This window comes from uncultured Mobiluncus sp., from assembly GCF_947087965.1.
GTDB lineage: Bacteria > Actinomycetota > Actinomycetes > Actinomycetales > Actinomycetaceae > Mobiluncus.
Map to the genome: position 1 here is coordinate 57,672 of NZ_CAMUES010000004.1, position 57,671 is coordinate 115,342.

Consider the following 57,671-nt stretch of genomic DNA (forward strand, 5'->3'; position numbering starts at 1 on the left):
CGATACGCATCATCCACTGCAGGGCTCGGGGGGCTTCCTGAACCAGGGTGCGCACCGCCGTCTGGCTGCATAAGCCCGCCCCCGCCACGATGGTGTCTTCGTAGTGGGATTCGGGAGTGTCTTGCCGATCCCAAACCGCAGCCAACCCCCCTTGTGCCCAGTCAGTAGAGCTTGCGGTCAGGTCGCTTTTCGTCACCAGTACGCAATCGACCCCGGCAAAAACCAGGTTGATGACGGCGCTCAAGCCCGCCGCTCCGGATCCGACTACCAGAACCGGGGTCGTCATTGTCCAGTTGACATCCATGGGAGTGCGTTCCGGCGTCTAGTGCTGCTGGGGTGAGGCGGTGTTGCCGATGGCAATCATGCGCTGCACGCTGGCTCGGGCGCGCGCGGCGATATCTTCGTCCACAAAGACTTCGTCGCGGCCGTTTTCCAAGCAGCTGACTAAGTTTTCCAAAGTAGTTTGGTTCATATACGGGCAAGCCGCCTGGGGCATAACCGGTTCAAAAGTGACCTCTGGACTGACTTTGCGCAGCGGGTGAAGCATCCCAACCTCGGTGGCGACCAGCACTCGCGAACCTTTCGGAGCCTTTTTCGCCTCCGAGAGCATTCCGCCGGTCGAAAGCACTTTAACCTTTTCCGGGCTAAGTTTGCCGGCCTCTATGAGGTCAACAGCTGCCTGCGTACCGCCGCATTCGGGGTGAATGTAGACATCCGCGTCCCCCGCGGCGAGGATTCCTTGCATCAAAATGTCGGGGGTCATCGCGGCGTGGACATGGCAGGCCCCGTCCCAGGTCACCAGGTTTTTCCGGCCGGTCACGCGCCGCACGTGCGCCCCCAGGTTGCGGTCGGGACAGAACAGAATCTCGGTTTGCGCCGGAATCGAGTTCACCACGTCAATAGCGTTGGCCGAGGTGCAGCAAACATCGGTTTCCGCTTTCACCGCGGCGGTGGTGTTCACGTAACTGACCACGACCGCGCCGGGGTGTGCGGCTTTCCACTCCCGCAGCTGTTCGGCAGTAATGCAATCCGCCAGCGAACATCCCGCGGTCGCGTCAGGAATCAAAACGCGTTTTTGCGGGGAGAGAATCTTGGCGGTTTCCGCCATGAAGTGAACCCCGGCAAACACAATGGTGCCCTGCGGGGCTTCGGCAGCCAAACGGGACAGAGCCAGGGAATCCCCGGTGAAATCCGCCACGTCTTGAACTTCACCGGATTGGTAGTTATGCGCCAAGATTACGGCATCTTTTTCCTGAGCCAGCTGGCGAATACGTTTTTGGAGGTCTTGAGTTTCTGTGGCGCTTCGAGTCATGGTGATAGCTTTCCTTCCTCAAGTTTCCCGGACGGCTTGCCTGACAAAGCTCGCGATAATTCGAGTCACTTTCGTATTAACACTGCTTCCGATTATAGAACCCTTTAAAACCGGCTTTTTCACCGGGGAGGTTGCCCGGAAAAGAACTGGCTTTGTCGCGCGGGCAAATTTATGGGAAAATCGGAACACCGCCACTTTAGCTCAGTTGGTAGAGCACCCGCCTTGTAAGCGGACGGTCAACAGTTCGAGTCTGTTAAGTGGCTCCACTCTGCCGGCCCCTCTGGGGTAACTCTCAGTGACACCTCAGACCAGGATGAAAGCTGCGGCCGCTAGCCCCAACAGCAGCATCCCCAGGATGAGACGGCGCAGCGGGGTGGGCAAGGTCGCCCGCAGCACTCTCCTGGCGCCAACCCGCAGCGGAGCGCTGAGCGGAATCCACCACGCCACCAGGAGCGCTACTCCGGACAGGACTTGTGCCATATACACCCTTTTTGGAACGATTGTTTCAAAGATGAGGATGGTGTCGGGCAGTTCGGTGGGCAGAGTAACCGTGTTCCCACGCAGGATTTCCCCCGCCAGAAACAGTGCCGCCGCTACGATGACAGCAGCTGGTAGGGTGCTGGCCAAACCTTTGATGAACGCTCCGGGCAAGGAAAGAATTTTCCGGGTCGAACGCCAATGCCAGCCCGCCACCGCCGCTACCCAAAAGCCAATCACCGCAATGATTCCCGATGCTGCCGGCTGCCACGGAACCCACGCCGTCCAGGCTAGTGCGCCGGCCAGCCCCAAGAAAGGCAGCATCCCCGGAACTGACTTAGCACCAGATTCATCCGCCACACCGCCGGCAGCGGCGTCTGGCTGGACAGCCGTTTGGGGATCCGGCAAAACCGCATCCCCCCAGGTGTCAGCCACACCCCCGGTTTCCTCCCCGGACCATTCCGGGGAGGATTCCACCCCGGCATCGGGATTCTCCACCCCCACCAGATTGTACCGACCATTCAACTCTTGGGGCATGAGCGCGGTGTATCCCGGTTCGTTCGGGATTGCCGGGGTCAGAAGGGCGGTCGCGGCGGTTTCCTCGTCGGTCGCGCCGGACTGGACGGCCTGGAGCAGTTCGGCAAAATCCGCGCTTCGCTGCGCCTGGGGAGCCAAAACCCGGCGAAAAACCTCGGCCAAGGGTGCCTCCAGGCCGGCCACATCCGGATTTCCGGCCAGCACCCGCGAGACAATCACGGTTGGCGAGCCGGTTCCGAAGGGGGGCCGTCCGGTCAGGGTGAACAGCAGCAGTGCCGCTAAAGCCCACCAGTCGTCAGCAAAATCCGCTTTCTGACCCTCGATGACCTCCGGTGAGATAAACCCTGGAGTTCCCACCACCAAGCCGGTTCGCGTCAGACCGCTGGTGTCTTCCAAAACGGAAGAAATCCCGAAATCAATCAAAACTGGACCATTCGGTCCAAGAATTACGTTGGCGGGTTTGATATCACGGTGGCAAATCCCGGACTCATGCACGGCTCGCAGGGTGGCGGCCAACATGGTCCCCAGTTCCAAAGCATCATCGCGCTGCCAAGCGCCGGAAACCCGCACGTCCTCAGCCAAGGTCGGACCAGGGACATATTCCGTAACGATAAAAGCATCGACCCCGTCGACTTCCAGATCCATCACGGCCGCGACCCCGGGGACATTGGCCCGTTTCAGAGCCAACGCCTCGGAGCGCAGACGCTCCCGGGCATCCCCATCACGCTGCCCCAGGTCAGCGCCGGGAGCCAGCAGTTTAAACGCGACCGGATTACCGGCGCCGTCATGAGCCAGATAGACGGTGGCGGAAGCACCCGTCCCGAGCCGGCGCTCCAAAACGTACCCGCCTATTTCGGCACCCAATAACTCGGCGTTTGCGCTCATGTAAACGAGTATAGCCAAACCCCGGCTTTGGCCCCCGATGCCGAATACCGGGGACGGGCCAGCGCACTTTCAACCTGCCAGCCCGCCCACCCACTCTTGTGCACAAAAACCTGAAAAGAGCGTGGAAATCTGGAATAATGGTCGGGTCAGCATCGTTGCTGACAAATTTCATATCCAGCCTTTACAACGGATCGTCCGGCGCGTACCTGCCGGTGAAGGGATTATTATTATGGCAACTGTCACTTTTGACAAAGCAACACGTATCTATCCGGGCAACACTACCCCATCGGTGGATGAGCTCAACTTGGAAATTGCCGACGGCGAATTCCTGGTTTTGGTCGGCCCCTCCGGCTGCGGTAAATCCACCTCGCTGCGGATGCTGGCAGGTTTGGAGGAAGTCAACTCCGGACGCATCCTGATTGGCGACAAAGACGTCACGGATGTACAGCCCAAAGACCGCGATATTGCGATGGTGTTCCAAAACTACGCTCTGTACCCGCATATGACAGTGCGGGACAATATGGGTTTTGCTCTGAAAATCGCGGGCACCCCGAAGGACGAAATCGCTAAGCGCGTAGAGGAGGCCGCCAAGGTTTTGGACTTGACCGAATACCTGGATCGTAAGCCGAAGGCTCTGTCCGGTGGTCAGCGTCAGCGCGTCGCGATGGGCCGAGCTATCGTGCGTAAACCCCAAGTGTTCCTGATGGACGAACCGCTGTCGAACTTGGATGCGAAACTGCGTGTGCAAACCCGCACCCAGATTGCCTCCCTGCAGCGCAAACTGGGGGTTACCACCTTGTACGTGACCCACGACCAAACCGAAGCCCTGACGATGGGCGACCGGATTGCCGTACTCAAGGACGGGATTTTGCAGCAGGTCGGTTCTCCAGATGAGCTCTATCAGCACCCCGAAAATGACTTCGTGGCTGGCTTCATCGGATCACCTTCCATGAACTTGCGCAAGTTTAAGGTGGAAGGCGACAAGGCGGTGCTTTACGGCGCTTCCCTGCCGATTTCCGCAGAGCAGCGCAGCGCCCTGACTGAAGCTGACGGTGGCGAGGTCACGATTGGGTTCCGTCCTGAAGATTTGGAAATCACCACCGATACCGGCGATGGCGTGATGCCCATTGTGGTGGACATCATCGAAGAACTCGGTTCGGACGGCTACGTGTACGGCCACCTCGATGGTGCGGAACAAGGGACTTCCGGTTCAGTCACGGAAGATCACCTGGTGGTGCGGGTACCTCCGCGTACTGCTCCGAAGCCGGGCAGCGTCATGAATGTGCGGATTACCCCAGGTCACCAGCACGTCTTTAGCGCCGCGACCGGCAAGCGCCTGCCCGACTAAGTAACCCGCCGGGTTGCCGGGTCTGTGCATCAGGCTTAGGTGGGCCGGTCAATGCAAAAGGCCGGGTTGCCGTGTCTGCGCCTCAGGCCGGGTCACGTTTCGGCGAATAACGCAAACTCATCTGGGTGGTTCCCGCTAACTGGGCGGGAACCACCCGTGTATTTCCGCCTGAAATCTTCGCGCCTACCCTGGCCCGATTCGGATTTTCCTAACGATTTACGCAACGGCCGGAAATGTTAAATTTAGTTGCCGTTTATGAGTGAAACATGTAAATTTGAAAATAGTTTTGCTGGTGGTTGGCAGTTTTCAGTGTCACCCCATCACAACTGTGAAAGCTATTTGAATAAACCCCCTCAACTGGCAGGTAATCAACACCACCAAAACCCAACCACCTGCCGGTTGAAACTGGGCGATTCTGGATTCCAGAATCGCCCAGTTTTTTCTGAACCATCAGTTGTCCCGGCCAGCTACGCCCCACCCAGAGCCCCGGATTCGCCAGCGGCCCGTTTGCCCCTCAGTCAGCGGCGTGTTTATCCAGGAATTCGTAGACCTCGCGATCGTCCACGCCGGGGAAAGTTCCCGGCGGGGTCGCCGCCAGCAAATGCGAGTGAACCTTGACGGAAGGCCAGGCGTAACGCGCCCATTTGGCCTGTAAATCTGCGGAAGGCTCCCGGCAGCAAGTCGCGGCGGGACAGCTGGATTGGAAACGCCGCGGGGTGTCCCGACCGCGAAAGAACTGGGCGTGTTCAAAGGGAGTGCCCACCGAAATCGAAAAGTCCCCTGCTCGGTAGTGTTCCAGCTTGGACACCGACCAATAGGTACCAGTAGGGGTGTCCGTGTATTGATAATACGGAGCTGCCGGGTCGATTTGTGCAAACAGCTGGCGAGCTCCGAATTTGCGGCACGCCAGCTGCCCTTCAATCGAACCATCATTATGCGTGGGAAACACTACACCATCGTTGGCATAGGCCTTATAGATAGTGCCGTCCGTGCCAACTCGCAAGAAGTGCGCCGTAATGCCCAAGTGCCGGGTCGCCAGGTTCGTGAACCGGTGGGCGGCGGTCTCATAGGTAACGGCGACCCGGTCCGACAGATCCAAGATGGACAAATCCCGACGCCGCTTGTCCTCCATCAGCTGGGCGACAGTGGCGGTTTCCGGCATCAGCACAGCCGAGGCGAAATAGTTAGCCTCGACCCGTTGGCGCAAGAACTCGTGGTAGGACGTGGGTTTGGGATGATTTAACGCCTGGTCCCCCAGGGCACGAAGAATCAGGTTGCGTTGGTCGCGATCGCGGGCTTCCAGGGAGTTCAGATAAATTCGCTGGTGTTTCAAGTCGGTGATGGAACGCGCCCCGCGCGGCAAGTCGGGTAGCTTAACTATGGAAAATCCCAGGTAGTTGGCGATTTCTTCGACTCCGGATTGCAACAGCGGCCCGCCGGTGAAACCGGTCGCCTCGGTGATTTCCGTGGCGAGCTGTTCAATATCAGCCAGGTAGTTGTCTTTGTGGTGCATCTCGATATGCAGCTGTTGATTGGCTTTCCGGGCCGCCTCGGGGGAATCCAGACTGATTTTCGTGATTTGCCGCAGTTTCCGGTGCGTTGCGACCAGCGCTTTCAACGCGTCGTGAGGCAGCCGCGGACCAATATGCACTTGGGGAATGCCCATTTTGACCGCCTCCGCACTGGTCTGGCACTCGTTCAGTTCCAGTTCTAGCGCGGCTCTCTCGTTGGGCGGACTGGGCTGCATCAACGTTTCGACACTGACCCCCAACGCCGCCGCAATGGCAGTGAGCAGGCTCAATCTCGGTTCGCGTTTGCCGTTCTCGATTTGGCTCAGAAGGGAGGTGGCGCGCTTGACCCGTTCCCCCAAGACGGTCAGGGTCATGCCTTGGCTGGTGCGAGCGTAGCGAATCCGGGCTCCCAAGGTCGCTAAATCGATATCGTGGTGGCGTTTACCCACTTCAGCCGGGGGCAAGGGGGCAGGGATTTCACCGCGTACGGGCTTTTTAGTGGTCATCAGCGCACCTCTAAATTCTTCCCCGCGAAGGGGACGCTCTTTCTCACTTATGTGAAAGTTTAGGATTTTTTCACATCCCAATTTTACGCATTAGGGGTCAAGTAAAGCATTTTTTTATCTTATTGTAAACATTTGTATTTTTTTACACTATTTTGCCTTGAAAACGCCGACAAACCAGCACCACAATAAAACTAATAAAAGTTTTCACTCAATGGCGAGCCTACAACCCCCGTAAGTTCACACCCTGAGTGCCCAACAAGTTAGGAACCGCAAAATGACCGAAACTGCTGAACAACGCATTGCCCGTGTAGGCGCCGAAATCGACAAAGACTGGAAGACCAACCCTCGCTGGAAAGGGGTCGTGCGCGATTACACCGGTGAACAGGTCGCTCGCCTCCAGGGCTCCCTCACTCAGGAACACACTTTAGCACGGCTGGGCGCTGAGAAACTCTGGAAGGCGCTGCACGAGAACGACTACGTGCACGCTTTGGGCGCCATTACCGGTAATCAGGCCGTAGAAATGGCCAAGGCCGGTTTGAAAGCTATCTACCTGTCCGGCTGGCAGGTCGCTGGCGACGGCAACTCTGCCTCTGAAACCTACCCCGACCAGTCCCTTTACCCCTACGATTCGGTGCCGAAGATGGTCAAGCGGATTAACAATGCCCTGGTGCGCGCCGATCAGGTGGATTACTCCGAAGGCAAGTCCGATGTGGACTACTTCCTGCCTATCGTGGCTGACGCGGAAGCTGGTTTCGGCGGCCCGCTGAATGCTTACGAACTGGCCAAGCATCTGATTGAGGCCGGTGCTTCCGGGATGCACTACGAGGATCAGCTGTCCTCGGCAAAGAAGTGCGGTCACTTGGGCGGCAAGGTGTTGATTCCGACCCAGCAGCACATCCAAAACTTGAAGGCGGCCCGTTTGGCGGCTGACGTGGAAGGCGTGCCGACCTTGCTGGTGGCTCGTACCGACTCCTTGGGCGCGAACCTCATCACCTCCGATGTGGACGAAACCGACAAGCCGTTCTTGACCGGCGAGCGTTCCCCCGAAGGCCACTACTACACCACGGCAGGCGTGGACGTGGTTATCGCGCGTTTACTCGCTTTTGCCCCCTACGCAGACTTGCTGTGGGTCGAGACGAACACCCCGGATCCCGACGTCGCCCGCAAGGTCGCCGAAGCGGTCAAGGGCAAGTACCCGGACAAGATGCTGGCCTACAACTGCTCGCCGTCCTTCAACTGGAAAGCCAACCTGTCCGACGATCAAATCGCTTCCTTCCAGAAGGACTTGGGCGCGATGGGTTACGCCTTCCAGTTCATCACTCTGGCGGGCTTCCACCAGATCAACTACGGCATGTTCGACCTGGCCTACGGCTACGCTCGCGAGGGCATGAGCGCCTACGTGAAGCTGCAACAGGCCGAGTTCGCCTCCGAATCTCGCGGCTACACCGCCACCAAGCACCAGCGTGAGGTTGGTGCGGGCTACTTCGACTTGGTGTCCACCACCGTGAACCCCGAATCCTCCACCTTGGCGCTGAAGGGTTCTACCGAAGAAGCCCAGTTCTAATATCGTTGCGAATTCAACCCCCAAACCGGGCGGCGTCCTCGATTACGAGACCGTCGACGCCGCCCGGTCACCCATCTATTGAGACATAGAAAAGAGACACACATGGAACTCCGTCCTGTGAAAGTGGTTCATCCGGTTGTCGACGGCACAGAAATTGTAGCTGAGCGCGAGGACGAAATCCTCACCCCGGAAGCCTTGACTTTCCTCAAAAAATTGCACGTGAATTTTTCCGGGCGTCGCGCCGAGTTGCTGCGTGACCGCCACGACCGCCGTCAGCAGCTGGTCAATGGGCGGCTGCCGCGCTTCTTGGTAGAGACCAAGGGCGTGCGCGAGGACGACTCGTGGAAAGTCGCCCCACTGGGTCCCGGCCTGGAGGATCGCCGGGTCGAGATGACCGGCCCGACCGACCGCAAGATGACTATTAACGCTCTAAATTCCGGGGCTGCCGCGTGGATGGCGGACTTCGAGGATGCCAACACGCCCCACTGGGAAAACGTCATTGGCGGCCAGGTCAACCTGCGTGACGCGATTGCGGGCACCATCACTTTTGATTCTCCGCAAGGCAAGCACTACGAACTAAAGGAACGCGACATCACCAAACTGCCGACCCTGCTGGTGCGTCCGCGCGGCTGGCACTTGGTAGAAAAGCACATTATGGCTGGTAGAGAGCCGATGGTGGGCGCCTTGGTGGACTTCGGTCTGTACTTTTTCCACAACGCCAAGACGTTGATTGAAAAGGGCCGCGGGCCGTACTTTTATCTGCCAAAGATGGAGTCTCACCGCGAGGCGCGCCTGTGGGCTGACGTGTTTGCTTACGCCGAAGAGTACGTGGGGATTCCTCACGGCACAATTCGTGCCACCTGCTTGATTGAGACCATCATGGCCGCTTTCGAGATGGAAGAAATCCTCTATGAACTGCGCGATTACAGCGCCGGGCTGAACGCCGGACGTTGGGACTACATTTTCTCAATCATTAAGAAGTTCCGCGATTCCGGCTCCAAGTACATTCTGCCGGATCGTGCTTTGGTCGGCATGACTGCCCCGATGATGCGCGCCTACACCGAGTTGTTGGTGAAAACGTGTCACAAGCGCGGGGCGTCGGCTATTGGCGGGATGTCCGCCTTTATCCCTTCGCGTGACGCGAGCGAAAACGCTGAGATTGAGCGGAAAGTCCGAGCTGATAAGTCCCGCGAGGCCGCCGATGGTTTTGACGGTTCATGGTGCGCTCACCCCGGCATGGTGCCCTACATTCGCGATGAGTTCGACAAGGTTTTGGGCACGAACCCGAACCAAATCTCGAAGCAGCGTCCCGAGGTGAACGTTACGGCAGAGGACCTGTTGAACGTGTCTGCTACCGAGGGTGCAGTGAGCGAAGCGGGTGTGCGCACCAACATTTCGGTTTCCTTGCGCTACCTGGAATCTTGGCTGGGCGGCAACGGCGCGGTCGGTATTTTCGGCCTGATGGAAGACGCCGCGACCGCCGAGATTTCCCGCGCCCAGATTTGGCAGTGGATTCACAACCGCGTCAAGCTCGATGACGGCCGCGAGGTTACCCGCGAACTGTGCCAGTCCCTCATGGATGAGGAATCCGCGAAGTTCAAGGCTGAAATCGGGGATGACCCGCAGCGTCAAGCCAACCTGACCCGCGCGGTCCAGATTTTCAGCGACATCTCGCTGCAGGATGAGTTCCCGACTTTCCTGACCGTTCCGGTTTACGCCAACTACGTGGCCTAACGCCGCGGACGACGCAAAAACCACAAAGAGCCGGTTTTGTACTGTTTGGTACAGAACCGGCTCTTTGCTATTTCGCACTAAACCCTGGATTAGCGCAGGGCGCTATAGATTTCACCACGTACTTTCTCAGTGACCGCGGCTTTCCCTCCGACCACGTCAACCTTGCGCACGCTGGCTCGATTCCGAGTCAGGAACTGGGTAGTGGGTTTGGTTAGGGTGTCCGTCCTGGTCAGCACCAGAGGTGAACCGGTCCGGGCGGTTAGGGAAGCCGCCAGGGTCGCATCGGGGAAGTCCTTGCCGGTCGCAACGGCAATTCGACCCGGATTCGGCGGGAAGTACGCCGAGGCGACCTTTTCCGCGGTTTCGTAACGGTCGACACCGACTTGCTTCTCATCGAGATGCACCGACCGCTCGGCAGCCGCTACTGCCGGCCCACCCACTGCAACAACCTTTGCCGCCTTGGCGGAGTTCATCCAGCCTTGGCTGGTTCCATCCACCGTCCGGCGCGGAGTGAGCAACACCACGCCAACATTCTTGATGGCCGCCGACGAAGCACTCAAAGCGTCCGGGTAGTCAACGCCGGTCGCCAGGTACACGTCGGATTTATCCTGGCCACGTGCCGCCAACAGGTGATCAGCGACGGCTCCCGCGGTACGATAGCGGTCCTGGCCACCCAGGCGCTGTACCTGGAATCCGGCATTTTGCAGCTGAGATGCCGCCCCGGCGCTGATGGCACCGGGATTACCGACCAAGATAACTTTCGTAAATCCGTGGGTCCGCAAAGCATCCACAACCCGACGCGGGACTTGTTTAGTCGGAGTCATCAGGATAGGCGCGTTGTAGTTAGCTGCCAAAGGACCGGCGACCAAAGCGTCAGGATAGTCGTCGTCGCGCACCAAGACCGCCGTATCTGACCACGGCAAGCTCACCTTGCCCGCGTAATCAGCGTAAGCCACCGTCAGGTTGTTCGCCTCGGTCGGGGTCGAGGACTTGGCGCTAAAGAAGTCCAGCACTGCCAGAGACGTGTCGATTCGGTCATTCCCTCCGTGACGGACCACCAAGGTGTCGAGGTCACGCACCGGATACGTGATGCCGGTAGACGGGCTGATGGGTGCCACACCGGGACGCGGTTCCGGAGTCGTGGTGGGAATGGGTGTGGGGTTAGTCGGCTCTGGCACAGGCTTTTCCTTCACCGTAAAGGTCACGTTACGGTAGAACGGGATGGCCACGCCCGGCAGGGTGACGCGAATCACGGCTGTATAGGTGCCAGGACGCGCCGTGTCCTTGAGTGTTACCACACCCGAGTTCGGGTCGAAGGTGAATAGGTGCTCGTTGCCGGGTGCTATGGTACCGGACAGTTCCGCCTTGCCGCTTCCGGTATAGACCGGTGAAGAGGAGGCGCTGGTGCCTTCCGTCACCTCCGGGACTTTGATGTCCGTGGTGACGGGGGCGGCGTGCAGGGGGATGTTGACCGTCTTGGTGACCTTGTAGAGGCAAATAGCCGGTCCCGGTTTGTTCTGGCCCGGGCCATTCGGATCCATGTTGCAAGCGGTCTTATCCCACACGGTGATGGTGACCGGGATGTTTCCGCCCGAGGCTTTCGCGAGGTCGTCTGCGGTGGGGGTCCACTTGAGTTTCACCTGGTTACCAGTGGTCACCAAGTCCATATCTCCGACCTTCGCCTTATTTTTCGGGTCAGAGGCATCGTCCACCGGATGCTTCGGATCCCACAGTTGGAACCAGTAGCTCCCCAAGCCGCCCTGAGCCAGGACCGGCTTGGAAATTTGGAGATAATCCAGTCCCACGACCGCCGGGTTCATCGGTTCCACGCTCAACGCCAGGTTGTAGGGCGGAATATGCAGGGTGTGGGAAATAATCTGGGTTTGACCGTTGGGCAGGGTGATTCGGTAGGACAACTGGTGATCCCCGGCAGCACTCGGAGTTGGGGTTCCCGAAACTGCAATAGAGCAACTGCGCGGGTCGCCGCTAGTGGCACAGTTCAAGCCCGTGACCCTGAGTCCGTCGATACTGGTGTCAGTAAAGTTAGCTCCATTAGGGCTATTAAGGCTGAACTTGCAGCTAGTCCCCGTACAGGGAGTGCCGTCCGAGTTCAGTTTCGTAACCGTAATAGGTTTGCTGGCGTTGTCTACCATATCGGCTGGAATGGTCGTTCCAATTAACGTTGCAGGGTTTGAGGTCGGAGCCAGTTCATTGCCAATCTTGGCATCAGTAGTGCCGCCGTTTCCACTGTCGATAGTTACGCGGCGCTTGTCGGTGACGTTCACACTGACCACAGCGGGTTTCGGGGCATTAACCCCATTGGGACCGACATACCACACGCAGAACTGCAGCGTTTGCCCTGCCGCGTCGACCGGAACTGCGGACACGCCACTGGCCAGGGAAATCGCCCCGTGGGCGTCGAGCGTCAACCAGGTCGGCATGGAACCCGTGACGGAACACCCACCCGGCGTGCCAAGTGCGCCGGTTGGCTTACCCGTAGAGAAGCCATGCTTACCGGCAGCGGTCTGCTGTCCTGATGGCAAACTGCCGATGTCAACCCGCGGGTTTTGCGGATCCTCTGCTACCAGCTGGGTGGACCCGCTCAACGAAGCCGCACCTACAGTCGTGTTAATGGTGAGGTCATAGACCTGCGGGGGACGCTGGTCGGCAATGTTCACCGTGATAGCGGCCTTCTTGGTGCGCGGGGTCGTGTCGGAGTCCGCGACCACGAAATTCCCTTCCGCGCTACCGCCAGGGATCGGAGTACCGTGGATGTTGCCTTCGGAGTCCAGCACCAGTCCGGTGGTGCCGATTGGGTAGCACGCGATCGGCTTGCTGGTCGTGCTTTTTACACCCACGGGGCAAGGTACGGGGGAAACCCGGTTTCCACCCTTGTCCTCGACGTAATAGGTGTATGGTTCTTCCCCTTTCCCTCCTGTAACTTCCAGTTTCGTACCGGTCAACTTGTTGCCGTCAGCAATGGTGTTTACCTCGATTTTTTGCGTGCCATCCGGGTTGGTTTCCACCTTGACGTTGGTGCTGTCTTTGAAAACCAGGTCAGTTTCGATTCGCAACGGCAGTGTATGTTCCACGCTCTGACCCGCGCCACCACTCACGGTGACTTTGACAGTGGCGTTGCCGTCATAAGTTTGGGTCGGGGCACCAGAAATCGTGACCGTACCTCCGGCGCAGGTGACCGCAAGTCCGGCTACCGGCGGGATGAGTTCACACTTCGCAGTAGTATTACCGGGACCGTCATAGGTACCGACATCAACCTTTGCACTACAAGTCCCATTGTTAGGCTTTTCTCCTGTGGTGGAGCCGTAACAGATGCCTTTCTTGCCGTCAGGCAGTTTGTTATTGGGCAGGGTCAGGGTCAGTTTCTTTTCCACCGTGATAGAGAAAGTCTTTTTGATTAGCTGGCCGGAGCCGTCAATGACCAAAACCTGAGCAGAATAGGTGTCAGCCGTGACATTATCAGGGATAGACCCGGAGAGTTTCCCATTAGAGAGCATAAACAGACCCTTGTAGTTTGCCGGCACCGGATTGTTCCAGGTATTAGCTGGAATATTGCCACTCAAGCCGGGAATGGGGAAACACTTCGGGCGAGTACCCTGCTTAATCTCACCCTGCGCTTTGCAATACACCGGGTCAATACCCTTGTAGCCGGTATAGCCGGGTCCGCCATTGAACTTGGCTTTCGCGTCAGCGTCCGCCGCGGTCCGAATGTTAGCATCTTTTGTGGCCAGGGAGGTGCTGAGGCTGCCGTCCCCACCCTTGGCCTCGGCATAGTAAGCCGGATAAGGCGCACCTGGCACCCCGACCGTATCCAACTTCACCGGGTCGTCCGCACTGTTGAACGGCGGGCCAGCCCATTCCAGCTTTTGCACCACCGGGATATTCACGGTGGCGCTGCGCACGATTCCGTGTCCGTCAGTAACTTTCAGTTCGACCGCCAGGGACGTGGTCCCCTCGGGGATAGCCCCAGTGTTCATGGATTTCAGCGTCAAGGTTTGTGCCATCTTGGACTGGTCTCCATTTGGCATCGCCGCAGCCGTAGCAGGTGTGGCCGTGAGAGTCAGACCGTGACTGGCTACCTCTGCATTCGAGCGGTCACGCTTGTATGCCGTGACCTTCACAATCTCGTACTTTGCCTTACTATCCAGGGCGTAGGTGCCGTCCCAGGCGCTAGGGTTGTTGATTAGGGCCGTTCCTGCTTGTGCCGTTGACGTAATGGTTCCGCGGTAGTCTACTGTGCCGACCGAGGAAGCGTATTTCCCACCATCGGCGCGAATCATGCCGGTAGGAGTGCTGGTGTTTAGCTGGAGCGGAGAAGCAAACACGCGCAGCGGTATCGACTTACTGGCGGTGAGGCCAGTCGAGTCGCCGTTGGGTTTCTTGGTGTTTGCCGTAATCGTGAGGGTAAAGTCCTGTACCCCGCTGAAATCTTGGGTGGCGTAGTCGACAATGGTGCAATCCGTTGGGGTGTCACACGTGTAAGCCCCGTTGGTGTCCTTGGCAGCTTCGCTGTTAACGGACATAACTTTGAACTGTTCGGGCAAGCCAGCAATCTTTACCGACTTGAGCGGTGCCGCCGTGGAGTCTTTGCTTGGGTCGACCAACCACGTCATCACCGGAATGCCCGGTTTAGAGTTATTGCCCAAAGTGACGTTGGTGAAGTCCAGGCCTTGCCAGGCGTAGCGTTCCCGTTCACTCGTATTGAACTTCGGCTGACGGCTATCGGTGACGATGAAAGTGAAATCTTTAGTCGTGGTTAAACCATTGTGGTCCGTGACTTTAACCTGGCAGGTCGTGGTTCCGCCCTCAGTAAAGGCGTCTGCGGACACCTTAATCGTGGCGCCGTCCGCCGTCACCTTGTCATTGTTCGGGTCGCAACTCGTTAGTTTGACCGTGTCAATCTTTCCAGACCCGCCGGTCACCCCAATACTGATGTCTGCCGCTTGCCCGACCTCGACAGTGGCACTGGGTACCGTAATAGCAGGCACGCGGGTATCTTTCACGGTGAAGGCAACCGTCTGAGGACCAATCTGGTCACCACCAGCATTATCCTGGAGCATAATCGGGTAGTTACCCAGGTTAAAAGTGCCGTTGGTGCCCTTTGTATCGGGCTTTCCGGGTTTGAGGGTGCCCACGAGTTTCCCGTCAGGGGTCAAAGCCAGGCCGGTATCGTCCAGCGGATAGTTCCCCTGCGAATCAGGCTGGACGTTCTCAATGGAGTACTTCCCGGTCGCCACTGTGTCCCCGTTAGCGTTCTTGATTTCCGGGACGGGCAACACCTGGTTGCTGTCGGTCTTAACCGTGCCGTTAGCGTCCAGATTTGGTGTGCTGGCATCAGATGGAACGTTAAAGCTGTTCGGTTTGGAAAATGCCGAAGCCACCCTAATCTGGAAATGCTTGGTAATCGGATTGCTGCCCGGCGCACTGGAAGCCACCGTCACAGTAACATCCTTGATTTTTACCGGCTCCGTCGGCGTACCGGAAATCTCTCCAGTCTGAGGATTAATGGACAACCCCGCGGGCAAACCAGACGCCGAATAGGTAAACTTGGCTTTCTGGCACACTCCAGACGTGTCCAGCCCATAGCAGCTGTCCCCGCTACCCTCTGTCGGAGTAAAGGCAATAATTTCACTACCAGCGTAGAAGCTATGGCTGTTCGGATTTGGCTCCTTTGCGGTGAACTTTTTATTCACCGGGATTTTCACTTCGACCTGTTTTTTCCCAGATTGCGGAGAGGAGCTATCCGTCAGGGTAAATTTGGCCGTAGCCACACGTTCAGCCCCATCCTCGGGCACACCCGAGAGGCACACATCGTTATTACTGACTTCCAGCTTCATACCATTAGGCACGTCTGAAATATTGCTAATTCTATATTCCGGTTTTCCACCGGAAACCCCCAAACATTGCGAGCCGTAAGCTTCGCCAATGGTGGCGGTGGGCATAATGGTCTTGGCTACCGACAATCCCTCGCCAATATGCAGGGTGCGGGTGAGGGTTCGTTCCACCCCGTACGCATCCTTGACGGTAATCGTCACAGTATTATCGCTGGGAACAGTCGGTACTGTACCGGTCAGTACAATATCTTCGCCATTAGCGGCAAGTTTATAGCCAAGGCCACTCGGCAAACCGGTCACACTAACCAGGTCGTAGGGCCCGGTCCCGCCGCTCACGGTCGCTATAGTGGCTGGTTCACCCTCATTTAGCTTCCGGTCTTTGCTCAGAGTCCCGGCATTAGCTTCCGTCACCGCCAAGTCAGACGCCGTCACGACCAGGTTTTTCACGATGGTGGTGGTTTTGCCGTTTTCAGCGGTGGCGATAATGGTGATGGGGTAGGTCCCAGATTGCCCAGAAGCAATCTTATTGGGCGAAAGCTTGCCGGTGGCGGGGTCGAAGGTTACCCCTTTGGGTAGTGGCCCCTCAACATTCCATTTTTTAATCTTTGGCCCGTATTTGGTCGTACCCTGAGGCAAATCTGTCCAGCCCTTGACATCCTGACCCTCCTTACCAGTCAAGTTTCCACTAGCAAGGCTACTCAAGTCCGGGATTCGGTTGTCCTTGACCGTGTACTTAATGGTGGCAGGCTCGCTGACGTTACCGTTCGCATCCGTCACCGTCACGCTAAACGTGCCGCCCTCCGCGCTCGTGACATGGCCAGGGCCGGGCGTTGCTGTAACGGTCAGTACATTATTTTCTAAGGCTAGTGTCATCCAGCCAGGCATGCCGGTGGGAGTCACGCTCGCATATTGCCCGGAGCCGTCGCTAACCGGTATAACCTGGCTCACTTCTTTGTCGACCTCGGCGTTTATCGTGGTCGCGGTAACCACAGGCTTACGGGTGTCAGCGATAGAAAACACCAGGTTGGATTTCTTGGTCTGAGCCGGAGAATCCGAATCGGTAACGCTCACCACCACGGCGGCGCTGGCACCGGGCTTCGGAATACCCACGAGCTGACCCGTGGACTTGTTTAGGAACAAACCAGTGTCCCCCAGGGCACAGTTGCCGGACGCATCGGTATTGTCGCAGGGTACAGTCAGATAAGTGTACAGACTGACTCCGCCCGTAACCAAAGACGGGAGCGTCAATGAGTTGCCGGTAACGGCGGATTTGTCCAAGTTAATCCCAATAGTGGGCAGATTATTGTCAATACTGTCCGAAACCTTATCCCAGGTCGTTTGGTCGATATTGTCAGGTTTCGCGTTACCGGAAGTTTGTTTCAGGGTCACGCCCCCAGGCACGCCCCTCGGATTATCGATAAATTTCAGGTCGGTGGCTACCGGGATAAAAGCTTCTACGGTGACGGTCCGTCCCGCCGCCCCAGTCACGTAAATGTTCAGGGAGGACCCGGGCGCCATCGTCTTGGGCCAGGTTCCGGTCAAACAGATGTCTTCACCCGCCTTGGTGGTCGGGGCGCCATCACACCAATCAGCTTTTAGTTGCTGGTCGGGATTGGTAACCCCGTCGTTATAGGCGTCCAGCCCTTTCACCCACAGATTGAGGTAAGGCGTAGCGCCGCCGGACACGGTGGCGATTTTAAGTTTGTTGCCCTCGCCGACTGACTGGTTCTTTTCACCCTTGCACACGTAGTTATCATGCTTATCGGGTCCGCTCGTGGGCTTCACGCACGTGGTAGCGAGCTGCAACAGCGGGTGAATGACCAGCGTTTTCTCTGCATCTGTGGGCAGGCCAGCTTTATGCTGGGCGCTGTCGGTGACCTCCAGTTTAGACAGGTCAATAGTGCCCGCCACCTTTGGAGTTCCGGTGACACGCCCGTCACGTTCCAGGCACAGCCCCGAATCCTTGTTGTCTGTGGTGTACAAGGCCCATCCGGTACAGCTGAGCGGAGCAGTAGCTTTCTGATGTTTAGAGTCTGCCGGGAAACTAAATCCGTAGCTACCACTACCTCCCGAGGCGGTAAACCGGAAGGTTGAGCCGTCCTGTTGCTGATACACCGCCCCTACAGCGGCGCTGGGCAGTTTTTTGTAGCTCGCAAACTCTAGTGGCGGATAAATCGCCGGGGTAAACACCCGGTCGATGCTGACCGCGGCATCGCCCGTTCCGGCGGTCACCCGCAGGGTATAGGTTTTGCCGTCGGTTAGCGCGCCAGGGGGGCAAGTAAGTTTCGGTTTGGAACCGTTGGTATTCACGTTACAGCCGTTGACTGGCTTACCGTCCGAGCCGATAACCTGGTATGTCTTGGTGAGGCCCTCGGCGCCGGTGGCGGGGTTAAAGGTCCACTCATAAGCCTGTTCGGTGGTGCCGCCCGGTGCTATGCCCGGCTCAAACACCAGGGTGGTGGGCGAGACGGTAATTTTCACGCTAAACTCAGCCGACCATTTTCCATTCACACCCAACGCTTTCAAGGGAACCTGGTGTTCCCCGACATCGCCCTTAACCGGGGTACCGGTAAGCGTCCCGTCCGGGTTCAGGGTGACCCCCTTCAGTCCGGGCAATGCTTGCGCCGTGGCGGGGCAGTTAGCCGAGGCGTAGTTTGCGGGCACAAAGCAATTGATTTTGGGGGAATGCTCGGCGTCAACCGCCCCGGTCACTTTCGTCGGGGCAGGACTGGAGGAAACCGGAATACCCTGTTCCAGGCTGATTTCGACAGTGTTATTCGCCTTAGGGGTGCGCTGATCCACCACGTGAATCAGCAACTTTACCTTAGCTTTCACCCCGTTGGCACCGGTGACGTCCAAGAACACAGAGCCACTATTGCCCGCCACAGCCTGATTGGGGGCTATCAGGGTGTACTTGCCGTCAGAGCCGACCGTGAGGGTGACACCATCCGGCAGCACTTTGGTGTCGATTTCATATTTTTGGGGCGTGCCCGAGGGGTCGTTTACCGGCAAGAACCCGGTGACGGTTTCCCCTACGTTTGCCGTGATGGAAGCACCCTCGACCACATTAGGACGCCGTTCATCGACCCGTTTCAGGTTCAAGCCGACGTTTATCGAACATCCACCTGTGCATGAAACCGTGTCAGCATCGGTCACTACCACCTGCAGCTGGGGGAAGTCGGCGGTGCCCATAGTTGCCCCCACCAGTTTGCCGTTGCTATCCAACAACAGGCCGGAAGGGCTATGGGTAGCGTCCGCATTGGGAACCTGGTAGCGACCCCCGGAAGTGGCAGCATCCTGCCAGCTAGCGTTTGCGCTATCGCGATACTGCAGTTTGTAACTGTAAGGCGAGACCCCGCCGGTAATGCCAGCCGCAGAACTCACGTCAAGCAGCGGATTGCTGGAAGTGTAGGTCGCTCCGCCCTGAGCAGTCGCAGACAGGGTATCTGTTGCCGCCTTGAGGTCAGTGTTGATGCGCAGCTGGAAAGTGACGGTAGTCGAGGAGCGCTCCGCCGTAGTGCCGTCTTTGCCCCGCAGGTAAACCTTGACGTCCACCCCACCTGGCGTGGTGGTTTCCAAAGGCTTGCCAGTGATTACACCATCGGCGTCCATGGTCAAACCGGCCGGCAAACCGGCAGCGCTGAAAGTGTAATTCGCGAAGTTCCCGGTACCGCCCGACAGATAGGACTTTACGTCCTGAGGTCCGTAGCTCAATCCTTTCGTACCATCGGGCAGGTCCGTGCTGATGCCCGCTCCGGGGTCGGTGTCAGCCGCGATTTGAGGCAGCAAAGTCATCTTTAGCCAGCCCTCCGACCCGGTCAGGGTGGTCAGGGCTTTCACTTGGGGCAGGGTGTATTTGGCGCCGTTCAAGGTGCGGCCATTTTTGTCGGTATATTTCACCTGCAGGTAATACGTCGTAGCCTTGGACACGTTCGGGGTTCCGGAACAGAGAATAAATTTCCCGCCGCCGGTAGCCGTGGAGGTTTGGGCTGAACAGTTCACCCCGCCAATAGCGTTTGCATGCACCTCGTGATTGTCGCCGTCATAGACCCCCAGAATTTCGGCATTAGCGTAGGTATTGCGAGGCAAAGTAGCACCGCTAACCGTCAATTCATTAGCCGAAGGTTCCCCACCGGAAACCCAAATCACAACGGGAGTTCCGTTCGCGTTCTGGTACTCACTGCCACCAGTGCCGGTGGGCAGCTGGGCGCGCTGCAAAATCAAGGGCGAGCCGGGGTAAATCTCATACTTCACGGCGGGAGTGACCCCACCGTCCTCGTCGGTGGCTTTCACCCAGAAAACGGCGGATTTACCCGCTTGGGTCGTGCCGGTGACTTGGCCGGTCTCCGGGTTGAACTTCAACTCGCTCTCAGTGTTGCCGTTACGCAGGCTCACCATCCCGTCCGTGCCGGGTTCTCGCGCGGCACTGTTGGCAACCGGTTCAGCGTCGAACACCTGATAGGTGAAGTGCCGGCCTTGCCAATCCGGGAAGGGCGAAACCAAACCGGAGTAGGGCACCCCGACGGCGGGGAACTTGTCCAACGGGGAGTACTTGCTCACCTCAGAATCCTGGGTCCCCGGCTCTATCTGCGGTTTTAGTTTCGGCACGACAGTCCAAGGCAGATACTGCACGATGGTGTGTGATTTGCCAGCTTTGTCGGTGAAGGTGAATTTGACCCACAACGAGTGAACCCCAGATTTTTCCGGCGTACCTGTCAACGTGCAGCCGTCACCCGTAGAGGTATCCCGCGTCAGGTTATAGGGTAGGGAATCTTTGGTGGCGGTGGTGTCAATGAGCTTGTCGGAAACGACTTCACACTTGGTGAGCTTGACACCTGTGCTCGCCTTCGGAGCCTGCTGAGTGATTTGGAAATTTCCATTTGTGTTTACCTCTCCGGAACTGATTGCAAGCTGGATAGGCTTGTACAGGAAACTTTGCGAAGCCAGCACCTGCCATTCGGGGTTATCAGTGATGTTTTCAGGAACGACATCGACCCAGTATTCCTTAAAAGTGTCATCAGTCAGTTTCGTGTCAAAGGTCACCGTCCCGCTGCCTTGATTGCCTTCTGGTGTAAATGGTTTGGACTCGATGGGGGTTCCCGAACCGTTATCGCTCAACGTTCCGGTGTACAGGCGCGCCACCAGCGGGGTGTTCAACGGCAACCGACTGTAATCCACTGTGACTGTGTCCCCGTAGAAGGATTGGGTGCCCGCGTCCGAACCCGAATTGGTGCCGTGGGGGTCCAGCTCCATCTGCAGGGGACGCAGCAATACCCGGACGTTATTTGACCAAGTACCCTGCGGTCCGGTCCAACCACGATTCGCACTGCCGAGGGTGGACTCCAGCGGGGTTCCCCAGCTGTCTACCGTGGTGGGGAAAGGGCTCCAATAGCCCATGCGCATTGGCAATCGTTCGAGTTTGACGTTTCCCTTCTCACATCTCCCTTTGAACACCTGGAACTTCATGTTCTTAACATCAACGTCTTGGTTAAAATTAATTTGCCAGTTGGGGGATTTTCCATCGTCATTTTGCACATCCGTAGTGGGGGCGCAGCGGGCTTCAACAACACCGTTTTTATCTTTTATGGCTGCGACCACTACGTAATCGACAACTGGGGTATTAACCGGATAGTCTTCGACGTTGGGACGCCCGACATAAGCGTTGCCACCTCCCCTGTTCAAGGTTTGGTTTTCCCAACGCACGTAACCCTGCAGAGTCTTTTTCTTCCGGGCCGCCGCAGTGGCTCCAGGTGGTGAGGAAAGGGAAGGCTCGATAGTTACCCTGTCTCCGAGATGCAAATCCGCTTGCGAATTTGCGACTTTAATGAGCCCGATATTCATCTGGGATACCTGGGTGGATTTACCGAACGGAGCATATCCCCACTGCATCATCTGGCTGGCAGTCCAGTTGAAATCTTTCCGGGTGGAGTAGCCCTGGATGACCCCGCCGGTTCGCTCCGAAAAAGTCAGACGGTATCCAGGAACCTGTTCGGGGTTAATCCACACCTGCAGACGCTGCGCTTTGCCTTCGCCGGGGCGGAATTGTCCCAGTTCTCCGTTGTAGTCAACGAAGTCGCGCATTTTGATGGCATAGTTCGAGGGCCTGTTAGTTTTCGAGGGGGATGTTGTAGCTGTGGTGGTGGTTTTAAAGATAGGCGACCACGCCCCGTTATTGGCCTGGTAGCGAGCAAATACATGGATATCAGGAATGGGTTCCTCGCCTGCGTCATCAGTCGAACCGGCGCGTTCCCCCGAGAGATAGGTAACGACTTTCCCGGTCACCACCCAGTTATCTTGCGGGGTAGCACCGGATTCAATCGGTTTGCGTCCCTTCATGATCCAAGTCGGCAGGTCAATCGCACCGGGGAACGCGGCACGTTCCTGCGCCACCGCCATAGTTGGAAAAACCAACCCCAACAGGGTCAAAGCCAACGCGGTGCCCGCGACAGTCAAACGACGCAAGATGCTCATCGTTCCCGCCCCCTTTTTCTTTAAAACTTAACTACTTCTCACACTTCAGTATTTATATCGGAACTGCGGGGCGAAATCTTAGGAAAAAGTTGAGTCGTTTTTGGACTGGCCAGGATTTATTCAAAATCCACGACCACCGGAGCGTGGTCGGAGGGCTGTTCCCCATCACGTTCCGCAGTATCGATGAATGCGCCGGTCACACGGGAAACCAGGCGCGGAGTAGCCAAGGCGAAGTCGATTTTCATGCCTTGGTTACGCCGCCAGCGGGCCCGCTGGTAATCCCAGTAGGTCCAGCCGGGAGCGAATTGCCGGGTAATTTCGGTCAGATTTCCGGGCAAACCCGCGATGAGGTCATCGTGGAGGGTGACCGCGTCACCGACCGTTTCGGGGTCCAGGAGCTTGGCAAACACTTGCCGCTCCGGTTCGGAAACATGGGTCGCCCCGGCAAAGTCCGCCATGTCCCACACGTCCTCGTCACAGGGAGCGACGTTGAAGTCCCCCAGGTAAAGCCCCAAACTCTCCGGATCAGTATCCAGAGTGCGAATCACGTGGGAACGCAGGGAATCGAGCCATTTCAACTTGTATTGGTAGTGGGGATGACCGACTTCGCGCCCATTGGGAACATAGAGCGACCAGCACTCCACCCCGGCCACGCGCACCCCCAACACTCGTGGTTCCAGCTGCGGAGGCTTGGGCGGGACAGAAAAGTACGGTTGGGCGATGGCACCGTAAAACTCGGTGCCCAGCAGGTGAGCGCTAATCCCCTGGCGCACCGCCACCGCAACCCCGTTCCACTGATTCAAACCGTTGACAAATACTTGGTAACCTGCGGTTTCAAAAGCGGCGGTAGGGAACTGATCGTTGCGGCACTTGATTTCCTGCATCGCCAGAACATCGATGTGCTCGCGTTCCAGGAACGCCGTCACTCGATTCAGGCGAGTGCGAATCGAGTTCACGTTCCAAGTCGCTATACGCACCGTTACCTCCCTAATAACCAGCCTTTCCAGTCTATCGAATTCCCATTTTCCCTGGGCAAGGATGACCGAATTCGGGCAATCGTCGCGGAAGCTTAGACTTGCGCCAAAATCTGAGCGTAAAAGGCTCAAACCGCGGGCTCACACCCTGGCGATAATGTCAGCAATCGAGTCCACGACTTCGTTAGGCCTATAAGAGAAGTTGGTGATTCCTTCGCGATTCGTGGAACCGGTCAGCACCAGGAATGTATGCAGACCGGACTCTACCCCCGCCAACATATCCGTATCCATCCGGTCGCCAATCATGGCGGTTTCCTCGGAGTGGGCGCCAATCTTGTTCAATCCGGTGCGGAACATGACCGGGTTGGGTTTGCCGATAAAGTATGGATTCTTGCCGGTGGCGGCCGTAATCATGGCGGCAATCGCGCCGGTGGCAGGAATGGGGCCGTCCTTGGTGGGGCCGGTCATGTCCGGATTAGTGGCGATAAACTTGGCGCCCTTGTTGATGAGTTGCACCGCCGTGGCAATCTGGTCGAAAGAATACGAGCGCGTCTCGCCCAACACCACGTATTCCGGATCCGTGGAAGTCATGACATAGCCCGCCTGGTACAGGGCAGTGGTCAAACCGGCTTCGCCCACCACATAGGCGCTGGATTTCGGGGACTGAGTTTTCAGGAAAGACGCGGTAGCCAGCGCGGAAGTCCAGATGCGTTCTTCGGGGACCTCCAGGCCGGAAGCCTCCAACCGCGCGGACAGGTCGCGAGGCGTAAAGATGGAGTTGTTGGTCAAAACCAGGTATTCCCGACCCTTGTCCCGCAGGGCTTGCAGGAACTCAGCCGCACCTGGAATCGCCTTGGTTTCATGCACCAGTACTCCGTCCATGTCGGTCAGCCAGTACTTGATAGGTTTCACGACCGGGGTGATTTCCTTTTCCCGGTCCTCTTTCGTGCCGAAAGTCGCGTCCATCATCGCTTCGAGTTTGTCAGCTGTTTGGCTTTTCAATGTGTTCCCCTCAATTTGCTTCGGTCCCCAGATTCTGGGGAGGCGACAGAACCCAAACGCCGGAACACCGGCAAAGACTGCCGGACGCGCCGGCTTTGGCAACTCAAACGTTCACTTATAAGGTTATGCAATAGAAGAATTTATTGCAATGATTAGGTGATTTTTGTGGCGAAATGGGCGCTGATTACGGGGGCTTCCAGCGGTTTAGGTGAGGAATTCGCCTGGCAATTAGCTGCCGAGCCGCTCAACGTCGTGCTGGTCGCCCGGCGTCAAGACCGTTTGGAGGCTTTGGCGCAGCGGATTCACACCACTCTAGGCGTCGAAACGGAAGTCTTGGTCGAAGATTTGTCCACCAAGGCCGGTCAGTACGCGGTCATTCGCCGCCTGCGCGACGACTCCCGCCCGGTCGCGGTGCTGGTCAACAACGCCGGTTTCGGTTTGGGGCAAACTTTTGTGGGCGGAAAGTGGGACCGCGAGGACGCAGCCCTAGAGGTGATGGTGCGGGCCTTGTGCCGGCTGACGTTTGAGGGAGCACAAGCGATGGGGTCACGTACCCATCGCCACGCACCCGGCAAAGCGGAACGGTTGTTACAAAAATTGACCGGCCAGCCCGCGCTGGGGAAAGCCTCGGGCGGCGGGGTCATCATCAATGTTTCCTCCGCTACCGCCTACACCGCTATGGGCACCTACGCGGCGATGAAGACGTGGGTGCGGTTCTTTAGCGAGGCTGTTTCTACCGAGCTGCGCGGCACCGGCGTATCCATCACCGCTGTGGCGCCGGGACTAATGAAAACCGAGTTCCACCAATCAGCCCAGATGAACGCCTCGGTCTGGCCCGAATACGGCTTTGTCGATCCCGAAACAGTCGTCAGAGCCACCATCGAAGCAGCTCGCCACCGCCGCGTCCTGGTCACCCCGACCGTTCGGTACAAAATCGCGATGGCGGGCGCGCGCCTGGCTCCCCGCTGGCTGATGCGCGCCCTGTTCAACTCTCGCCTATTCTCCCGAGCACTGAACCCCAACCCCGAACCGGAACGAAACGCCAACTAAAAAAACGGAGGGGAACCCGGGCGGGCTCCCCTCCGTAAGACAGACGCGGTTTACTTCATCTTGGTCCCGACCGAACCCAGACGCTCGCAAGCCTCGACGACGCGCGCGGCCATCCCGGCTTCTGCCGCCTTGCCCCAAGCACGCGGGTCGTACTGCTTCTTAATGCCGACTTCGCCGTCAACCTTTAGCACGCCCTCGTAGTTCTTCATCATGAAGTCCACAACCGGACGAGTGAATGCGTACTGGGTATCGGTGTCAACGTTCATCTTGATGACGCCGTTAGCCACAGCGGTGGCGATTTCCTCGGCCGAGGAGCCGGAGCCGCCGTGCATCACCAGGTCGAACGGACGGTTGCCGGCGTTGAAGTGCGCGCCGACTTCCTCCTGAATGGTGCCCAAGAGCTCGGGACGCAGCTTGACGTGACCCGGCTTGTACACGCCGTGGACGTTGCCGAAAGTCAAAGCAGTTAGGTACTGGCCGTTTTCGCCCAAGCCCAGCGCTTCGACAGTCTTAATGCCGTCCTCGGTGGTGGTATAGAGTTTTTCGTTGATTTCCCCAACAACGCCGTCTTCTTCGCCGCCGACGACGCCGATTTCCACCTCGAGGATGGTCTTGGCCGCGGCCGCCTTGGGCAGCAGACGCTTGGCAACTTCGAGGTTCTTTGCCAGAGGAATGGAAGAACCGTCAAACATGTGAGACTGATAGAACGGCAGACGACCGGCCTTCACTTCCTCGATTTCCAGGTCGATGAGCGCTTCGGTCCAGGAGGACAGCTTGTCCTCAGTACAGTGGTCGGTGTGAATCGCCACGTTAACCGGGTAATTCTGAGCAACTTCACGAATATAAGCCGCCATCGCCAGCGAACCCGCCACACGATCCTTAATCGTTGAGCCAGACCAGTATTCCGCACCGCCCACGGACACCTGAATGATGCCGTCAGATTCGGCTTCGGCGAAACCACGCAGGGCTGCGGTCAGCGTCTGCGAGGAAGTCACGTTGATGGCCGGGTAGGCGAACTTGTTATCCTTGGCGCGCTTGAGCATTTCCTTATAAACTTCGGGGGTTGCAAGAGCCACGATTATCTCCTTTTATATAGCGTCGGATTGTCTTATGACGTGTCCCATTCTTTCACTTTTGGGCACAGTTTTCGCGTCTTTCGCGGATTTCCCAGCTCGGTTTTATGGAAGAAAAGCTGGGTGACAAAGGTCATTTGGCCCTGGCACAAGGGAGGTTGCGGCGGCGCGGCCGGGCAGGCGGGTTGTCTCTAAAGAACGTTACGCCAGTCCCAAGTCCGCTAGACCCAGCGCCGCAAAATAAGGATAGCCAGCAGCTTCGATTTTCTCTCTCGCCCCGGTGGCGCGGTCGACCACCACGGCAACAGCAACGATTTCGGCACCCGCAGCCTTTAAGGCTTCGGCGGCTTGAAGGGGCGAACCGCCGGTGGTCGAGGTGTCCTCCAGGACGACGACACGCTTACCCGCCACTTCCGGGCCTTCAATCTGGCGTTTCATGCCGTGGTCTTTCGCTTCTTTACGCACCACGAAAGCGTCGAGGCTCAAGCCTCGGGCCGCCGCCGCGTGCAGCATCGCCGTGGCGACCGGGTCAGCACCCATCGTCAACCCGCCCACCGCGTCGATTTCCGAAACGGGGAACCCATTTTCTTCCAGCAAATCCAGCATGACATGGCCAATCAGCGGGGCGGCCTCGTGGTGCAAGGTAGCGCGGCGCATATCGACATAAAAGTCCGATTCTTTGCCCGATGCCAGGGTAACTTTCCCGTGGACCACGGAAAGGGTTTTCACAAGTTCAGCGAGTTTTGTCAGCTGCGGATCATTCTTTTTCACGCTTTAAGCATAAAGTGTAAAGCGTGGATGAGAGCAATAAACCGGTGGATAGTCCTGCAGACCCGGTAGATTTAGCGCCTGGGACAGTGGGGGTGGGTCCTTGGCCGACTGATGAGCCTCTGCCGGCAGGCTCCCAATATGACCCGGAGTTGCTGCGGGACGGCGACGCCCGCAATGTTCCTGACCACTACCGCTATTGGAGGCTGGATGCCATCAGGGACGATTTGGACCGATTGTTACAGCCTGGACCGGGGGAACCCACGCTAGAAATCGCGATTGAGAACGTGGGTCATGATTTCAATACCGGATCCATCATCCGCACCGCGAACGGCCTGGGAGTGCGCCACATCCACATCGTAGGCAGGCGGCGGTTTAACCGGCGCGGAGCGATGGTTACGGACCGCTACCTGCACCTGCACTACCACCCGGAGGTACGGGACCTGGTGGCATACGCCGCCCAGCAAGAACTCACGATAGTAGGGATGGATAATTTCCCCGGCGCCGAACCGCTGGAAACCGTCGTGTTACCTCCGCGCACCCTGATGGTTTTCGGCGAGGAATCACAGGGCCTGACCCCTGCCATGCAAAACGTTTTGGAACGATTAGTACAGATTACGCAGTATGGTTCGACCCGGTCACTAAACGTGGGCCACGCGGCCGCCATCAGTATCTGGGCTTGGCGGCGCACCTATCCGCCACGTCCCGCCAGCCTCGCAAACTCGTAATCCGCCAGGACGCACCCCGAAAATCCCGCACCTCACTGTTGCGCCAAGAGAGCAAGCTCGCGAATCTGGGCGTTAAGGTCGGGCCACAGCGCCTTGTGAACCGAACCAAACTTTTGTGCACCCAGGAATGCCCCGGCCGTTCCGGCCACTCGGTCCACCCAGATGAACGACCCCGACTGCCCGAAGTGGCCGATGACTTCCGGCGGAAAAGACACCGGCAGATAGTGTGGCGACTTCACGCCGTGCAACTCCACCCCGGTCGCCCAGAGATTGTCCTTCTGCGGTCCGTACCCCGGCAGCAGTCCACGCAGTCCAGGATGCTGCGGAACGCAAAACCCATCGAGGTCACGCTCGGTAAAGCCGAGAACCCCTGCCTCGGGGCTTAACAGTTCCCCCGCCAAGCGCGCCAAGTCACTCACCGGACCCGCCGCACCCCACGCCGGAGAGTGCGATAAAACTGTACCGTCCATTCCAAGTGGTTCCAAGACCGTTTCTCGCACCCAGTCCGTCCACGGTTTCCCCACGGCCTTTTCCGCTATCTCCCCGGCCAATTCGAAGTTGTAGTTCGAGTAGATTCGCTTGGTAAACGGCGCTATTGCGCGCGCATCAGGCCGAGCAATCCCGAACTTTACCCCCAGGCGAGGTCGGTCAGGAGCGGCCATCGGCGCATCAAAAGGCAGACCGGAACAGTGCGACAGCAAGTCCACCAGCTTCACTTCCGGAGCTGCCGGGGAACCGACCAAGGTGCGTAAAGACAGCGCGGGTGTGGCCAGGGATTGACGCCAAAATGCCACTGCGACCAAGAACTTGGTGACCGACATCCAGGGAAAAGACCGGTTGAGGTCCGCCGGGTCGGAAGCGGCCGTCCAGGCGTAGACATTCCCACTGGATTGACGCGACAAAACCGCTAAGGCATAAGGAAAGTTAAAACCCTGGCGTGCCGGCAGGTGCGCCGCCTCGAGAGACCCGAATGCTACACTCATCAGTTTTTGACCGACCGATACAAATTATTGAATCCAGCCGGACTCCCGGTAGTGTAGCAGCAGTTCTTCCTGATACTCAGGCAGGAACACCGAGAGGAAATAACGCGCCAGTTCCTCCGCAGCATCGAATTCCCGGTCATAAAGCCAATGAATCATGATGCCGTAATAAACAGCGGCTTGAATTTCCGCTAAATGAGTCGGATCCTCCGTGGCGGCGACTTTGCCGTCCTGCTGTAAGCGAGACCAAACCCGCTTTAAAACACTAAGCAAACGTTCGGAGCGGCGCATGTAATGATCATGGGCGGGATGAATCTCAGACGAGGCTTCCACCATCATCATGCATTCCACTTCGATAATCATGGGATTTTCGTTTAGCCGCGAGGTGACCTCTAACAGGGTGTCCAGCACCGGCAACGCGTCTAACTTTTCAAGGTTATCCAGGTCAAAACCAACCTGTGTTTCGTAGCGCTGCACCACGCTCATTAAGAGAGCCTCTTTGGAGGGAAAGTGGTAGATGACACCGGGATGCGAAATGCCCACGTGACGAGCGACGTCACGCAGAGACATGCCGTGATAGCCGACCTCAGCGAGTAAATCAACAGCCGCGTCCAGGATTGCTTCACGCCTTGCTAAGCCCGATTGATAGGGGCCGCGCTCCCGTTTTTCCGCAACCATAACCTCTCCCGCTGGTAAACCAACACTTTAAATCCCTATTCCCAGTAAAATGCCAGGGAACTCACAACTAATCCTAACTTACCACCCGGTAAACTTCCACGTTTCGAGACGCGGTCTCCAGGAAAAAATTACCTCAAGGCGGCGCAAAATCACATCTACACCGCCTTGAACAGGTAATTTATCGAATTATTGGGAGTTTTTCACCCGTAACTGCAGCCGATATTGATCTGACATTGGTCCTGTCAATTCACTCAAATCCCCAGATTTTATTAAATCAGTGGGACTGAAATCGGGCATATCCACGACCACTGTCGAAGCGGGCGTGATGTCGCCAGCCAGCAGCTTTTCAGCCAGCTGGTCGCCGATTTCACGCTGTATCAGACGGCGCAGCGGACGCGCTCCGTAAGCCGGGTCGTAACCCGTTACCGCCAGCCACGACCGTGCGGCCTCAGTGACTTCGAGGGTCAGCTGCGTTTCCGCCAAGCGCGTGGTCAGCTGGTGAATCTGAATGTCGACAATCTGTTCCAGGTCCTCGGTGGAAAGCGCCTCAAACATGATGGTTTCGTCCAAACGGTTGAGGAACTCCGGCTTGAAGGCAGCACGCACCAAGTCCAAGACCTGACGACGCGTCTCAGCGGGGTCAGCCGCACGGTCCATCAGGAACTGGGACCCCAGATTCGAGGTCAGCACCAGGATTACGTTACGGAAATCAACCGTGCGACCCTGGCCGTCAGTCAAACGACCATCGTCCAAGACCTGCAGCAAAATGTCGTAGACATCCGGGTGCGCTTTTTCGACCTCATCGAGCAGCACCACCCCGTAGGGACGCCGCCGCACGGCTTCGGTCAGCTGGCCGCCTTCCTCGTAACCGACATAGCCCGGAGGGGCTCCAATCAGGCGTGCAACCGAGTGCTTCTCACCATATTCACTCATATCAATACGGGTCAAAGCCTTTTCGTCGTCAAACAGGAAATCGGCCAGAGCTTTAGCCAGCTCGGTCTTGCCTACCCCGGTAGGGCCGAGGAACAGGAAAGAACCCGTGGGACGATTCGGATCGGACACTCCGGCGCGCGCCCGGCGCACCGCGTTCGCCACCGCCCTCACCGCGGCCTTTTGCCCGATGAGGCGCTGTCCCAGGTATTCCTCCATGTGCAGCAGCTTCTCGGATTCACCCCGCAGCAGCTTGCCGACCGGAATCCCCGTCCAAGCCGCAACCACTTCCGCAATTTCGGCAGCATCTACTTTCTCGGCAATCATGGGACCGTCCTCAGCCTCAACAGAACCCGCAGAACCCGGTTTTGTACTGTCCGTTCCAGAATTTGCGGAATCTGCAGGAGATTGTCCCTCCGAGCCCTCGCTCGGAGTGCCACCTTCCGCGGCCGCAATCTGGGCTTGAATCGCTGGAATTTCGCCATTTTGCAGGCGGCCTGCATCCTCCCAACGCCCCTCGCGCATGGCTTGTTCCAAAGCCGTATTCAGTTCGTCCAACTTCACACGCAGTTCACCGACCCGGTTGTGACCGGCCTTTTCGGCTTCCCACCGCAGATTCAGCCGATCCAGATGTGCCTGTTTTTCATCCAAGCTGGCCTGCAGTTGGGCCACCCGTCCCGCGGTCGCCGGATCGGAGCGATCTGGGTCGGAGGCGTTCAGATAGGACAGCTCCATATTTACCCGCTCGACTTCGCGGCGCAGGGAATCAATTTCCTCCGGGGAGGAATCCAGTTCCATCCGCAGCCTCGATGCCGCCTCGTCAATCAAGTCGATAGCCTTATCAGGCAGCTGACGCCCGGAAATATAGCGATTAGAAAGCTGCGCAGCCGCCACTAATGCCCCGTCCGAAATAGTCACCTTGTGATGGGCTTCATATTTCGGGGCAATGCCGCGCAAAATCGCGACGGTGTCCTCCACGCTAGGCTCACCCACGAACACGGTTTGGAACCGACGTTCCAAAGCCGGATCCTTTTCAATGTGTTCACGGTATTCATCCAAAGTCGTGGCCCCCACCAGGCGCAACTCACCGCGCGCCAACATGGGTTTCAGCATATTCGAGGCATCCATCGACCCCTCGCTGGCTCCCGCCCCAACCACGGTGTGAAGCTCATCAATGAAGGTCACCACTTCGCCCTCGGCGTTCTTAATTTCTTCCAGTACCGCCTTAAGGCGTTCCTCAAACTGTCCGCGGTATTGCGCCCCCGCCACCATCGCCGCCAAATCAAGGGCGATGAGGTGCTTGTGCTTTAAGGAATCCGGCACGTCTCCCGCCACGATACGCTGCGCTAGGCCTTCCACCACAGCGGTTTTACCCACGCCGGGTTCCCCGATGAGCACCGGGTTGTTCTTGGTGCGCCGGCTGAGTACCTGGATAACGCGCCGGATTTCGGCATCCCGCCCAATCACCGGGTCAAGTTTGCCGTCCATCGCCCGCTGAGTCAGGTCGTCGCCGTATTTTTCCAGCGCCTTAAACGTGGCTTCGGGGTTCGGGGAGGTCACTTTGGCGTCTCCGCGAACCTTTTTAATGGCTTGGCGCAGTTTTTTGTCGCTCGCTCCCGCATCGCGCAGAATCTTGCCGGCTTTGCCTTCGTTGTCCGCCAACCCCAACAGTAAGTGTTCGGTGGAAACGTAATCATCGCCCCGCTCTTGAGCTTTCGTGCCAGCCGCACTGATGACATTTAACATAGCCTGGGAAGGCTGCGGTTCCGCCACGGATTCGCCGGTTGCTCCCGGCAAAGACGCAAGTTCACGGCGCACTTCCCGGCCGATAGCGTCGGCATCGGCCACACTGCTGAGGACCTCGAAAGCAATCCCCTCGCGGTCCTCCAGTAACGCAGACAACAGGTGTATCGGTTCCAGCATGGCGTTGCCAGCCGCCCCCGCGGTACGCAGTGCCGTTGCCAGAGCCTCCTGAGACTTGGTTGTAAATTTTTGGTCCATAGATATCATTCCCTTTCGCCATTCGGCACTTATATAAACAGCATTTGCGGGCGGCGCATTCCGCGATAGAAAAGTAAAATCTGGGTTTTCACTCTCTGCGTAATTTGGTAAATTCCCTTCCGCACTCCGGTGAAGTCTGATAGAAAAGAATTACCAATTTCAATTTTTAAACAAGAAGGAGTTCTCATGGGTTTTGAAGATTTGACTGGTAAGGCTAAGGACTTGGGCGACAAGGCCAAGGGTATTGCCGAGGATTTGGGCGATAAGACAAAAGACGCCGCTAAGGATTTGGGCGATAAGGCCAAAGACGCGGTGGACGCCGCCAAGGACGCGGTGACTTCCGAGGAAAAGACCGACAAGGTTTTGGACGACATTGCCGGCGCTGCCAATAAGGCTACCGGCGGCAAGTTCGCGGACAAGATTGACGCTGCCCGCAATGCTGCTGACGACAAGTTGGGCGGCAAGTAAGGCCTCGAATGTTGGCTTCGTAATCCCTGATTAAGAGGATTATTCCGGGGGACGCTGGGGATACCGGCGCCCCCGCGGTTTTTAACCGAAAGTGCGGGATAACCAAGCAAAGCCATTCACTCCCACACCCCTATTGACCCCACACCACCAGGGCACCCGACTGGGAGGACATTTCCAGAGGGAAACCGAGTGATTGGGTTTTTTCGGGACGCTGCCCGCGGTTCAGTTTGGTGACTTCACCGCTGGAAGAGGCGGCAAAGACCCGGTTCTGCCGGTTGGCCGCCAGAGCGAGCGCCGCGTTTTCCGCTTCGAGTTCATCCACGCGCCGTTGCAGAGCCATGATGCGCCGAACCCCCTCCAGGTTCACACCCTCCCCTTGAGACAAGGTTTGCACCTGGTGCAGCCGAGCCAAGTCCCGCAGCGAGTAGCGCCGCCCGCCCCCGCCGGTGCGCCCCGGAACCACCAGACCCATCCGGTCGTATTGACGCAGGGTCTGCGGGTGGATACTCATCAGTTCGGCTGCCTGAGACACCCGAAATCGGGGTTTAACCCAAACCTGCTGAGCCTCCACCTCGCTGAGCCCCCCAGCGCCTCGAGCCCCACCGAATTCTTTGTGTAGAATCGTCTCGACCAGCCGCCGATTGTTGGAATACAGCAGCGACAGGGCCGCGTTCATCTCATCGATTAGGCTCATGACACCTCCTAAAGAGCGACCTTCCGATCCAACTCGGCACGCGGATCAGCGCTGCGAGTCGCCGCCGCGAAATCATCGACGGCTTTCTTGGCAGCTCGCGAGAGCTTTTGCGGCACAGCGACCTGCACCGTCAAGCGCAGATTCCCCCGCCCCTTCTTCGTGTGCAGGCCGTATCCGGGAATGCGGATTTCCTCACCAGATTGTGTACCGCTCGGTACATTAACTTTCACGGTCGTGCCATCTGGCAGCGGCACTTCAATGAGCGCCCCATTGACGGCCTCCGCAAAGGTAATCGGCAGGGTAAACAGCAAATCCTTGCCGTCCAACTGCAGGAAAGGATGCGGGGAAACATTGCAGGTCACCACCAGGTTGCCCGGTTCGCCGCCGTTAACGCCCGGCTTGCCCTTACCTTTCAGACGAATCTTTTGCCCGTCCCGAACCCCCGGAGGAATCCGCACACTAATTACCTCACCGTGCAGCTTGAGGCGAATGGTGGCGCCGTTATAAGCCTGTTTAAAGGTCAGCTTCGTGGAAGCCGTGAGGTCGGCACCGTCTTGCGCACGGAAGGCGAACTTACGTGCCCCCGCATTGGGCGCCCCGGCACCATAACTAGGCTCAGCCGCGGGCCGGGCTCCTCCCGGATAACCGGAAAAACCCTGCCCAAAACCGGTGTAGGACGCACCCGGACCCGCTCCGTCAGCGCTATCCGCGTAGCGGGTGAACGTGTTGAGAATATCGCTCAAATCCGGTCCGGTTTTGCCGTAAGTGGTACTGCCCCCGCCGTAGCCGCCAGAAAACATCGCCGAAAACACGTCCTCGAAATCGGAGGCGGAACCGTGACGGGAACCCCCGGCCCGAAACCGGGGACCGCCAGAGGCCATGGCCCGCAAGGCATCGTACTTCTGACGCTGTTCAGGATCGGAGAGAACCGAGTATGCCTCACCGATTTCTTTGAATTTTTCCTCGGCGGCTTTATCGCCGGGATTCTGGTCTGGGTGATATTGACGCGCGAGCTTGCGATAGGCCTTTTTCAGGTCTTTATCCGTCACGCCCTTCGATACTCCCAGGACCGCGTAATAGTCCTTATCAATCCAATCATTGGTGCCCATCGCTTACCCCCTTTCCATTTGCTTGGTTCACGATTCACGCCTCAGAAGGTTGGTCGGCAGAGGAATTTTTCTCAACTCCCACCACCACCATGGCAGCGCGCAGAACCCGTTCGCCCATCAGGTAGCCCGGCTGCGCCACCGCGTCGATGACGTGTTCCCCATCGTCGTCTACACCCGGTGCCATTTGAATGGCCTGGTGCAGATTTGGATCGAAGGTGTCCCCGACCGCCCCGTAGCGCTTGACTTTAAACCGGGTCTGTAACGTGGATTCTAATTTCGTCGCCACCGCGCCAAACGGACCTTCCAGATCCCCGTGCTGGCGAGCCAAATCGATGTCATCCAACACGCCCATCAGGGCATTGACCACCGAGGCAACCCCGGCTTCCTGCTGTTGGGGAATCTCCGCCTTGGTGCGTTTGGCGTAGTTGCTGTACTCCTGCTGGAGGTTAAACAAATCCGCCCGTGCCCGCGCCAAATCGTCCTTGGCCTGATCCAGCTCCTGGTTCAGCGCCGCGATACGGTCCTCTTGAGCCTGAACCAGCTCGCTGGTCAGTTCATCAGCTTCGCCCGAGACGGGTTTGTCGCTCGCCTGAGCCGCCCCCCCGGCCTCGTGACCAGCAGAGCCACCGGAGGGAGCATGGCCTGGCGCGGGATGGCCCGCCGCAGATTTCGCCTTCTTGCCTTTCTTGGAGCCCGACTTGGGTTTGGCCTCAGTCTCCGCAGACTTCTGTGCTTCACTGGCCTTTTCGACTTCGTGTGCAGCGGCTTTATCGAAGTCCTTTTGAGCTTCGGCATACGCCTTGCGGGCTTCTTGACTGAGTTTATCTTCGCTCACTTGTTACCGCCCTCATCGTCTTCATCGATGACTTCAGCATCAATCACTTCGTCATCATCGTTGGAGGCGGTGTTGGTGTCAGCCGCGGCACCGTCCGCCGGCGCCGACTCGTTTTCCTGCGCGTGGGCGTAGAGAGCCTGACCGATGGCTTGGGCCTTTTCCTCCAGTTCGCTCATCGCCGCCTTGATAGCCTCGATGTCCTCACCTTCGTTAGCCTTTTTAAGGTGTTCCAAAGATTCCTTCACCGGCGCCACCACGTCCTCAGGAAGCTTTTCTGCGTTGTCCTTCAGCAGTTTCTCAATGCGATAAACGGCCTGTTCAGCACCATTACGCACCTCGGCCTCGTCACGGCGCTGCTTATCTTCGGCAGCGTGAGCTTCGGCTTCCTTAATCATGCGGTCGATTTCGTCCTTCGGCAGGGACGATCCGCCGGTGATGGTCATGGACTGTTCCTGACCGGTGCCGCGGTCCTTTGCTGAGACGTGAACGATACCGTTGGCGTCAATGTCGAAGGTCACTTCGATTTGCGGCAACCCACGCGGTGCCGGAGCAATCCCGGTCAGTTCAAAAGTACCCAGCGGCTTGTTGTCGCGGGCGAACTGACGTTCCCCTTGGTAGACCTGAATCAGCACAGAAGGCTGATTGTCCTCAGCGGTCGAAAAGACCTCGGAGTGCTTGGTCGGAATGGCGGTGTTGCGCTCAATCAGCGGAGTCATGATGCCGCCCTTGGTCTCGATACCCAAGCTCAAGGGGGTCACGTCAATGAGCAGAACGTCCTTGCGGTCGCCTTCAATCACGCCCGCCTGGAGAGCTGCCCCCACCGCCACGACCTCGTCGGGGTTCACACCCTTATTCGGCTCGCGGCCGCCGGTCAGCTCCTTGACCAACTCGGTTACGGCGGGCATCCGGGTGGAGCCGCCGACCATCACCACGTGGTCGATTTCGCTGAGTTTGATGCCCGCGTCTTTGACGACCGCGTTGAATGGGGTCTTGCAGCGATTGAGCAGGTCCTCGGTCATTTCCTCGAACTTGGCTCGCGTGAGCTTTTCGTCCAGGTGAATTGGGCCGTTTTCGCTCATAGACAGGTACTGCAGGTTTATGTTCGTACTCATCGCGCTGGACAGTTCCTTCTTGGCCTGTTCAGCGGCGTCACGCAGACGCTGCAACGCGATTTTATCCTTGGACAAATCCACGCCATCCTTGGTCTTAACCTGGTCAACCAGCCAATCTACGATGCGCTGATCCCAATCGTCACCACCGAGTTTGTTATCGCCGTTGGTGGCGCGCACCTGAATGGTGGAAAACCCATCGTCGTCCTTGCCGACTTCCAGCAAGGACACGTCGAAGGTGCCGCCGCCCAGGTCGAATACCAGGATTAGCTCGTCCTCCTGGCCCTTTTCCAGGCCGTAAGCCAGCGCCGCCGCGGTCGGTTCGTTGATGATACGCAGCACCTTCAGTCCCGCAATCTGACCAGCTTCCTGAGTCGCGGTACGCTGCGAGTCGTTGAAGTATGCCGGAACGGTAATAACCGCGGATTCTACGCTTTCACCTAGGTAGGCTTCGGCGTCCTGCTTTAGCTTGCTCAGGATACGAGCCGAAATCTCCTGCGGAGTGTATTCCTTGTCGTCGATGGCGACCTTCCAGTCAGTGCCCATATGGCGCTTCACCGAAGAAATGGTGCGGTCCACGTTCGTGACTGCCTGGCGCTTGGCGACTTCGCCCACCAGGACTTCACCCGTCTTTGAGAACGCCACCACGGAAGGCGTGGTACGCATCCCTTCTGCGTTGGCGATAATCGTGGGTTCACCACCTTCCAAAACTGCCAGAGCCGAGTTTGTGGTTCCCAAGTCGATGCCTACTGCTTTTGCCATTGTGTTTCTCCCCTTTTTCTTTGTGTGTGTTCGTATTCTTTACATTTCAAACCCAAGAACTAGGAATCTTGAGTTCTAACGACTCAATTTTAGCTCAGGTGATTTTCCTTGTCTACCTAAGACTGCAAAACTTGAGTCTATCTAACTCAACTTCTGAAAGAGCGGTTTTATTCCCGGAACACAATAAGGGACTGTGCCACCCAACTCAGAAAAAGCAAGGCGTCCGGAAAAAATCCCGGACGCCTTGCCCCGAAAGGAGAACATCATGAAGAAAAAAGAATGTTGTAAACCCCCGCAAACTAGGCAGCAAAGCCCTGGTTAGCCACCGTGCGGGAGCTGAGAATCCCCACGATTCCCGAAGCGGGAACGTTAAAGGGAGGACGACCCACCAGCCTGTTTACCGCTTCAGCAAGCGTGCCAGATTTGAAAGCCCGCGCCTCGCCATCCGCCCGATTCACGTTGCTGGGAGCGACAACCTTGGGAAAAACGGGGACATTATCATAGGCACTGCGACCAGCTGTGGAAGCCACAGCTACCGCAAACATCTGCGGCGTCTGCAGCTTGTCTGTACCGCTGAGTTGCTCGCTCATTTTCATCCCATCCTTGGATTGCCATAGTCCCTGACCCAGTGACGCCGTCGCCGGCGACCTTGGTGACAACCGTAACTATCGGCTGGTTTTGGACTTCATTAGGTTCTTTACGGATTTCTGTGCCTAAACGGGTCTTAGGTAAGCCCACAGTGTCCACAACGGGCGACTTTGTCATGACAAAGGACCGCACAGGAGCGGTCCATCACCTCGCTATCGCAGCAACAAAAATTCCTCAAATCCCGCCAAATTCCTGCCAGAAAACCAACTGAAAGACTTGAAACAGGTAAACTTTGAGGGTGGCTGAAAAGGAAAAATCCTCGGGAACATTGGTAATCGGCTTGGGCCGTTTCGGATCCGCGGTCGCGATGACGCTGAATTCTCTGGATCGCGAAATTCTGGCAGTCGAAAGCGACCCGGCTCTAGTCGAGCGTTTTTCCCCGCTCATTCCCGTGGTGGAAGCGGACGCGACCCGCCTGGACGCGATGGAACAGTTGGGTGCCAAAGATTTTTCGTCCACCGTAGTGGGGGTTGGCGCTCTGGAAGCCTCGGTGCTGATTACGGCCAACCTGGTCGATTTGGGGATGGAACAAATCTGGGCCAAAGCCATCAGCCGAGAACAGGGCAAAATCCTGCGCCGTATTGGCGCCCACCACGTCATTTACCCCGAATTTGATGCCGGAAGGCGTACCGCGCACCTGGTTGACGGCAGGATGCTGGACTACGTAGAGATGGATCGGGAAGGCTTCTCGATTGTTAAGATGCGCCCGCCGGCAGAAATCCAGGGATTTACCCTGTTAGAATCCGATGTGCGCCGCCGCTACGGGGTCAATATCCTTGGCGTTATCTCGCCAGGACAACACTTTGAATATGCCGGCCCGGACACGGTAGTGGCAGCCAACGACCTGATTATCGTGTCAGGGGACGGAAAACTGCTCGAAGATTTCGCGAATCGCCCCTGAAGGGAACTTTAGAGGTTCAGCCAATAGGTCGAACCCGGCACCACCCGATACATGACCGCGGTGAGGCGTGCCCCCGAACACGATTCCGCCAGCTCCCCCAGCTCACTCGCCTCGATGTCCACGCCCACATCAGCGCAGTCCAAAACCGCCGTGAACCCGAAAAACACCACGTCATAATCCCGGCGAACCCGCTCCCAATCGACCCCCAGGAACACCGCGTCTTTGCCGCTCAAGCGTTGGAACTCCTGGCGCACCTCCAGGTTGGTGAACTCCATCGGATAGCGTCTTACCAGTTCACGCCAGTTTTCCAGGGTATTCACTTGGTAGACCCGGTTAAAGCTGAGGGGTGGAATCTGATCAAAGTGGAACGGAATCTCGCGCGCCTGTTCCGGACTGGCCGCCCACACCGGGTCAAACAGGTCACGCGTACAGGCGAACTGGAGCAGCGGTGCTTGTGGGAAGTGCAAGCCGGAAGTCGGATCGGGGATGGGGGGAACCGGACCGATGAAGCTCGTCACGTAAGGAAAAGTGTGGGGATTCGTTCCCCCGTGAGGCTCCCCATAACGCGGCAGATGCCCGGCAGTCCGCTGCACGGAGCTGGAATCGGAAGGCTGGCGCAGCGTCACGGCATCCAAAGAATCAAACCGCAAATGATGCGCCCGCGGGTGAAAACGCTGTTTGAGGTACTTTAACAGGGGAAACTCCAGCCACTGCTGCGCCAGGTTATCCGCGTCATTTCGGCCGCTCGGCCCGATGACTCGGTCCGCGATTCGCGGCTGCATATCCTCGCAAAATGTGTAGTCACACACGGCTGCGGAGAGCCGCTCGACCAGCAGCGGAAGCTTTTGCTCTGACAGACCCTGAGCATTTTCCTGGCTGAGTTCATCAAACCGGGTTTTAAACGCTTCAATCGCCTTGTCAGCACCGGGAATATCGCGCACATCAGTACCGTTTTGCAATGCCTTGAGGGCGTGCCTTTCATTGCGAGCCCGCGCTCGAATATAGGAGTCCAGCAGTTTGCGATGCAGAGGGTCGTCGGCCATCCCCAAACAAAACGATTCCAGGGTCGAACCCGCGAAAATTTCCCGATACAGATTGGGGAAAGCCACCAGCACCACCCAGTACCGACGCCACGCCCCCGGTTTCGCCTCCAGATTGGGGAAGGCCCAATTCGTTACCGCCATTTCGTCGAACTCCCGCTATGATCTATCCGATATTGGGGGCTTCTTCGGGGAAGCGTATCACCCGGCGGCGGTTTCGCATGGCAAGGGCGGCACCGAAAGTCATGGAGCCCACCCGGCCGGTAAACATCAACAGGGAGAGTAAAAACTTTCCTGAATCCGGTAAGGAACCGGTGATGCCGGTAGACAGACCTACGGTCCCGAATGCACTGTTGACTTCAAAAAGGGCTTCTGACAACGGCAAGTCCGTCAACAGCAGCAGTCCGGCGGTGGACAAACCTATGACCAGAGAACTCATGGCGACAACCGCCACCGCTAGACGCACAGTAGAGGGACCGATACGTCTCCCGAATGCCTCTATGTCACGATTGCCGCGCACTTCCGCCACAATCGCCAGAACCATGACCGCGAAAGTCGTAACCTTGATGCCTCCGGCAGTGGAAGCCGAACCACCTCCGATGAACATCATGATGGAGGAAACGAACCAGGACGCCTCGTGCATAGAACCCACATCGACCGTGGAAACCCCTAATGACCTGGTATTAAACGCCCCCAGTAGGGCTGCCAGTAGCTTGCCCGGCAAGTCCAAAGCCCCCAGAGTCCGCGGATTATCCCACTCGATAGCCCCGGTGATGCCGCCGCCGACCACGGCCAGCGCCAGGTAGGTGGTGATGGTCAGTTTCGAGTGCAAACTCAAGTGCTTCGGCCGCCGCCAGTTGCGGGCTAAGTCCAAGGAAACCGGGAAACCGATGGCTCCGATGAAAACTCCCAGACACATCGGGCCGATGATGCCGAAGTCGCTAACGAACTGTTCCACTCCGCCCGGCACTATGACGAAACCTGCGTTGTTGAACACACTGACCGCCATGAACACCGCATACCAGGCCGACATGCCGACACCGTAGTCTTGCCGGATGAACTCGGGGAAAAGCATCAGGGCAATGACCGATTCGACCGAAACCGACACCAAGAGCGCCATTTTCCCCAACGAACCGACCTCCCCAAGGGAGGATTTCTTTTCCCCCGCAGCCAGGAGGCGGGCGGTCAGGCCGATGTGGCGCGAAACAGCCAGGGACAGCATGGAGGCCAGGGTCATGACCCCGAGTCCCCCAATTTCTACGCCTAGCATGATGACCACCAGACCGAACGGCGACCAGTAGGTATCGGTAGGCACCACCGTCAAACCGGTCACGCACACTGCTGAAGTACTGGTGAACAGCGCGTCAACGAAGCGGGCGCGACCCGGATCGCGGGTGGAAATCGGCAGGCACAGGATGGCGGTGTGAACGACGATGATGGAGAGGAACACCGCCAGAGTCAGGCGAGCGGGGGCGCGGCGGGCTAGTTCATCAAACCACTTCCCGCTTTTCTCGCGCAGGTTCGCAAAAAACTTCAAGGTCGCCCGTTCCTTATTTCCCGACAGAGATGTTCCGGCTGTTTTTCTGGCGGAGCCTTCGCCGCCCCGGTGGAATCCTGGCGGAAACCACGTGAGGAAAACTCGGTTACAACGTTACCCTCTGGCAGGCTAAAACCGGAATACTAGCCCCTCAAAAAGGAGGAATTTCGGCGAAATTCGGGGTTTGAGAGAAAATAGAGAGCCGAGAACTAACACTTTTATGCAAATTACCGCTATATTTCTGTATGTAACGCGTGTTAAGTGTGAGACTAAAGTGGCTCCAGTAGCGCGTCTAGGCAAATTTAGGATGACGGGAATGACTCAGAACCAGGCACCACGGTTCCTCACCGTAGCGGAAGTTGCGGATTTGTTGAGGGTCTCAAAGATGACTGTTTATCGTATGGTTCATGCTGGCGACCTTCCCGCCGTTCGTGTCAAGCGTTCGTTTCGAGTGCCTTTGAAAGCTGTCGAAGAGCTTTCCGCGTCAAACCTGGAAAACTGGATGGTTGGCAACGACGACGAAGCCGTCGCGCAATAGTTTGTGACGTTGCCACGGACGAAGTTCTCTCATTTTGGCTAGGTTGTCTGAAAAAGGTAAACTTGTGTGGTTATTTGCTGCATGTTAGGCGGCAGCAGTTATTTTAGGAGGTCGGCGTGGGTTCCGTTATTAAGAAGCGTCGCAAGCGGATGGCGAAAAAGAAGCACCGCAAGTTGCTTCGTAAGACGCGTCATCAGCGTCGCAACAAGAAGTAGACGTCAGCGGGCTCGGGTTGTATCCGGGCCCGCGCACGTTTTTCTGGGCGTCTCAACAACACTTCAGTAAGATTGATTCGTGTCGAAAATCGCAGCTTTCTTTGATGTCGACGGCACCTTGATTCGCGGTGCCTCGACCTGGTATCTGGCGCGGGACTTGTATTCCCGCGGCTATTTTGGGCTGGATTTTTTTGTTTTTGCGGCTCGCCAGGCCTTGCTTTATGTCATTTTCGGGGAAAACATCCACCGCGTGGAGCAGGTGAAGAAACGGTCCCTGCAGATTATCGAAGGCAAACTGGAATCGGATCTGGTGCTGGTCGGAGAGGAACTCTACGACCGGTTCCTGCAGGAACGGCTCTTTCCGGGAGCTTTGGACATTATCCAAAAGCACCTCGATGCCGGTCACGATGTCTGGCTGGTGTCCGCCACCCCGCGAGAAATCGCCCAATCTATGGCGCACCGCTTGGGCTTGACCGGGGCTTTAGGCACGGTGGTGGAAGTCGATGAGTGGGGACGCTACACCGGAAAGATGCCGCAGTCTTTGATGCACGGCACGATGAAAGCCAAAGCGGTGCTGGAACTGTCTTGGGAACACGACTACGACCTGAAACAGTGCTATGCCTATTCCGATTCTATGTCCGACGAAAAACTCCTTAACCTGGTCGGACACCCCTGCGTGGTCAATCCAGAACCGAAGTTACGCCGGATTGCCAAACGGCGGCACTGGCCGGTTTATGATTTCGCGCACCGCCGCCTGGATATTGCTATCAAGGTGCGCAGCCAATACCTGCCCGCCATCATGGTAGGTTTCCTGTGGACTGTGCGGGTTCTCTGGAGATACGTAATTCGCCGAATTTTGCGCAACCTGGGACGGGCATGGCATTTCCTGTTTCCCGGGCGCCGCTAACGGCCTAAGATCTGATAATCGCTGACCGTCAACCCTGAAAAGTGAGGAACCATGGCTCTGACCACCGTCCACCTGATGCGCCACGGCGAAGTCGATAATCCCGAAGGGGTGCTGTACGAACGGCTTGACGGCTTTGGACTGACCGAACGGGGACGGGAAATGACGGCTCTGACGGCTCGCTGGCTGGCCACAGAAAACCGCGATATTGCCATGATTATGTCCTCTCCGCTGCAGCGCGCCCAGGAAAGCGCCGCCCCCGCGGCCGAAATTTTCCAGCTGCCCATATTCACCGATTCGCGCCTGACCGAGGCGGGCAATAAGCTGCGCGGGCAAAAGATTCACCGTTCCCCGTTGACCTTGGCCAGCCCGCGATACTGGCCGCTGTATGTGGCGCCCTGGCTGCCGTCCTGGGGGGAACATTACCGAGACATCGCCCAGCGGATGTTTCGCGCGGTCGCTCACGCCAGAGCCTTGACTCCCCCAGGCCGGGAATCGCTGGTAGTTTCCCATCAGCTGCCGATTTGGACCCTGCGGCGTTTCGTGGAGGGAAAGTCCTTAGTGCATGACCCGCGGAAACGCGAGTGCGCCCTGGCCTCCGTAACCTCGTTTTATTTCGACAACGCCACCTTGATTGGCTTGGACTACGCCTCACCAGCGGAATCACTGGTCGCTCAGTCTCAGGACGTGACGCCGGGCAGTTCCAGTGCCGCGGTCAATACCGGTCGCTGATTCGCGAGATTGGTCGATTTCTGAAGTGCGGGTCCCCACCGGGCCGCACCGCTCACGCCTGCTTAAACTGGCTGTGATACAGCTGGTAGTAAGCGCCGCGTTGGGCCAGCAATTGTTCATGATTGCCAGATTCCACCAAGCGCCCCTCGTCAATGACCAGGATAATGTCCGCGCCGCGAATCGTGGAGAGCCGATGTGCGATGGTGAAGGTCGTTTTCCCGCGTCCCAGCCGCGACATTGCTTTGGCCAGCTGCAGTTCAGTGCGGGTATCAACCGCGGAAGTTGCTTCGTCCAGAATCAGGATAGACCGGTCGGCGTAAAACGCTCGCGCTATGGTGAGGAGCTGCTTTTCCCCGGCTGACAGCGCCGTGGAATCGTTGCCAATCAACGTGTCGTATCCGGCGGGCAGGGCTTTCACCAGGGAGTCCAGTCCGGATTGAGTCGCTGCTAGTTCCACCGCGGCCGGGTCCGGCAGGGGTTCACCAAAAGCAATGTTGGCGCGAATCGTGTCGTCTATGAGCCAGGGGTCTTGCGCCACCATGCCGATTTCGGCTCGCAGCCGTTCAATAGGAATCCGGCGGATATCGAGGCCGCCCATAGTGATGGTGCCGCTATCAGGGTCAACGTAGCGTTCCAACAGGTTGACCAGGGTGGTTTTGCCCGCTCCGGTGGGGCCCACGATGGCAATGGATTGGCCCTTTTCTACGGTCAAGTTCAGGTCTCGGATGACGGGTTTGCCAGGCACATAAGAGAACGTTACGTTGTCGAACACGATGCGACCGTCCTGTAGCGCCGCGCCGCAGTCGGATGTTCCCTCGTCCTGGTCAGAAGCGGGGTCGGGCCCGCAGATGAGTTGGGCCGCCCGGTCGGTTTCGATTTCGGAATCAGTTTCGTCAATGAATCTGAACAGGCGCTCGGCGCTGGCCAGAGCACTTTGCATCAGGTTCAAAATCTGCATGACTGCAGCCAGCGGCATAGAAAAGTTGCGCGAGTATTGGATAAACGCCTGGACTCCCCCGATGGTCATCATGCCGGATAGCACGAACCAGGCACCGATTACCGCCACCAAAACGAAGGACAGATTAGACACCAAAATCAGCATCGGCTGCATCAGCATGGAGATGAACTGCGCTTTGAAACTGGCTTGGGTAAAAGTCTCATTTTCCCTCGCGAAACGTTGGGAATAAGTCGGTGCCAAACCGTGCAAAGTGAGGATTTGTTGTCCGGAGAAGGATTCCTCGACTAGGGTCGAGACCACCCCGGTTTGGTCCCATTGCTGTTTAAAGTAGGGCTGGGACTTTTTCATGATGAACCCGGCTCCCGCCCCGACGACCGGCAAAATCAGCAAGGTCAGCAACGCCAGCCACGGGGAGATTACGAACATCATTACCGTGACCGCCACAATGGAAATGAGCGAGTCCAGGGCTCGCCCCAGAACCTGTTGCAGGGTCTGGGTGATGTTATCGACATCATTAGTGGTGCGAGACACCAGGTCGCCCGTGTCTTGTGACTCCAGGTACGACACCGACAGCCGGTTGACCTTATCGCTGGCGACATTTCGCAGCCGATATCCCAAACGCTGTACCACCAGCCGGTTAATCCGCTGCCCCAGGTAGCCCAGGACTACGGCGACGATGCTGAGGCCCAATGCCACCACGAGGTTTTGTACCAGACGGTCCACTTTTCCGGCCAGAATATTATCGGTGGCGAAACCGAGAACCGCAGGAACCAAGCTCATCGAGACGGTTCCCGCCAGAATCATAAAGAATTCAAGCCCGATTAATCCCAGGAATGGCTTGAGCTCAACGAACAGCCGGCGCCAAGCCGCGCGGGCATTGCGAGGCTTATCGTGCGGGTTGGGCTCCCCGTGCGGGCCACGCCGGGCAGAGCTCCTCTGATTTGGAGGCATTATTGCACCTCCTCCAAGGACAGCTGGGACTCCACGATTTCTTGGTAGGCTTCGCAGTCATCCAGCAGCTGCTCATGAGTCCCCAGACCCACCATCCGGCTCTCATCGAGCACCATAATCTGATCCGCGTGGCGCACCGAAGCGATACGCTGCGCCACAAAAATGAGGCTGACCGGCCCCTCCAAACTGTTGAGCTCCCCGCGCAGCTTCGCCTCGGTAGCAAAATCCAAAGCCGAAAACGGGTCATCGAGAAACACCAGCGCCGAGCCTCGGAACAGGGCTCGTGCCACCGCAAGCCGCTGACGTTGCCCACCGGAAAAATTCTTGCCCCCCGCACTGACCTCAGCGTCCACGCCACCGCCCAAGGCGGACACAAAATCCCCGGCTTGTGCCTGACGCAACGCCGCCCAAACCTTTTCACGTATCCCATCCGTGATTTGTGCCGGCTCCATCCCGGAAACGGTGGAAGCAATAGTCCCCGAGAACAAGTAGCTGTTTTGGGGAACGTAAGCGATGTGGCGATGCCACTGGTCAAGGTCGAGGTTCCGCAAGTCCACTCCGTTGACCGTAATTTGTCCCGCGGTGGGGTCCAAGGAGCGCATCATCAGGCGCAAAAGAGAGGTTTTGCCGCTACCAGTGGAGCCGATGATGGCGGTGCTCTGGCCCGGTTCGATACGGAAGTTCAGGTCCTGCAGCAACGGCCGGCTGGCTCCCGCGAAGCCCACCGAAACTCCCTTGAAACTCAAAGTCAACGGCCCTGCGGGGAAAGCCACAGGAGTGCGGGGCGAGCTGATTTCGGGCGAAGTTGAGATGACTGCAGACAAACGTTTGGCACACACCTCGGCACGAGGCACCATCACAAACATGAACGAAGCCATCATGACCGCTCCGAGCAGCTGCATCAGGTAAGTCAGAAAAGCGACAATATCCCCGATTTCCATCTGACCAGAGAAATAGCGTCCCGCCCCGAACCAGATGACCCCAATCGAGGAGAGCATGACGATGAGCTGCACCGCCGGAATCATCAGCGCGAACAGATTGCCCAGGCGCAAAGCGACATCACGCAAATCCCGGTTAGCGGTATCAAAACGCTCGTTCATGAACTGTTTGCGGCCAAAAGCCCGCACGATACGCACCCCGGAGAGCGCCCCGCGAATCCGCGCCGCCACCGCATCTATACGTTCCTGCTGAACTTTGAACAAAGGCGACATGAAGTGCATCAAGATGCCCACCACCACCAGCAGCACCGGCACCGCCACCAGGAATAGCAAGGACAGCGGGGCATCCAGGGACACCGCCATGATGACCGCACCCACGCCCATTATGGGGGCTTGAATCATGATGATGAAAGTCATCAGAATCACGCTTTGCACCTGGTTGATGTCGTTGGTGGCGCGGGTAATCAGCGAGGCGGAACCGAAGCAGTGCATTTGAGACGAACTGAAAGTCAACACTTGGTCATAGACCTTTTGGCGCACATCGCGACCAATCCACATGGCAATCCGACCGCTGAAATAGGCCGAGACGACCATGCCAAGGGTCTGAATGATGGTCGCGACCAGCATGATGCCACCGAGTTTCCAAATCAGGGCGAGGTTTTGGCCAACGATTCCATCGTTGATGATGTCTGCGTTCAGAGTCGGCAGCCACAGGCTGGCTAAACATTGCACGACCTGGGCAATAATCACAATCACCAGGAAGGCCCAACGCCGCGGCATGTGCTCTCGCCACAGCTTTAACAGCATCAGGACCTCCGGGATTAGTTAAATAATTTAAAAACCAGTAGTCAGTTTGGCACAAATTCACGGGGGACGCACAACTTCGCTTTTTCGCTGAAACTGGCATACATTTCCCGAGGCTTCGGGCAAGAGCACCCCCGGACGGTTAGAATGAAAAGGTCACGTCACCGGGAGAGACCCCGAGAAGCGATTGAATAGGATTTTATGAGCGAGAACGCCACATACGAACAAATGCTGGCCCAGATTAACCCCAGAATCGGGGTGGAGTACGTGTTCGCCAGCGTCACCGAGCTGCCACCGGACGTGGAGCCGGTCGCGTTGATTCGCGAACCAGAAGGTATCACTATCGGGGTGACTTTGGAAGAAGCCACCCGCGCCGGTCTCAGCACTGACGACCCCTACACGATTATTACCCTGTCAGCACCCGGATCCCTGGACGTGGTGGGGTTGAACTCGGGGATTGCTCAAGTGTTGTCCTCCCGCTCCATCCCGGCAAACATTTTTTCAGGCATCTATCACACCCATATTTTTGTGCCGTCCAAGCTGGCGGCCGAGGCCAAAGCCGTACTCGAAGATGTGTCCGGCCAAGCCAAAGCCTGGCTCAATATGTAAGCTCAGGCACCAACCCCAAAGGAATACTGTTCATAATGAAGGATAAAAACCCTCTCCTATTGAATCCTGATCCGATGGATCGGATGGCAGACGGCACCATCAAACAGCGCAATCCCTTGACCGGGACTCAAGTGTGGACCGTGACGAGCCGCGGGAAACGACCTCACTCCCACCGGCGCGTTCTCCTCGACCGGCCACGGCTGCTGCTTCCCTCCGAGTTCACCAACACCTGCGCCTTTTGCTCGGATCGCTACTTTGACACCCCGCCGGAAAAATCCCGGTTGGTGAAAGGCTTGGACTCCAAGTTCCACATCATCGAGGGCCTGCCCGCCGCCTCCATGCACGACATGGTGGCGGAGTTTCGTCGGATTCCCAACCTTTTTGAGATTGTTTCCTACGACTACTGGCACGAAAACCACAACCACTACCCCACCGAGGCCCAGAATCGGCGCATGGCTGACTACCTGGCTTCCGCCGCGGGGTATGACCACGTTTTGCACGTGGTGAAAATGCGCCTGGAAGCTTCCGGTGAGGACCACTTAGAAACGATCCCCGATGATGCTTTGCTACAATACGCCAACGGCCTGTTTGCTGGAGGGCATGACGTTATCGTGGCACGGCGTCACTACGTGGACGGGGCGACCCGGACGGATCAAAACGCTTCGGCCGGGACCTTGAGCGTTGCGGAACACCGTGCCTACATCGGCTACACCATCGCCGCTCTGAAAGATTTATACAACTTGAATCCCGCCGTGAAATACGTCACCGCTTTCCAAAATTGGTTGAAGCCAGCCGGAGCGTCGTTTGACCACCTGCATAAACAGCTGGTGGCGGTGGACGAATACGGGGTCCAGATTGAAGCCGAAGCGGCGCGCGTGGCAGCAAACCCAGCCATCTACCGGCAAATCCTGCACTATGTGGCTCACCGGCAAATGATGATTTTGGGCAACGACTACGCGGTAGGGTTCGCCGACTTCGGTCACCGCTATCAGACCATCGCGGTCTGGCCGTTGGGACCGGCGCTACTGCCGTGGGAATACACTCGCGAACAGGTTGATGGGATTTCTGACGTGTTGCACGCGCTGCACTGTGCGGTCGGGCCCGCGGTGCCCACCAACGAAGAGTGGTATCACCGACCTGTTGACCTCGATGTCCCCATGCGGTTCCGCATCCTGTTAAAGCAGCGCACCTCGACCCTGGCAGGTTTTGAAGGCTCCACCCGGATTTACCTCAACTCGGTCGACCCGTGGACGTTGCGTGACGAAATGGTGGAACTGCTTGAGAAAAAACGCGAACAAGGTCTCATCGCGCCCTCGCTGCGGCTGGGCAACGAATATCGCCTGCCAAAAAATCCCTTAGGGGAATAGACCGTTCCACCCACGCCGCCGCACCGGCAAAACCCGCGGCGGTACTCTCGACCGAACCGAGGCCTGACCCGATAACATGGAGGAGACGCTGTTGTTTGGCGTAAACCTGACAAGGATTTAAGGAGAAAACGTGGACATCGGACAAAAAGTTGTGAATGTGGCGGCTGTGGCCGCGGCCGGTCTGGTCAGCGACAACATCGTCAGGTTGGGATGGAAGATGGCCACCGGAGCCAATCCTCCCAAGGACGATGACATCGAGGTCGGATTGGCTCAAGCCATCGTCTTCGCGGTTCTTTCCGGGGTTTTGTTAGCCATTATCAGGCGTTTCACCGTGCGTACCGCCAGTCAGTGGTGGATTAATAAACACGGCGAAGCCGGCATCGAACGCGTCTAAGGGCGTCAAAGTTCGGGTTCAGACTCAGAGGGAAACGACAAAATCGTCCTGGTCAATGACGACCCCGTTAGTCGCTTCGGCTAGTTCCCTGGCTACGGCTTCGATGACGTCAATGACGGTCAGCCGGTCTAGGCGCATCGCACGCTTTAGCTTGTTTTCCTCGGTGATGGTGATTTCCGGGGCTATCCAGGAAATGGCATAGCTCACGCAGCCGTCTTCAGCGTGTCCCAAGGCCGGAGGGATAGCGGTTTCTCCCTGCACCACTATGTGAACGGATGATTTCTGGGTCACGTCAGCAGCAATCGCGTAAGCGTCAACCATCATAGGCATGGACATAGCGGCCTCATCGTAGGCTTCCGCTTCCGCGTGTAGCCACGCCCGTTCGTCCGGGCTGACTCCGGCTTGAATGCGGGAGCGCAAACCGTCGGGGTCGTAGTTAGCGCGCTCCTCGGGGGTAGTCAGCCGAGGTGCTTTAGGCCCCGAGCGGCGCTGTGTCTGTTCAGTTTCATTTCCCATCAGCAGGGTTGCGATAGGCAAAGCTCGCTGCACCACCTGGAGGCAAGCCGCGGGTTCCAACCAAATTTCTGACAAAACCCGCAGATTCACGGCGGAATCTGGATCTGGGACAATGATGGGACCAGTCGAGAACCGCAAGGCGCCAGCCAAACGCCGCGCTATACGCCGTAGCCCTTGCAAAACTTCCAGTTCCAGCCCTTCCGGGCCGCCTTCGCGAAACGCATCCCACAAGGGGTCACTGCCCTGTAGCCACTGCGGCACCGGTTTCCCACGCAAGGCGGGAACCCCCGCCAAATACGCGAACTTCAGGCGGCTGGGCAGCCCCAAACCCACAATAGCCTCGGGCGTCAAATCCCAAGGACCGGTCAGATACGCCTCTTTTTTCAGCTCTAAAAGCCCTGGCCCCAGGCGCGAACACTCGGTCCAGATTTGGCCTGCCAGAATGTCGATCTCTTCGGGCTGCACGTCATCGGCTACCGCCAGCAAATGAAAAGGCTCAGCGTCTGACAAATCCAAGGAATCGTGGCGATTGGCCGGTGACAACATGGTTTTCTTCCTTCCAAAGAGTGGTCTGCGGGGTCGTTACCGGCAACGCTGCCGGGGCGGCACGTCTGGGTCGCAGAGGGGCAAGCACGGCAGTGTTTCGCGGCGTTTGTACGCCGCGCCCGCAACGGGGAAAACGATTCACAGTTCCGTGTCGGGGTGTGGTACAGCCACAATCCCGCGCCCTTCCGGAACCTCCACCCGGCTGAAGTTCAGGTATGAACGCGAGGCGGTAGGGCCGCGCTGACCCTGGTAGCGAGAGCCTTTCGCGCCGGAGCCATAGGGAGCCTCGGCCGCGGAGGACATCTGGAAGAAACACAGCTGGCCGATTTTCATCCCCGGGTACAGGGCAATCGGCATGGTCGCCGTGTTGGACAGCTCTAGGGTGATATGCCCGGTAAAGCCCGGATCGATAAATCCCGCAGTCGAGTGGGTCAGCAGGCCCAAGCGTCCCAGCGAGGATTTGCCCTCCAAGCGCGCCGCAACGTTATCAGGCAAGGTCACGTGTTCAAAAGTGGAACCCAACACGAACTCTCCCGGGTGCAAGATGAACGGTTTTTCGCCGGTATCCACCAGGCGAGTCAGCTCAGTTTGCTCTTTCGACGGATCAATCAAACCATATTTGTGGTTATCGAACAGGCGAAAGTACCGGTCCAGACGAATGTCCACCGAGGCAGGCTGGACGGCATCAGGATCCCAAGGATCCAGCACGACTTTGCCTTGGGCTACCAGAGCGCGTATATCACGGTCAGAAATCAGCATGACACCATGCTATCGCCTCTAAGAAGCGGGTTGGGCGTCAACGATTTCCACATAAAAAGCCAAAGGCGAGTTTGGCGGAATCGCCGGCGGACGGCCTTCCTGACCATAAGCCATTTCGGAAGGGATACCGAGGATAACTTTCGCCCCGACCTTTTGCCCGGCTAACCCCTGAGTCCAGCCGGGAATGACCTGCTGCAAGCTGAAAGATGCGGCTTCCCCGCGGGCAAAGGAAGAATCGAAGATGTCCCCCTGGCCCCATACTTGACCCACGTAGTTAGCGGTGACGGTGTCGGTTTCACTGACCACCGCACCCGTGCCCTCTTGGACGACCCACGCCGTGTTCTGGTCCGGGGCGGGCATATCCTTGGGGAACCCTACCGCGGTGTCAGCCCCGGAACCGACCACCTGGGGACGGTCGCCCTCGACGACGGCAGCAGGGGTGGACTTGGGTTCTTCAGGAGTGGAGGTGGCAGAGTTGGACGCGGCCGGGCTCTGGCTGGCAGCCTGTTCTTTGGCCTGAGTGGAGCAGGCGCTCAAGCTCAGGGTCAACGCCGCGGCGCCAGTGAGGAGGAACAGTTTAGGAACAATTTTCAAAGTCATGGTTACACCCTACCCGACCCACAGCTGTTGGTCGAAAAGTAGCTATTTCTCTGCCGGATTCGTGGCGCGGGCATGACCTGGGGTTTCGTCAAGTTCATTGACCAGTTCCGTCATCCGGTTGAGGGTGTCCCGATATTCCTCACGAGCCACGCCGTGCAGGATTTCCAGCATACGGCGCAGTTGCTCGGGAACGATGACCGCTCCCGCTCCCCACACCGCAATCTCAGTGACCGCTAGTTCCACCAGCTCATCGGCGGTTTGCGGACGGTAAACTAGGCGGATTTTACCCGCTTTGTCAGTCACGTAAGGTACCGGAGTCTGCCGGGTTACCGCCCGAATCAAGATGGTGTGCAGGGCGTTGATGGCTTCCACCGCGGTTAGGGGGTCGTTGATGCCCGGAGACAGGGCTCGGCTGGCAATGTCTACAAGTTGGCGGATGCCAAAACCGATGTCTTGACGCAAGGAACGTTGCGGGGAGAGAATCAGGCCTTTTTGGATTTTTGTCAGGGCAGACTCATCAACTTCGGCGTAAACCACGCCGACCTGGGTGCCCGCTCCGATATAGGAGCCAACTTGCGTGGTTAGTTCAATAGTGGTGTCAAGCGTTTCTGCCAGTTTCACCAGGTAAGGGTAGTCGATGTCGCTGAGACGGTCGTCAGCCTGGTCCAACACAATCGAGGTGACGGCACCGTCGCGCGGGGGGTTCCATTCCTGATCTCCCTGGCGAGGCTGGATTGTTGAGCCTTCCGGAATCATGCAGTCCATGGTGTCAATAGTGCGTCGCGACAGGTCCCGGATTACGTTTGTGACCCGGATGGAGGTGGTGATGTGGTGAATAAAAGCGAGAAAAAATCCCACGCTGAGAATAACCAACAGGAAAGCCAAGCTGGTGGCAATCTGGGGAACGAACCCGGCATCTGCGTCAGTTTCACTATGCACACAGCGCAACACCGTCAGCGCATAAAGAAACGTTCCGGCAAAGACCCCGAGAGTAATCTGTGTAATCCGTTCTTCCAGGAAAGATTCCAGAATACGCGGGGTGAACTGATTGGATGCGAGTTGCAACACCACCATAGTTACAGAAAACACCAGGCCAGTAACCGAAATCATGGCGCTGCTGATAGTGGTGAGCACGCTACGAGCCCCATCGGGACCGCCTTCGAACAGGAACGGTAGGGACTGACCCACCGCCCGATCGATTTGGGGAATGACCAAACCAGCCACTACTGCCGCAACGCTCAGAGCCAGGGGAATCGCCCAAAATCGCGCCCAAAATTGTTTCCACCAGTTCCAGCGAGGGACTTCTGGCAACCAGTGGCCATAGACTACGGGTTCATCTTCCGTCTCATTTTTGGATATTTCGGCGTCACTCACGATTCCACCCTATCGCAGTATCCGAGTCGAAAGTGAGCTCACTTACAGGCTGGAATACCCATCGGTGCAGCCCTAACGGTTTCAATCTGCCCTGACGAAAGCGTAGAGCTATTAAAATTTTTGACTGCAGATTGATTCCCAACCAGGAGGTTATATGTCTACCCCTCATATTGCTGCCGAACCCGGGGATTTTGCTCCCGCCGTATTGATGCCCGGCGACCCGAAGCGAGCCGAAAAAATCGCCCACACTCTGATGAGTGACGCCAAAATGGTCACCGACGTGCGTTCCATGCTGGGCTTTACCGGCACCTATCAAGGCAAGCCGCTGTCGGTCATGGGGTCGGGCATGGGGCAACCCTCCCTGACTATCTATGCCACAGAACTGTTCAAGTTCTTTGGTGTTGAGCGCATTATTCGGGTGGGGACCTGCGGTTCTATCTCTCCCCTGGCGGGGGTCGGGGACACGGTGGTGGCCATGAGTGCCCACACTGATTCTCACATCAACGTGGCGCGTTTCCCCGAGATTGCCTTTGCTCCGTGTGCTTCGTGGTCCTTGCTTTCAGCCGCCATGAAGGCGGTTGACGAACTGCCCGAGGCTGACCGCGACCGGGTTCACGTCGGGACCGTGTTCTCTGAGGACCATTTCTATTTCAAGGTTCCGGGTTTGCTGGAACGCTTGCGCGCCTACGGCACCCTCGCTCTCGAGATGGAAACCGCCGCTCTCTATGGAGTCGCTGCCGAATTCGGTCGTGAGGCCCTGACGGTGCTGACCGTCTCGGATAGTCTGCTCGACCATTCTCAGGACATGACCCCGCAGGAGCGCGAAACAAAGTTCGCTAACGCCCTGACTCTAGCCACCGCGGCCGCCCTGTGCTAAAGACCCCGCCGCACTAACGGCCTTCTGAACTGGCGGAACTTTCTAAAACTAACGGAACACCCTAGTCAATCCGGTCAATAATCAAAGGCCCCGCCCCGGCAAAGGTGTCCGCGATTTCCCAGCCGCCCTTTAGCGCTGCCAGCGCCCGCTCAAAACGCTGCGGCTCGTCAGCGTGCAGGGTAAACAGGGTTTGACCTGCTTGTACCCGGTCGCCCGGCTTGGCGTGCAGGGTTATTCCCGCCCCCAAGGACACCGCCTCGCCCGGACGAGCTCTCCCGGCACCGGTACGCCACGAAGCCACCCCGACCGCCAGCGCGTCCAGGCGGCTCAGCACCCCGCTGCGCTCCGCTTTCACTTCACAATGTTCCCGAGCCGAAGCTAGGGGCGCATCGGGGTCCCCGCCCTGGGACCGAATCATTTCCCGCCAAGTGTCCATCGCGGCTCCCGAAGCCAAAGCCGCGCCCGGATCGGCATCGGGCTGACCCGCGGCCGTCAACATTTCCCGCGCCAAAGCGACTGTGAGCTCCACCACGTCGGCGGGACCCCCGCCTGCCAGGACTTCCACCGCTTCGGAGACTTCCCCCGCATTGCCGACTTCCCGGCCTAGTGGAGTCGACATATCGGTGAGCAGGGCCACCGTGTGAGTGCCGGCATCTTTACCCAAAGCCACCATGGTTTGCGCCAGCTCGCGGGCTTGAGACAGCTCTTTCATAAAAGCCCCGGAACCGACCTTGACGTCCAACACCAGGGCGGCAGCGCCTTCCGCAATCTTCTTTGACATAATCGAGGAAGCGATGAGCGGGACACAATCAACAGTGCTGGTCACGTCCCGCAACGCATAAAGTTTCCGGTCGGCGGGAGCCAGCCCTGCCCCGGCCGCACATATGACCGCTCCGCACCCGGTTGCCAGAATCTCGGTAATCCGCTCATTGCTCAGCTCGGCCTGCCAGCCGGGAATGGCCTCCAGCTTGTCCAAAGTGCCGCCCGTGTGTCCCAAGCCACGCCCGGAAAGCTGCGGTACGGCCACGCCGAAACTTGCCACCAGTGGCGCTAGCGGCAAGGTAATCTTGTCCCCTACCCCGCCGGTGGAATGTTTATCTGCGGTGGGACGCGGCAGGGAGCCAAAATCCAGGCGTTGCCCGGAGTCAATCATCGCTTGGGTCCAGTCGAAAATCTCGCGCTGATTCATGCCCTTGAGGAACACCGCCATCGCCAAGGCCGCCATCTGTTCACCGGTAACCCAGCCGCGGGTGAAAGCATCGATGACCCACTGAATCTGGGCGGTAGACAGCTCCTGACCATCGCGTTTGGTCCGAATCACATCGACAGCGTCAAAGGGTTCCACCATGATTTTCCTTTCCGGGGCTTTAGCTCAAGATTTCCAGCCCAAAAGATTCCATCCAAGTTTTCCTGAACACGCCCCCAATGACCGAGTATGAACAGCGTCAGCTGCCCAGACCAGCCAGATTCACCGGCTAGTAATTTACCCAGATTCCGGCGTTTTCGGAGGTGTTTCGCAGGGCGGATTCTGTTCCTCGACCGGTTTGAGCGAAAATGTGCCACGGGTTAATTTCTGCATTCCGGGGATATTCTTAGATTTCAGAACATAACATGGGAAAAACATTCGCTTGGAGGGGAACCGGCAGATGCATCAAGACTGGTTGGAAAATGACCCCGATTCCCGCGACCGGGAAGCCCTGCAACGCCTGCTCGACACGGATAGTTCCGCGGCGAAAGCTGAGCTTGCCGCAGCGTTTGAATCTGAAATCGCGTTCGGAACTGCCGGTCTGCGCGGGGAAATGGGTCCCGGACCAGCCCGGATGAACACGGCGGTGATTCGCCGCGCCACTTGGGGGCTGGCCGCTACCCTGCGAGCAGCTGTCGGGAATAACTTCCTGGTGGTGATAGGTTTCGACGCCCGGCACCGTTCCGCCGACTTCGCCCACACGACGGCGGGAGTGATTACAGCAGCCGGCGGAAAAGCCCTGCTGATGCCCCATATTTGCCCCACCCCCCTGCTGGCCTACGCGATGGGCCAGTATCATGCTGACGCTGGGGTGATGGTGACGGCTTCGCACAATCCTGCGAAAGACAACGGTTACAAGGTGTACCTGGGCGGGCGGGTCGTCACCGGTTCGGGTTGTCGGGCACAACTCGTTTCCCCTTGGGATTCGAGGATTTTTGACCAGATTCAGGCTGCCCCGCCGGCACGTGACGTGCCTTGCGCCGAAACGGGTTGGGATTTCATTGACGAGGATTTGTTTACCCGCTACATTCAGCGCACGGCGGGCCTGGTTAGCGCCGATTCCCCGCGGGATTTGCGGCTGGTGCTGACTTCGATGCACGGGGTCGGGGCTGAAGTTTGCGAAGCCGTGTTAGCTCAGGCCGGATTTAGCGAAGTGTTTCCTGTCGCCTCGCAGCGTGAGCCAGACCCGGACTTTCCGACCATTCCGTTCCCCAACCCGGAGGAAGCCGGGGCTCTCGATATGGCTATGGCGTTGGCTCGCGAAAAACACGCGGATTTGATTGTTGCCAATGACCCGGACGCGGACCGTTGCGCGGCAGCGATTCCTGACCCGAACGCACCAGGGGGTTGGCGCCAGTTGAGCGGGGACGAAACGGGGGTTTTGCTGGGATACTACCAGTGTCAAGGCCGCCGGGATTCGTCAGCCACGGTGGCTCGTTCCCTCGTCTCTGGGGAACTGCTAGACCGGGTGGCCGCGGCCGCCGGGGTCACTCCGATGGTGTCCCTGACGGGTTTTAAGTGGATTGCCCGCACCCCGGGGCTGATTTTTGGCTATGAGGAAGCCATCGGCAATTGCTGCGATCCCGACAGTGTTCGCGACAAGGACGGTATCAGCGCCACGGTGAAACTGTGCGAAATCGCAGCCGTTTTGAAAGCGCAGGGTCAAACCATTGACGATAAGCTCAACGAAATCTACCTCGCTCACGGGCTTTATGTCACGACACCGCTAACCTTCCGGGTAGCGGATGTGAGCTTGATTAGTGAGGGAATGCGTCGCCTGCGGGCTCGCGGTTTGACGGATTTCGGTGGGGAACCCATCGTGTTTAGCCATGACCTGTCCACCAATTCGATGCCTGATG

The 57,671-nt window shown here is 57.8% G+C and carries 42 protein-coding genes and 1 tRNA gene (2 of these 43 cut by a window edge); 17 read left to right on the top strand and 26 right to left on the bottom strand.

Going from position 1 to position 57,671, the window contains the following annotated elements:
* Both nadB and nadA read right to left on the bottom strand, forming a co-directional pair.
* On the bottom strand, positions 1-304 hold the beginning of the coding sequence (nadB, locus tag Q0V70_RS05420) for an L-aspartate oxidase (protein WP_297589319.1). It extends 1,289 nt beyond the left edge of the window; 304 of the gene's 1,593 nt are visible here — the first part of the coding sequence; its start codon is at positions 302-304; its stop codon lies off the left edge, out of view.
* 18 nt (positions 305-322) lie between these two features.
* On the bottom strand, positions 323-1,312 hold the full coding sequence (gene nadA, locus Q0V70_RS05425) for a quinolinate synthase NadA (protein ID WP_297589321.1): 990 nt from the start codon (positions 1,310-1,312) through the stop codon (positions 323-325).
* A gap of 190 nt (positions 1,313-1,502) precedes the next feature.
* Here nadA and Q0V70_RS05430 point away from each other — a divergent pair.
* Positions 1,503-1,578, top strand: a tRNA-Thr gene (locus Q0V70_RS05430).
* 37 nt (positions 1,579-1,615) lie between these two features.
* Here Q0V70_RS05430 and Q0V70_RS05435 read toward each other — a convergent pair.
* Positions 1,616-3,211, bottom strand: coding sequence for a serine/threonine-protein kinase (locus Q0V70_RS05435; RefSeq protein WP_297589323.1), 1,596 nt, complete (start codon positions 3,209-3,211; stop codon positions 1,616-1,618).
* A gap of 229 nt (positions 3,212-3,440) precedes the next feature.
* Here Q0V70_RS05435 and ugpC point away from each other — a divergent pair, with 229 nt between their 5' ends.
* The gene (ugpC, locus tag Q0V70_RS05440; RefSeq protein WP_282922279.1) at positions 3,441-4,559 is read left to right on the top strand and encodes an ABC transporter ATP-binding protein; all 1,119 of its coding nucleotides are present in this window, start codon (positions 3,441-3,443) and stop codon (positions 4,557-4,559) included.
* Positions 4,560-5,073: 514 nt separating this feature from the next.
* Here ugpC and Q0V70_RS05445 read toward each other — a convergent pair.
* On the bottom strand, positions 5,074-6,576 hold the full coding sequence (locus tag Q0V70_RS05445) for a helix-turn-helix transcriptional regulator (protein WP_297589326.1): 1,503 nt from the start codon (positions 6,574-6,576) through the stop codon (positions 5,074-5,076).
* A gap of 274 nt (positions 6,577-6,850) precedes the next feature.
* On the opposite strand from Q0V70_RS05445, the gene aceA reads away from it, so the two are divergent.
* Positions 6,851-8,140, top strand: a complete 1,290-nt coding sequence (gene aceA, locus Q0V70_RS05450; RefSeq protein ID WP_295026173.1) for an isocitrate lyase — start codon at positions 6,851-6,853, stop codon at positions 8,138-8,140.
* A gap of 102 nt (positions 8,141-8,242) precedes the next feature.
* Complete coding sequence (aceB, locus tag Q0V70_RS05455; protein ID WP_297589329.1) at positions 8,243-9,874, top strand: malate synthase A; 1,632 nt, start codon at positions 8,243-8,245, stop codon at positions 9,872-9,874.
* 89 nt (positions 9,875-9,963) lie between these two features.
* Here the strand turns inward: aceB and Q0V70_RS05460 are convergent, their stop codons facing one another.
* The 3 genes from Q0V70_RS05460 to Q0V70_RS05470 form a co-directional block, all read right to left on the bottom strand.
* Positions 9,964-22,197, bottom strand: a complete 12,234-nt coding sequence (locus Q0V70_RS05460) for a cell wall-binding repeat-containing protein (protein WP_297589333.1) — start codon at positions 22,195-22,197, stop codon at positions 9,964-9,966.
* Positions 22,198-22,313: 116 nt separating this feature from the next.
* Positions 22,314-23,174: an exodeoxyribonuclease III gene (locus Q0V70_RS05465; protein WP_297589335.1), complete on the bottom strand. Its 861-nt coding sequence runs from the start codon at positions 23,172-23,174 to the stop codon at positions 22,314-22,316.
* A gap of 138 nt (positions 23,175-23,312) precedes the next feature.
* Positions 23,313-24,137 carry an HAD-IIA family hydrolase gene (locus Q0V70_RS05470; protein ID WP_297589628.1) on the bottom strand — a complete coding sequence of 275 codons (825 nt, stop codon included), beginning with the start codon at positions 24,135-24,137 and terminating at the stop codon, positions 23,313-23,315.
* A gap of 201 nt (positions 24,138-24,338) precedes the next feature.
* Here Q0V70_RS05470 and Q0V70_RS05475 point away from each other — a divergent pair, with 201 nt between their 5' ends.
* On the top strand, positions 24,339-25,223 hold the full coding sequence (locus Q0V70_RS05475) for an SDR family oxidoreductase (protein ID WP_297589338.1): 885 nt from the start codon (positions 24,339-24,341) through the stop codon (positions 25,221-25,223).
* 50 nt (positions 25,224-25,273) lie between these two features.
* On the opposite strand, the gene fbaA is transcribed toward Q0V70_RS05475, so the two are convergent.
* Both fbaA and pyrE read right to left on the bottom strand, forming a co-directional pair.
* The gene (gene fbaA / locus Q0V70_RS05480; RefSeq protein WP_297589341.1) at positions 25,274-26,299 is read right to left on the bottom strand and encodes a class II fructose-bisphosphate aldolase; all 1,026 of its coding nucleotides are present in this window, start codon (positions 26,297-26,299) and stop codon (positions 25,274-25,276) included.
* Between the two features lie 198 nt (positions 26,300-26,497).
* On the bottom strand, positions 26,498-27,067 hold the full coding sequence (pyrE, locus tag Q0V70_RS05485) for an orotate phosphoribosyltransferase (RefSeq protein WP_297589343.1): 570 nt from the start codon (positions 27,065-27,067) through the stop codon (positions 26,498-26,500).
* Between the two features lie 23 nt (positions 27,068-27,090).
* On the opposite strand from pyrE, the gene Q0V70_RS05490 reads away from it, so the two are divergent.
* Complete coding sequence (locus Q0V70_RS05490) at positions 27,091-27,792, top strand: RNA methyltransferase (protein WP_297589347.1); 702 nt, start codon at positions 27,091-27,093, stop codon at positions 27,790-27,792.
* A 32-nt stretch (positions 27,793-27,824) separates the two neighbouring features.
* Here Q0V70_RS05490 and Q0V70_RS05495 read toward each other — a convergent pair whose 3' ends face one another.
* From Q0V70_RS05495 to Q0V70_RS05505, 3 genes are all read right to left on the bottom strand, one after another.
* Positions 27,825-28,775, bottom strand: coding sequence for a serine hydrolase domain-containing protein (locus tag Q0V70_RS05495; protein WP_297589351.1), 951 nt, complete (start codon positions 28,773-28,775; stop codon positions 27,825-27,827).
* Positions 28,776-28,799: 24 nt separating this feature from the next.
* Positions 28,800-29,450, bottom strand: a complete 651-nt coding sequence (locus tag Q0V70_RS05500; RefSeq protein ID WP_297589353.1) for a TetR/AcrR family transcriptional regulator — start codon at positions 29,448-29,450, stop codon at positions 28,800-28,802.
* 186 nt (positions 29,451-29,636) lie between these two features.
* Complete coding sequence (locus Q0V70_RS05505; RefSeq protein WP_297589356.1) at positions 29,637-32,381, bottom strand: ATP-dependent Clp protease ATP-binding subunit; 2,745 nt, start codon at positions 32,379-32,381, stop codon at positions 29,637-29,639.
* Positions 32,382-32,567: 186 nt separating this feature from the next.
* On the opposite strand from Q0V70_RS05505, the gene Q0V70_RS05510 reads away from it, so the two are divergent.
* On the top strand, positions 32,568-32,849 hold the full coding sequence (locus tag Q0V70_RS05510; protein WP_297589359.1) for an Rv0909 family putative TA system antitoxin: 282 nt from the start codon (positions 32,568-32,570) through the stop codon (positions 32,847-32,849).
* A gap of 130 nt (positions 32,850-32,979) precedes the next feature.
* Here the strand turns inward: Q0V70_RS05510 and Q0V70_RS05515 are convergent, their stop codons facing one another.
* The 5 genes from Q0V70_RS05515 to Q0V70_RS05535 all read right to left on the bottom strand — a co-directional run bounded on the left by Q0V70_RS05515 (position 32,980) and on the right by Q0V70_RS05535 (position 37,948).
* Complete coding sequence (locus tag Q0V70_RS05515; RefSeq protein ID WP_297589362.1) at positions 32,980-33,543, bottom strand: heat shock protein transcriptional repressor HspR; 564 nt, start codon at positions 33,541-33,543, stop codon at positions 32,980-32,982.
* Positions 33,544-33,551: 8 nt separating this feature from the next.
* A complete protein-coding gene (locus Q0V70_RS05520) occupies positions 33,552-34,652 on the bottom strand; it encodes a J domain-containing protein (RefSeq protein ID WP_295026201.1) in 1,101 nt (366 codons plus the stop codon).
* A gap of 34 nt (positions 34,653-34,686) precedes the next feature.
* Positions 34,687-35,487 carry a nucleotide exchange factor GrpE gene (locus Q0V70_RS05525; RefSeq protein ID WP_297589366.1) on the bottom strand — a complete coding sequence of 267 codons (801 nt, stop codon included), beginning with the start codon at positions 35,485-35,487 and terminating at the stop codon, positions 34,687-34,689.
* Entirely contained in the window at positions 35,484-37,358 is a 1,875-nt protein-coding gene (dnaK, locus tag Q0V70_RS05530) for a molecular chaperone DnaK (protein WP_297589369.1), read from the bottom strand. The genes Q0V70_RS05525 and dnaK overlap by 4 nt, the downstream gene beginning before the upstream one ends.
* 299 nt (positions 37,359-37,657) lie before the next feature.
* A complete protein-coding gene (locus Q0V70_RS05535; protein WP_282922303.1) occupies positions 37,658-37,948 on the bottom strand; it encodes a hypothetical protein in 291 nt (96 codons plus the stop codon).
* A gap of 296 nt (positions 37,949-38,244) precedes the next feature.
* Here Q0V70_RS05535 and Q0V70_RS05540 point away from each other — a divergent pair, with 296 nt between their 5' ends.
* Entirely contained in the window at positions 38,245-38,907 is a 663-nt protein-coding gene (locus Q0V70_RS05540) for a TrkA family potassium uptake protein (protein ID WP_297589372.1), read from the top strand.
* A gap of 8 nt (positions 38,908-38,915) precedes the next feature.
* Here the strand turns inward: Q0V70_RS05540 and Q0V70_RS05545 are convergent, their stop codons facing one another.
* Positions 38,916-40,091 carry a DNA mismatch repair protein MutL gene (locus Q0V70_RS05545; protein WP_297589375.1) on the bottom strand — a complete coding sequence of 392 codons (1,176 nt, stop codon included), beginning with the start codon at positions 40,089-40,091 and terminating at the stop codon, positions 38,916-38,918.
* Positions 40,092-40,113: 22 nt separating this feature from the next.
* Positions 40,114-41,484 (bottom strand): TrkH family potassium uptake protein, encoded by a 1,371-nt coding sequence (locus Q0V70_RS05550; RefSeq protein ID WP_297589378.1) that lies wholly within the window; start codon positions 41,482-41,484, stop codon positions 40,114-40,116.
* A 316-nt stretch (positions 41,485-41,800) separates the two neighbouring features.
* Here Q0V70_RS05550 and Q0V70_RS05555 point away from each other — a divergent pair, with 316 nt between their 5' ends.
* The 4 genes from Q0V70_RS05555 (at position 41,801) to Q0V70_RS05570 (ending at position 43,873) form a co-directional block, all read left to right on the top strand.
* The gene (locus Q0V70_RS05555; RefSeq protein ID WP_297589381.1) at positions 41,801-42,022 is read left to right on the top strand and encodes a helix-turn-helix domain-containing protein; all 222 of its coding nucleotides are present in this window, start codon (positions 41,801-41,803) and stop codon (positions 42,020-42,022) included.
* 116 nt (positions 42,023-42,138) lie between these two features.
* Positions 42,139-42,237: a 30S ribosomal protein bS22 gene (locus Q0V70_RS05560; protein ID WP_003792170.1), complete on the top strand. Its 99-nt coding sequence runs from the start codon at positions 42,139-42,141 to the stop codon at positions 42,235-42,237.
* 79 nt (positions 42,238-42,316) lie between these two features.
* A complete protein-coding gene (locus Q0V70_RS05565; protein WP_297589384.1) occupies positions 42,317-43,144 on the top strand; it encodes an HAD family phosphatase in 828 nt (275 codons plus the stop codon).
* A 51-nt stretch (positions 43,145-43,195) separates the two neighbouring features.
* Positions 43,196-43,873, top strand: coding sequence for a histidine phosphatase family protein (locus Q0V70_RS05570; protein ID WP_297589386.1), 678 nt, complete (start codon positions 43,196-43,198; stop codon positions 43,871-43,873).
* 52 nt (positions 43,874-43,925) lie between these two features.
* On the opposite strand, the gene Q0V70_RS05575 is transcribed toward Q0V70_RS05570, so the two are convergent.
* Together Q0V70_RS05575 and Q0V70_RS05580 are read right to left on the bottom strand one after the other, a co-directional pair.
* Entirely contained in the window at positions 43,926-45,782 is a 1,857-nt protein-coding gene (locus Q0V70_RS05575; RefSeq protein WP_297589389.1) for an ABC transporter ATP-binding protein, read from the bottom strand.
* Positions 45,782-47,527: an ABC transporter ATP-binding protein gene (locus Q0V70_RS05580; RefSeq protein ID WP_297589392.1), complete on the bottom strand. Its 1,746-nt coding sequence runs from the start codon at positions 47,525-47,527 to the stop codon at positions 45,782-45,784. The genes Q0V70_RS05575 and Q0V70_RS05580 overlap by 1 nt, the downstream gene beginning before the upstream one ends.
* Before the next feature lie 198 nt (positions 47,528-47,725).
* Between Q0V70_RS05580 and Q0V70_RS05585 the strand changes: the two genes are divergently transcribed.
* From Q0V70_RS05585 to Q0V70_RS05595, 3 genes are all read left to right on the top strand, one after another.
* Positions 47,726-48,133 (top strand): ACT domain-containing protein, encoded by a 408-nt coding sequence (locus Q0V70_RS05585; RefSeq protein WP_297589395.1) that lies wholly within the window; start codon positions 47,726-47,728, stop codon positions 48,131-48,133.
* Positions 48,134-48,168: 35 nt separating this feature from the next.
* Complete coding sequence (locus Q0V70_RS05590) at positions 48,169-49,500, top strand: DUF4921 family protein (protein ID WP_297589397.1); 1,332 nt, start codon at positions 48,169-48,171, stop codon at positions 49,498-49,500.
* Between the two features lie 130 nt (positions 49,501-49,630).
* Positions 49,631-49,894 carry a DUF4235 domain-containing protein gene (locus Q0V70_RS05595; protein WP_297589399.1) on the top strand — a complete coding sequence of 88 codons (264 nt, stop codon included), beginning with the start codon at positions 49,631-49,633 and terminating at the stop codon, positions 49,892-49,894.
* A 24-nt stretch (positions 49,895-49,918) separates the two neighbouring features.
* On the opposite strand, the gene Q0V70_RS05600 is transcribed toward Q0V70_RS05595, so the two are convergent.
* The 4 genes from Q0V70_RS05600 to Q0V70_RS05615 form a co-directional block, all read right to left on the bottom strand.
* The gene (locus tag Q0V70_RS05600; RefSeq protein ID WP_297589401.1) at positions 49,919-50,956 is read right to left on the bottom strand and encodes a hypothetical protein; all 1,038 of its coding nucleotides are present in this window, start codon (positions 50,954-50,956) and stop codon (positions 49,919-49,921) included.
* A 138-nt stretch (positions 50,957-51,094) separates the two neighbouring features.
* Complete coding sequence (dcd, locus tag Q0V70_RS05605; protein WP_297589403.1) at positions 51,095-51,715, bottom strand: dCTP deaminase; 621 nt, start codon at positions 51,713-51,715, stop codon at positions 51,095-51,097.
* An 18-nt stretch (positions 51,716-51,733) separates the two neighbouring features.
* Positions 51,734-52,315 (bottom strand): FKBP-type peptidyl-prolyl cis-trans isomerase, encoded by a 582-nt coding sequence (locus Q0V70_RS05610; protein WP_297589405.1) that lies wholly within the window; start codon positions 52,313-52,315, stop codon positions 51,734-51,736.
* Positions 52,316-52,357: 42 nt separating this feature from the next.
* Positions 52,358-53,689, bottom strand: a complete 1,332-nt coding sequence (locus tag Q0V70_RS05615) for a DUF2254 domain-containing protein (protein ID WP_297589408.1) — start codon at positions 53,687-53,689, stop codon at positions 52,358-52,360.
* Positions 53,690-53,843: 154 nt separating this feature from the next.
* Here Q0V70_RS05615 and deoD point away from each other — a divergent pair, with 154 nt between their 5' ends.
* Positions 53,844-54,566, top strand: a complete 723-nt coding sequence (gene deoD / locus Q0V70_RS05620; RefSeq protein WP_297589410.1) for a purine-nucleoside phosphorylase — start codon at positions 53,844-53,846, stop codon at positions 54,564-54,566.
* A 61-nt stretch (positions 54,567-54,627) separates the two neighbouring features.
* Here deoD and Q0V70_RS05625 read toward each other — a convergent pair whose 3' ends face one another.
* Positions 54,628-55,914: a thymidine phosphorylase gene (locus Q0V70_RS05625; protein WP_297589415.1), complete on the bottom strand. Its 1,287-nt coding sequence runs from the start codon at positions 55,912-55,914 to the stop codon at positions 54,628-54,630.
* Between the two features lie 298 nt (positions 55,915-56,212).
* Here Q0V70_RS05625 and Q0V70_RS05630 point away from each other — a divergent pair, with 298 nt between their 5' ends.
* Positions 56,213-57,671, top strand: the 5' portion of a protein-coding gene (locus Q0V70_RS05630) for a phospho-sugar mutase (RefSeq protein WP_297589417.1). 260 nt of this gene lie beyond the right edge of the window; only the first 1,459 of its 1,719 coding nucleotides appear in the window; its start codon is at positions 56,213-56,215; its stop codon lies beyond the right edge, outside the window.

Bases quoted from the DNA above. Each gene is read 5' to 3' on its own strand.
- nadA (WP_297589321.1), bottom strand. From the start codon at position 1,312: ATGACTCGAAGCGCCACAGAAACTCAAGACCTCCAAAAACGTATTCGC.
- Q0V70_RS05435 (WP_297589323.1), bottom strand. From the start codon at position 3,211: ATGAGCGCAAACGCCGAGTTATTGGGTGCCGAAATAGGCGGGTACGTT.
- ugpC (WP_282922279.1), top strand. From the start codon at position 3,441: ATGGCAACTGTCACTTTTGACAAAGCAACACGTATCTATCCGGGCAAC.
- Q0V70_RS05445 (WP_297589326.1), bottom strand. From the start codon at position 6,576: ATGACCACTAAAAAGCCCGTACGCGGTGAAATCCCTGCCCCCTTGCCC.
- aceA (WP_295026173.1), top strand. From the start codon at position 6,851: ATGACCGAAACTGCTGAACAACGCATTGCCCGTGTAGGCGCCGAAATC.
- aceB (WP_297589329.1), top strand. From the start codon at position 8,243: ATGGAACTCCGTCCTGTGAAAGTGGTTCATCCGGTTGTCGACGGCACA.
- Q0V70_RS05460 (WP_297589333.1), bottom strand. From the start codon at position 22,197: ATGAGCATCTTGCGTCGTTTGACTGTCGCGGGCACCGCGTTGGCTTTG.
- Q0V70_RS05470 (WP_297589628.1), bottom strand. From the start codon at position 24,137: ATGGACGCGACTTTCGGCACGAAAGAGGACCGGGAAAAGGAAATCACC.
- Q0V70_RS05495 (WP_297589351.1), bottom strand. From the start codon at position 28,775: ATGAGTGTAGCATTCGGGTCTCTCGAGGCGGCGCACCTGCCGGCACGC.
- Q0V70_RS05500 (WP_297589353.1), bottom strand. From the start codon at position 29,450: ATGGTTGCGGAAAAACGGGAGCGCGGCCCCTATCAATCGGGCTTAGCA.
- Q0V70_RS05505 (WP_297589356.1), bottom strand. From the start codon at position 32,381: ATGGACCAAAAATTTACAACCAAGTCTCAGGAGGCTCTGGCAACGGCA.
- Q0V70_RS05510 (WP_297589359.1), top strand. From the start codon at position 32,568: ATGGGTTTTGAAGATTTGACTGGTAAGGCTAAGGACTTGGGCGACAAG.
- Q0V70_RS05515 (WP_297589362.1), bottom strand. From the start codon at position 33,543: ATGAGCCTAATCGATGAGATGAACGCGGCCCTGTCGCTGCTGTATTCC.
- Q0V70_RS05520 (WP_295026201.1), bottom strand. From the start codon at position 34,652: ATGGGCACCAATGATTGGATTGATAAGGACTATTACGCGGTCCTGGGA.
- dnaK (WP_297589369.1), bottom strand. From the start codon at position 37,358: ATGGCAAAAGCAGTAGGCATCGACTTGGGAACCACAAACTCGGCTCTG.
- Q0V70_RS05535 (WP_282922303.1), bottom strand. From the start codon at position 37,948: ATGAGCGAGCAACTCAGCGGTACAGACAAGCTGCAGACGCCGCAGATG.
- Q0V70_RS05545 (WP_297589375.1), bottom strand. From the start codon at position 40,091: ATGGCGGTAACGAATTGGGCCTTCCCCAATCTGGAGGCGAAACCGGGG.
- Q0V70_RS05555 (WP_297589381.1), top strand. From the start codon at position 41,801: ATGACTCAGAACCAGGCACCACGGTTCCTCACCGTAGCGGAAGTTGCG.
- Q0V70_RS05570 (WP_297589386.1), top strand. From the start codon at position 43,196: ATGGCTCTGACCACCGTCCACCTGATGCGCCACGGCGAAGTCGATAAT.
- Q0V70_RS05575 (WP_297589389.1), bottom strand. From the start codon at position 45,782: ATGCCTCCAAATCAGAGGAGCTCTGCCCGGCGTGGCCCGCACGGGGAG.
- Q0V70_RS05580 (WP_297589392.1), bottom strand. From the start codon at position 47,527: ATGCTGTTAAAGCTGTGGCGAGAGCACATGCCGCGGCGTTGGGCCTTC.
- Q0V70_RS05585 (WP_297589395.1), top strand. From the start codon at position 47,726: ATGAGCGAGAACGCCACATACGAACAAATGCTGGCCCAGATTAACCCC.
- Q0V70_RS05590 (WP_297589397.1), top strand. From the start codon at position 48,169: ATGAAGGATAAAAACCCTCTCCTATTGAATCCTGATCCGATGGATCGG.
- Q0V70_RS05600 (WP_297589401.1), bottom strand. From the start codon at position 50,956: ATGTTGTCACCGGCCAATCGCCACGATTCCTTGGATTTGTCAGACGCT.
- dcd (WP_297589403.1), bottom strand. From the start codon at position 51,715: ATGCTGATTTCTGACCGTGATATACGCGCTCTGGTAGCCCAAGGCAAA.
- Q0V70_RS05610 (WP_297589405.1), bottom strand. From the start codon at position 52,315: ATGACTTTGAAAATTGTTCCTAAACTGTTCCTCCTCACTGGCGCCGCG.
- deoD (WP_297589410.1), top strand. From the start codon at position 53,844: ATGTCTACCCCTCATATTGCTGCCGAACCCGGGGATTTTGCTCCCGCC.
- Q0V70_RS05625 (WP_297589415.1), bottom strand. From the start codon at position 55,914: ATGGTGGAACCCTTTGACGCTGTCGATGTGATTCGGACCAAACGCGAT.